A 54447-nucleotide genomic window follows, 5' to 3' on the forward strand; every position below is an offset into this window, starting at 1 on the left:
TGGCTCGCCCTGGTTTGATTTCTTCGGCACGCCGGTCTATCACCCGTGGCGGCTGTTCGAGTGGTGGTTCTTCTTCGACGCCTACGCGCCGCGCGTGTTCGACACCGGCGGCGCCATCGCGGGCGGCAGCGGTCTTGTTGCCGTGCTGGTGGCGATTGGCATGTCGATCTGGCGCTCGCGGCAATCGCGCCTGGTCACGACCTACGGCTCGGCCCGCTGGGCGAACGCGGATGACATTCGCAAGGCCGGCCTCACACAGCCGGCCGGCGTGTTCCTCGGCCAGCACGATCGCCAGTACCTGCGTCACGAAGGCCCGGAACACGTCCTGACCTTCGCGCCCACGCGCTCGGGCAAAGGTGTCGGCCTGGTGGTGCCGACGCTGCTGTCCTGGCCGGCCTCGGCCGTCATCCATGACATCAAGGGCGAGAACTGGCAGATCACCGCCGGCTGGCGCAGCCGATTCAGCCATTGCCTTCTGTTCAACCCGACCGATGCGAAGTCGGCGGCATACAACCCGCTGCTGGAGGTGCGGCGTGGCGCGCATGAAGTGCGCGACGTGCAGAACATCGCGGACATTCTGGTCGATCCCGAAGGCGCGTTGGAGAAGCGAAACCATTGGGAAAAGACCTCGCACGCGCTGCTGGTCGGGGCCATCCTGCATGTGCTCTACGCCGGCGAGGACAAGACGCTGCGCGGCGTCGCCAACTTTCTCTCCGATCCGGCCAGCCCGTTCGAGCTGACCTTGCACCGGATGATGACCACGCCGCACCTCGGCGACGGGCCGCATCCGGTCGTCGCATCGGCGGCGCGTGAAGTCCTCAACAAGAGCGACAACGAACGCTCGGGCGTGCTGTCCACGGCCATGTCGTTCCTCGGCCTTTACCGCGATCCCACGGTGGCCGAAGTCACCTCGCGCTGCGACTGGCGCATCGCCGACCTGATCGCTGCGGAACATCCGGTGTCGCTGTATCTGGTGGTGCCGCCTTCGGACATTTCGCGGACGAAGCCCCTCATTCGCCTGATCCTCAACCAGATCGGGCGGCGGCTCACCGAATCGCTCGACGGTTCCGATGGCATCGCGCGCCGCCACAAGCTGCTGTTGATGCTCGACGAGTTCCCGGCGCTGGGGCGCCTGGACTTCTTCGAGACGGCGCTGGCCTTCATGGCGGGCTACGGCATCCGCAGCTTCCTCATCGCGCAGTCGCTCAACCAGATCGACAAGGCGTATGGGCAAAACCACTCCATCCTCGACAACTGCCATGTGCGCGTGACGTTCGCCACGAACGACGAGCGCACCGCCAAGCGGATTTCCGAGACGCTGGGCACGGCCACCGAGCTGCGCGCGCAGCGCAACTATGCCGGCCACCGGCTCGCGCCGTGGCTAGACCACCTGATGGTGTCGCGCCAGGAAACCGCGCGCCCGCTGCTGACGCCGGGCGAAGTCATGCAGCTTCCACCTGACGAGGCCGTGGTGATGGTGTCCAGCGTGGCACCGATCAAGGCCAAGAAGCTGCGCTACTACGCGGACGCCAATTTCAAGCGTCGCGTGCTGCCACCGCCCGCGCTGGCGGATGGGCAGTACGCCGACGCGCCGCCATTGCGGCCCGACGACTGGAGCGGGTTGGCGATTCCCGCCGTGCCCACCGCACCCGCCGCGGCATCCGCTGATGGCCTGGGTTCCGCCGATGACGGTGGCCCACGCCGTCAGCCCGAACTCTCCGAAACCGTCGCCTACGACCCCGAGCTTGCCGCGCCTGCGGCCGACCTTGGGCTGCTCGATGACGACGACGACCTGCCGCTTCCCCTTCCTCGCCAGTTCGATCCAGCCATGCAGCGCACGGCCCGGCTGGCTTCCCTCGACCCCAACGACGGAATCGAGCTATGAGCCAATATCGCCTGAATCTCTTTATCCAGCCGGAGCACGCCAAGCGCCTGGACGAGCTGGCCGCCAAGAAAGGCGTGTCCAAGTCGTCCATCGTCGCGGCGGCGCTCGCATCGTGGCTGTCGCCCGATGCCGCCGACCAGCGCGAAGCGGCTATCGCCAAGCGGCTGGATCGCCTGTCGCGCCAGGCCGAGCGTATGGAGCGCGACCAGAACATCCAGATCGAAACGCTGGCGCTGTTCATTCGCTACTACCTCACGGTCAGCGCGCCAGTCCCCGAGGCGCACCAAGAGGCCGCCCGCGCCCAGGGCAAAGCTCGCTTCGAGCAGTTCGTTGAACAGTTGGGTCGGCACCTGCTGCGCGGGCGCAGCCTGGTGCGCGACGTGGTGGAGGAACTGCATCCCGACCCAATGCGGATGGAAGACGCGGCGGCAGCCGCGCAAGCGCAGGAGCGTGCGTCATGAGCGCCGTTCCACAGTCCATGAGCGCCACGTCGCTCGACCGCCGCATCCAGATGCTGCGCACGGCGATGGGGCCGCTGATCGCCGCTGCGCTCGAAGACCCGGACGTGGTGGAGGTGATGCTGAATCCCGATCGCACCCTTTGGGTGGATCGGCTTTCCAGTGGGCGCGCGCCGATGGGCGTGGAACTGCCCGAGGCGGACGGCGAGCGAATCATCCGCCTGGTCGCGGCCCACGTCGGCGCAGAAGTCCATCGCGGCCAGCCGCTGCTGTCCGCCGAGTTGCCCGAAACGGGCGAACGCTTCGAGGGCATCTTGCCACCGGCAGCGCCGGGGCCGGCCTTCGCGCTGCGCAAGCGCGCCATCGGCGTGATTCCGCTGGAGCGGTACGTCATCGACGGGATGATGACCAGCGCGCAAGCGGGCTTTCTCGTTCGCGCCGTGCGCGAGCGGCAGAACGTGCTGATCGCCGGCGCCACCAGCAGCGGCAAGACCACGCTCGCCAATGCGTTGCTCGCCGAAATCGCCGCCACCGGCGACCGCGTGCTGGTGCTCGAAGACACGGTGGAACTGCAATGCGCAGCCCGCGACCACGTTCCGCTGCGCACCCGCGCAGGCGTGGTGTCGATGACCGAACTGGTGCGCTCGTCCATGCGCCTGCGGCCTGATCGCGTCGTCGTTGGCGAAGTGCGCGGCGCCGAGGCACTGGATCTGATCAAGGTGTGGGGCACAGGCCATCCGGGCGGTATCGCCACGATCCATGCCGGCTCCGCGCTCGGCGCGCTGCTGCGCCTGGAGCAACTGATTCTCGAAGTGGCGGTGAACCCTCCCCGTGCGCTGATCGCCGAGGCGGTCAACGTAGTGATTCACATCGCCGGACGCGGGCGCAAGCGCCGCATCGAGAACATCGCCCGCGTCGTCGGCTTCGACGGCGTGGGCTACCAATTGGCGGACGCGCTGGAAACGCCGTTTCCCGAGCTGCCGCCACGTCCCGATGCCGCCCCCGCTGCGGCGACTTCCCCATCGCCTGACTCACTTGGAGAACTGCCATGACGCAGATGATCGTTCCTGCTTTCCGTTTTTCTGCAAATCCGGCTTTGCGTCTTGCGCGGCTGCGCTGCCTGGCCCGCCCTGCGGCGCAAGGGCTGCTGCTGGCCGCGCTGCTGTTGTTCCTGGCCGGAACCGCGCAGGCCGCCGGTTCCTCGATGCCGTGGGAAGGCCCGCTGCAATCCATCCTCGAATCCATCCAGGGGCCGGTGGCGCGCATCGTCGCGGTCATCATCATCATCGCCACCGGCCTTGCGCTGGCCTTCGGCGACACCTCCGGCGGATTCCGCAAGCTGATCCAGATCGTCTTCGGCCTGTCCATCGCCTTCGCGGCTTCGAGCTTCTTCCTGTCGTTCTTCAGCTTCTCCGGCGGGGCCGTCGTATGAGTGCCCCGGACACCTTCGCGGACGGCTTCGAGGTGCCGCTGCATCGCTCGCTGACCGAGCCGATTCTGCTTGGCGGTGCGCCGCGCACCGTGGCGATCGCCAACGGCACGCTGGCCGCCGCCGTCGGGCTGGGCCTGCAACTGTGGATTCCCGGCGTGGTGCTCTGGATCGTCGGCCATTCGCTGGCGGTGTGGGGTGCGCGCGTCGATCCGCAGTTCATGCAGGTCTTCGCCCGGCACATCAAGCACCGCTCGCTGCTGGACGTGTGAGGGGAGGACGCCGCGATGCTGAACCTCGCCGAATACCGCCAGCGCCCGGCCTTGCTTGCCGACTGGCTGCCCTGGGCCGGACTGGTCGCGCCGGGCGTCGTCTTGAACAAGGACGGCAGTTTCCAGCGCACGGCCCGGTTTCGCGGGCCTGACCTCGACAGCGCGACGCAAGGCGAGCTGATCGCCACGTCAGCGCGGTTGAACAACGCGCTGCGCCGCATGGGATCGGGCTGGGCGCTATTCATCGAAGCCGAGCGCCGGCCTGCGGCCGATTATCCGCACTCGGAGTTTCCCGAGCCGCTTTCGTGGGTGGTGGAGGAAGAACGCCGGGCCGCCTTCGAGGAATCGGGCAATCACTTCGAGAGCGGCTATCACCTGACGCTGCTTTACCTGCCGCCGGAAGAATCCCGCGCCCGTGCAGCCAAGATGCTCTACGAGAACACGCCGACGAATGGCGTGGACTGGCGCGAGCGGCTGCAAGCCTTCGTCGCGGAGACGGATCGCGTCTTTGACCTGCTCGACGGCGTGATGCCGGAAATTGACTGGCTCGATGACGCGCAGACGCTGACCTACCTGCACGCGACCATCTCGACGCGGCGCTATCGCGTGGGCGTGCCCGAAGTGCCGTTCCACATCGACGCGCTGCTGACCGATTCCGCGCTGGTCGGCGGCCTGGCGCCCATGCTGGGCGACCAGCACCTGCGGCTGGTGTCGGTGCGGGGCTTCCCGACCTCGACCTGGCCGGGGATTCTGGACGACCTCAACCGCCTCGGTTTTGCGTACCGCTGGAGCACGCGCTTTCTCTGCCTCGACAAAGCCGAGGCGGAAAAAGAACTTTCCCGCCTGCGCCGCCAGTGGTTCGCCAAGCGCAAGAACGTCATCGCGCTGCTGCGCGAAACGATCTTCCAGCAGGAAAGCCCGCTGGTCGATACCGACGCCAACAACAAGGCCGCCGATGCCGACGCCGCCTTGCAGGAGTTGGGCAGCGATCAAGTCGCCTTCGGCTATCTGACGGCGACCGTCACCGTCATGGACGAGGACGCCGCCGTCGCAGACGAGAAGCTGCGCATGGTGGAGCGCGTCATCCAGGGTCGGGGCTTCGTCACCATCCCTGAAACGCTCAATGCCGTGGATGCCTGGCTGTCCTCGCTCCCCGGCAATGCTTACGCCAACGTGCGCCAGCCCATCGTCTCGACGCTGAATCTGGCGCACATGATGCCGGTGTCGGCGGTATGGGCCGGGCCGGAGAAGAACGAACACCTCGACGGCCCCCCGCTGATCGTGACACGCACCGACGGCGCCACGCCGTTCCGGCTGGTGACGCACATCGGCGACGTGGGCCATACGCTGGTCGCGGGGCCGACCGGCATGGGCAAGTCGGTCTTGCTCGCCACGCTGGCGATGCAATTTCGCCGCTATCGCGGCTCGCGCATCTTCGCCTTCGACATGGGCCGCTCCATGCGGGCCGCCATCCTCGGCCTGGGCGGCGAACACTACGACCTGGGCACGGATGGCGAAATCGCCTTCCAGCCACTCGCGCGCATCGACCGTGAGGGCTACCGCACCTGGGCCGCCGAATGGATCGAAGGCCGCTTGCTGCACGAAGGCGTGGCGATCGGCCCCGACGAGAAGGCGGCTATCTGGTCGGCGCTGGGAAGTCTCGCCGGTGCGCCGGTGGAGCAGCGCACGATGACGGGACTTTCCGTGCTGCTGCAATCGAACACGCTGCGACAAGCGCTGTCGCCCTATGTGCTGGGTGGCGCCCACGGCAAGCTGCTGGACGCCGACCACGACCGGCTGGGCATGGCCGACGTGCAGTGCTTCGAGATGGAGGAGCTGATGCACAGCAAGGCCGCCGTCATGGCCGTGCTGCATTACCTCTTTGCGCGTTTCGATGAACGCTTCGACGGGGCGCCCACGCTGCTGATCCTTGATGAAGCGTGGCTGTTCCTCGATGACCCGGTGTTTGCCGCGCGTATCCGCCAGTGGCTCAAGACACTGCGCAAGAAGAACGTCAGCGTCATCTTCGCCACGCAGAGCCTCGCCGACATCAAGGATTCGAGCATCGCGCCCGCGATCATCGAGAGCTGCGCGAGTCGGATTTTCTTGCCCAACCCGCAGGCCACCGAGCCGCAGATTCGCACGATCTACGAGGGCTTCGGCCTCAACAGGCGGCAGATCGAGATCGTCGCCACCGCGCAGCCCAAGCGCGACTACTACTACCAATCCCGCCTCGGCAACCGCCTGTTCGAACTCGACCTGGGGCCGGCGGCTCTGGCGTTTGCGGGCGCTTCCACGCCGCAAGACCAGCGCGACATAGACCGCGTGCTGCTGGACGCCGGCGTGCCCGGCTTCGCGGGCGCCTGGCTGCGCCATCGCGGCCTCGATTGGGCGGCCGACCTGCTGCCCTCGTTCCCCGGCCTCGCGCCGGGTTCCCTCGCTGACCAACCTCTGGAGAACCTGCCATGAATAAGCGCCTTATCGCCGCCGCCATCGCGGCCATGCTTTGCACCGCCACCGCCCATGCGCAATGGGTCGTGGTCGATCCCACGAACCTCGTGCAGAACACGCTGACCGCGATCCGCACGTTGCAACAGATCAACAACCAGATCCAGCAGCTTCAGAACGAAGCGCAGATGTTGATGAACCAGGCGCGCAACCTCGCCAGCCTGCCGTCCAGCGTGGTGAACCAGTTGCGCGCCAATTTGGCGACGACCGAGCGGCTAATCGCCCAGGCGCGCGGCCTGGCCTACGACGTGACGAATCTGGATCGGGAGTTCGCGCGCCTGTATCCCGAGCAGTACGCCGCCACCGTCAGCGGCGACCAGATGTACCGCGACGCGCAGGAGCGTTGGAGGAACACGCTCCACGGCTTGCAGACCACCATGCAGATGCAAGCGCAGGTATCGCAGAACCTGGGCGAAGACGAAAGCGTGCTGGCCGACCTCGTGGGCAAGAGCCAGTCGGCCGAAGGCGCGTTGCAGGCGATGCAGGCCATGAACCAGTTGCTGGCTTTGCAGGCCAAGCAGTCGATCCAGTCGCAGCGGCTCCAGATCACGCAAGACCGGGCCGCCTCGCTGGAGCTGGCGCGGCAGGCGGCGGCCACCGAACGCGCCCGCGAGGTGCGGCGGCGCTTCCTGGGTGAAGGCACGCCGTACACGCCGCAGCGCGTGGACTTCTACGGCAACTGACGGAGGCCGCCATGCGATGCGTCCTCGCCCTGTCGGTTTCGCTGCTTGTGGCGCTGCTGGCCGCTTGCAGCGAGCAGCCGACCGACAACCTTGCCGATGCCCTGACCGCCGATCCCGTGCGGCTCAAGGCATTGCGCGCGCAATGCGCGGCCGACCGGCAGGCCACGGGCGAGGACGCTTGCCGCGCCGCCGCCGAAGCCTTCCGGCGGCGCTTCTTCTCCGGCCAGGCCGGGCCGGATGAGTACCAGACGCTGGCCGACCTGCCGCCGATCCCGCCAAGTTTCGATGCACCGGCCGAATCGGACGACGGCAGCGAATCGCCGGCCGCATCCGATCAAGAGGACGCGCCATGAATGACGTGACCATCATCGACCGCTTCCTCAGTATCTTCGCCGCCTACATCGACTCGGGTTTCGGGCTGTTGCAGGGCGAAGTGGCCTTCCTCACCGCAACGCTGATCGTCATCGACATGACGATCGCCGGACTGTATTGGGCGATGAGCCACGCCACCGGCCAGGGCGAGGACGTCATCGCCAAGCTGCTGCGCAAGGTGCTCTACGTCGGTGCCTTCGCCTACATCATCGGCAACTTCAACTGGCTGGCCGGCATCGTGTTCCGCTCCTTCGCCGGGCTGGGCATCACCGCCACCGGCTCGGCCATCACGATGGAGAACTTCTTGCAGCCGGGCCGGCTGGCGAAAACCGGCATCGACGCAGGAGCGCCGATTCTGGAGCAAGTCGGCGAGATGGCCGGCTTCCCCGAGGTGTTCGTCAATCTTGACGCCATCACGGTGATGTTCCTCGCCTGGCTGATTGTGGTCTTGAGCTTCTTCGTGCTGGCGATCCAGCTATTCATCACGTTGATCGAGTTCAAGCTGACCACGCTCGCAGGCTTCGTGCTGGTGCCTTTCGCGCTCTGGAATAAGACGAGCTTCTTGGCGGAAAAGGTGCTTGGCAACGTGGTGTCGTCTGGCGTCAAGGTCTTGGTGCTGGCTGTCATCGTCGGCATCGGTTCGGGCGTGTTCGCGGAGTTCCAAGTCCATCCCGCCGAGCCTTCCATCGACCATGCGCTGGTCATCATGCTGGCCTCGCTCACCTTGCTGGCGCTCGGGATCTTCGGCCCCGGTATCGCCACGGGCCTGGTGTCCGGTGCGCCGCAACTCGGCGCGGGCGCGATGGCCGGGGCCGCTGTCGGCGCCGCCGGCACGGCCGTTGCCGTCGGCGCTGCCGCGACGGGCGTAGGCGGCGCCGTCATGGCCGGGGCGCGCATGGCGCCTGCCGCCGCCAAGCTCGCTGGCAGCGGCGCGCGTGCTGCCGCCTCGACGGCCAGCAGCGCACGCTCGGCGTTTCAGGCCGGTTCCGCCGCCGCAGGCGGTGGCGCGAAGGGCGCGATGGCCGGCTTGGGCAACGTCGCCAAGACCGGCGCGCAGTCCGCCGGGCGCGGCATCGCATCCCGTGCTTCCGCTGCTGGGCAACGCATGGCAGCTCCCTTCCGCTCTGGTTGGAACGGCCAGGCGGCTGACGGCGACTCGGCAGCCGGAGCATCCGGCCAGGCCGCCGCAGGCGAGGCCACGTCCGGCGCAGCCAATACACAGCCCGCTTGGGCCAAGCGGCTGCATCGCCGCCAGCAACTCACCCATGCCGCGACCACCACCGCCCATGCGCTGCGCGGCGGCGACGGCGGCGGCTCCGGCCAGGGGCCGAGCCTGCGCGATTCCGATTCATAAGGAGAACTGACAATGCGATTCAAGAAACCGCAGGTGCGCTATGCCGACACGCCGCAGCCTGCCACGCCGTACCAAGCTGCCGGCCAGGTATGGGACGAGCGTATCGGCTCGCCGCGCGTGCAGGCGAAGAACTGGCGGCTGATGGCCTTCGGTTGCCTGACACTCGCGCTGCTGATGGCTGGCGGCCTGGTGTGGCGCTCGGCGCAGTCCATCGTGACGCCCTACGTGGTGGAGGTGGACAGCGCGGGCCAGGTGCGCGCCGTCGGCGAAGCCGCCACGCCTTACCGGCCCAACGATGCGCAGACCGCGCACCACATTGCGCGCTTCGTGACGCTGGTGCGCTCGCTGTCCATCGACCCCATCGTCGTCCGCCAAAACTGGCTGGACGCCTACGACTATACGACCGACAAGGGCGCAGCCGTGCTCAACGACTACGCGCGGGTCAACGACCCATTCGCACGCATCGGCAGGGAGTCGGTGACAGTGCAGATCGCCAGCGTCGTGCGCGCCAGCGACACGTCTTTCAACGTGCGCTGGACGGAACGCCGCTACGTCAACGGCGCCGCGGCTGGCCTAGAGCGGTGGACGGCCGTGGTGTCCATCGTGCTCCAGCCGCCGCGCACCGAAGAACGCCTGCGCAAGAACCCCCTGGGCATCTACGTCAACGGCTTGTCGTGGAGCCGAGAACTGGATTCTTCCGAAGGAGCCAAGCCATGAACCTGTCTTTCCGTATTTACGTTTCCGTGCTGATGCTTGCGGCCCTGGCGGGCTGCGCCACGCAGGGCAAACCGCCGCCGGTGATTTCGCTCGATGAGCCGGTGCAGGCTCAGCCGCTGCCCGAGCCGCCCGCGCCGGTGGAGGTGGTGGCCGTACCCGAGGTGTTGCCGATGCCGGCGCAGTTGAAGCCAGCGCCCGAAGCAGAAGACGCCAAACCCACGCCGGAACCGGCCGACGAGAAGGTGCGCGTCTCGCGCGCCAATGCCGAGGCCCGCGTCGCACCCACGCGCGAGGGCTACGTCAACGCGATTCAAGTCTGGCCCTTCACCGATGGCGCGCTGTATCAGGTCTATGCCGCCGTGGGTCGCGTGACCGTGATTTCGCTCCAGCCGGGCGAAGAACTGGTGACGGTAGCCGCCGGCGATACCGTGCGCTGGATCGTGGGTGACACGTCCAGCGGCAGCGGCGCCGAGTTGCGCGTGAACGTGCTGGTCAAGCCGATTCGCTCGAGCCTCAAGACCAACCTCGTCATCACTACCAGCCGCCGCACCTATTTGCTTGAGCTGACCTCGACGGAAAAGACGTGGATGGCGTCGGCGTCATGGGAGTACCCGCGCGACCGGATGCTGGCATTGCAGCGCCAGGCGCAGGCGGCCAGTGCCGCCGCCCCGGTCGATACCGGACTGTCGCTGGAGAAGCTGCGGTTCCGCTACGCGATCAGCGGCAGCAATCCGCCGTGGAAGCCGCTGCGCGCCTTCGATGACGGCGAGAAGGTCTATATCCAGTTTCCGCCGGGCATCGCGCAAGGCGAGCTGCCACCGCTGTTCGTCATCGGCGCGCAGGGCGATGGACAACTGGTGAACTACCGCTTCCGCTCGCCGTACTACATCGTGGATCGGCTGTTCGGCGCGGCCGAACTGCGCCTGGGCAGTGACAAGGGCGACGTGGTGCGAATCGAGCGCACGGACGGCGTTGCGCGGAGGAACTGACCATGAGCCAAGACGACGCCCCTGACCTTGCCACGCCGCAGGCGGGCAAGGTAGCGCCCGAGGCGGTGGCGCTGCGCGCCCAGCCGCGCCCGGTCACGCGCCTGAATCGGCGCACGCTGGCCATCCTTGCCGGCGGCCTGTCGGTCGCCGTGTTCGGGGCCACGATCTGGTCATTGCAGCCGCAGCGGCGCGGAGCCAGCGAGCAGGCCGAGCTTTACAACGTCGATCGCGTGTCGAAGTCCGAAGGGCTGGACGCGCTGCCAACCGATTACTCGAAGCTGCCGGCCTTGCCGCCCGCCGCACCCGAACTGGGGCCGCCACTACCGGGCGATCTTGGCCCGGCCATCGTGAACTCGCAGCAGCCGGTGACACCGGCCTATACGCCTCCGGGTCACGATCCCGAGGATGCCTTGCGCAAGGAAGCTGATGCGGCGGCGGCTTCGTCGGTGTTCTTCCGCTCGGGCGGCCAAGGCCAGGCCGCCGCCACGGTGGCGCAGGCGGCGCCGGGGGTGCCTGGCGCTGCCAGCGCGCTCGCGGCCTTCGACCCACTCGCTGCCGGGCCGGCCTCTGTGGCTGCACAGCCAGCCGATCCGACCGCCGTGCAGAACCGGCAAGACCAGAAAGAGGCATTCCTGAAAGGCGGCTCTACGGAAACCCGCAATTCCGGCAACCTGGCGCTGCCGGCATCGCCTTATCAGGTGATGGCGAGCACGGTGATCGCCGGCGCGCTGGTGACAGGTATCAAGTCGGACTTGCCGGGCGACGTGATCGCCACGGTGACAGAGCCGGTCTATGACACGGCCACGGGCAAGTTCCTGCTGATCCCGCAGGGATCGCGCATCCTCGGGCGCTACAACAGCCAGGTCAGCTACGGGCAGAGCCGCGTGCAGGTGGTGTGGAACCGGATCATCCTGCCCGATACGTCCTCGCTGACGCTCGACAACCTCGTGGGCACCGACCCGGCCGGCTACGCCGGCCTGGAAGACGACGTGGACTGGCATTGGGATCGCATCGTCGCCGGTGCTGTGCTGACGACGCTGCTGGGCGTTGGCGCCGAGCTGGCCGCGCCGGAGAACCGCCAGGACGGCAACCGCATCGTCATCGCCGGACGCGACAGCGCACAGGACAGCATCAATCAGGTCGGCCAGGAGATGACCCGGCGCAACATGAACATCCAACCCACGCTGACCAGCCGGCCCGGCCTGCCGGTGCGGATCATCGTCAACCGGGATCTTGTGCTGCGGCCGTACCAGCCGCTGTTCTTCAACCGGGGGGCTTCGCAATGAGCACGACCAAGAAGCTGCGGCTCGGGCCGCTGCCCAAGACCGAAAGCGTCAAGCTGACCTTCGCCTGTCCGGCCAGCCTGAAAGCCGACCTCGATCGCTACGCCGCGCTGCACGCGCAGGCGTATGGCGAGGCGGTAGATGCCATGACGCTGATCCCGCACATGCTGGAAGCCTTCATGGCGGGAGACAGGGGATTCAGGAAGGGCACGGCCACGCGGAGCGCGCCATCGAAGCCGGCATGATGGTGTCGTACATCGCCCGCCGCATCCATCGAACGCGCAGCCCCAAGGCTGCGCGTTCTTCGTTCTGGATGCCGCCAAGCCTCTTGGGCTATGATGATGCGGCAGGCCCGCCGTTCCTCGGCAATCAAGCACGACACAGTGCGATGCGGCTTCCCCTCCCGACGCTCTTATGTGGCTCCTAGCCCACGAAGCCGCAGTGCTGCAAAGCGGCCCCGAAAAGAGCTAACCTACTGCCCCACATACGGTTTCAAGCCCTTCGTGATTTACACGAAAGACTTGACACCGGCACTTTTTTGTTGTTGGTCGTGGTGGGAGAACGTCGATCTGGTCCACCGCATGGGGTTCATCCTCATACAACCAACAGCACGAGTTGTAATGCGATTGTTGCGCCATACACATATTGTTTCAATCTGACAATATATGTGATGTCCATGTTCTTTTTGGGTGAATACAGATGCAGATTCGGCGACTTTTTCAAGGTATCTCATATGCCGCTGTTGCGGCGGTTCTTGCTGGATGCGCGGCCTATCCGACCGTAGAGAAGATTGATGCTGATTTCAGCGGATTCTTGGAGCAAGAGTATTCTGCCGCCTATCCGTCGGCGGCTCTCCGGGCAAAATTGACCGAAGTGGGTTTGAAGCCAAAAGCTGGCGTTCGTGATCTCTCCGTAAAAATCACTTTGCGCCAGTCGGGTGTAGGGGACCAGGCTCCAAAGGTGAATCCCTATGACATAAAGTTCACGAGCCTCGGCGACGGCTTCTATCGAGAAGTTCGCGAACTCCGTAACAATGGATTTTTGACTGCTCGATTTGTGTACCTGAGCTGGGCTGGATTTTTTCAGCTTAAGAGCGATACCCTTATCAAAGGAGATACCTTCCCTGTTGCTTATCCTGAAATAAAGGATGTGGTGCCTTTCAAGTTCGCACCATCTGGCATGAAGGTGGGGGACAACCTTGTGACCGAAGCGAAATTTGGCAACAGGCCGCAAGCATTTAACTTTGGTACAGAAAGTTCTGAATGCGTCGCTGAAAAAATTGCAAGCGCAAGCACGGTGAATCGGAATATCTCTGGCAATGCAGTCTGGTTTACCTGCAGCACAAAAACTGACAAGGGATTTGAGACGAAAAGAAAGTCGGTTTACTTGACTGACTACGCCTTGGCACTTCCTCTTGAAGTTCGCACACCTATAAGAACTCAAGAGTATGAAATTACTGATTTCACTGCTCTATAGCCCTGCCTAATTGGGCTTTTTCTCAGTCACTGCAGCGCCGAGTCTGCAGAGGCTTGCCCGCTGGCTGGGGCCAAAAAAAGCCGCCCTTCCGGGCGGCTTTTTTTTCGAGTCGAACCCGCTCACTTGGGCAACAGCACCTTGTCGATCACGTGAATGACGCCATTCGACTGGTAGACATCGGCGATGGTCACCGTGGCCGTGCCACCGTTTTCATCGCTCACCATCACCTTGCCGCCGGCGGACTTCGCGACCAGCGTGCCGCCAGCCACGGTCTTGATGGACGCCATGCCGTTGCCGTCCTTGATCATCTTCGCGATCGCCGCCGCGTCCCACTTGCCCGCGACCACGTGGTACGTGAGCACGGTCGTGAGCTTGGCCTTGTTTTCGGGCTTGAGCAAGGTATCCACCGTGCCCGCTGGCAGGGCGGCGAAGGCCGCGTTCGTGGGCGCGAAGACCGTGAACGGCCCCGGGCCCTTGAGCGTTTCCACCAGGCCGGCGGCCTTGACGGCCGCGACCAGCGTCGTGTGGTCCTTGGAGTTCACCGCGTTGTCAATGATGTCCTTGGTCGGCAGCATGGGCGCGCCGCCCACCATGACGTCCTTGGCGAAGGTGGCGCCACCGGCAAAGGCGGAGGCGGCGAGCGTGGCGATGACGAGTCGGCGAGTGAGTGATTTCATGAGAGCTCCTTGATGGGATGGGTGCACGGCAACGGGCGCGGGGATCGCGAACAACCGGCTTCGCACAGGGGTAATCTAATCCTCATCGGTATCAAGTTAAACTACTCAGTCATAAATTGAGCGTTCCGGTTATCGGAATGGTGACTCCCCTCCTGGAGGTGTGCTCATGGACCGACTGCTTTCGATGCGGGTGTTCGCGCGGGTCGTGGAAGAGGGCGGCTTCGCCTCCGCCGCGCGGGCGATGGATCTCTCGCCCGCTGCTGTCACCCGTCTGGTCAGTGACCTGGAGGCGCACCTGGGCGCGCGGCTCCTGCAGCGCACCACCCGGCGCCTTGTGCTGACCGACTCAGGGCAAAACTACCTGGCGCGCGTGCGCGGCATCCTGGGCGAGATCGAGGAAGCGGAGACCGAGGCGGGCGCCGACGTGCGGGATGTGCAGGGCACGCTGCGCATCCTGGCGACGCCGGTGCTCGCGTCGTATTACCTGGCGCCGGTCATTGCCAACTGGCGCGAGCGCTTTCCCAAGGCGCCCATCGAGCTGGACATCGATCCGTTTCCGCAAAGCCATGTGGACGAGCACGACGTCACCTTCCTGGTGGTCGAGGAGGGGGTGGACCTGGGCATCGTCGCCCGGCCCATGCTCTCCACGGAGTGGGTCGTCTGCGCCGCGCCGAAGTACCTGCAGCGATTCGGCAAGCCGGAGGTGCCCGACGATCTGAAGGGGCACGACTACCTGCGGTTTCCCTGGCAGCAAGCCAGTGGGCCGGCGTCGCGCGCCCTGCAATTGCGATCGCTGCGCAACGGGGAGAGCGTGGCGATCCACATGCCGATCGGCCTGCAGTCCAGCAGTTTCGATGTGCTTTACCGGGCCGCGCTCGACGGTGCGGGCATTGCCGTGCTCTCACAGGCCCTGATCGCCAGGCATCTTGAGAAGGGCACGCTCGTCCGCCTCTTGCCGGACTGGATCTTTGGGCGGTATGCCATTTCCGCGGCATTGCCGAGCCGCCGGCTGGTGCCGTCCCGGGTGCGGGCGTTTCTCGAATTTCTGCCGGGTGGTGGGCGCGGAGTGCGCGTCTAGGGGGCTGCGTCGCGGTCCCGCCATTCACGCGGCGAGCAGCCCAGTCGCTGGCTGAACAGGCGCGAGAGCGCGGGCGCGCTGGCGTAGCCCAGCGCGTCGGCGATCTCCTTCACCTGGCGCCCCTGGCGCAGCTGGGTCTGGGCCAGGCTCAGTCGCCAGTCGGCCAGATAGTTGGCCGGCGTTTGCCCCACGGCGGCCTTGAAAGCTGCCGCGAACGCGCTGCGCGACATGCCGGCTTCCTGGGCCATGCCCGCCAGGCTCCAGGGCGCACCGGGGCGTTCGTGCAGCGCCACCAGGGCGCGGGCCAACCGAGGGTCCGCCAGCCCGCTCAGCAGCCCGGGCGGGATGCCGGCTTCGGCCGGATGGTCGATCAGCCAGCGCAGCAGCTGAATCAGCACCACCTCGAACAGGCGATCCGCCAGCAGCCGCTGGCCGCAGCGCAGCCGCTCGGTCTCTGCGAAGAGCAGGGCGAGCGCCGGCTCCAGCCCTTCCACCCGCGCCAGGGGCAGCAGGATCAGGGGCGGCAGCGCGCGCACCAGGGGGTTGCGTTCGCCGCCGTCGAACGCCAACTCAGCGCAGACGAAGTCGGCTCCGTCCTGCGGCGGGTTGCGGAACTCGTGCGCCAGTGCCCGCGGGTAGAAGAGCAGGCTGGGCTCCGTGATCGTCAGTCGGCGTGGCAGCGCGGTTTTGGGGCCGTGCCGCAGCTCCAGCTCACCGCGCCGCATCACGTGGAGGAAGCCACGCCCCGGCTCGGCTGGGAAGCGGTTGACGCCGCACAGCGGCCCGTTGTGGAACAGGTGCGCCCGCACCTTGAAACGGTCCAGCAGGCTGGACAGGCGGTCGATCGATGGGGGCGTCATGCGTTGGACGATTGGGTATGCAGGTTGGACGATATGTTGCCAATGGTACGGCCTGCCGGGGCACACTGGCGCACAGCAGCTGCTTCATCCCCTCCACCGAACCCCTTGAAAGGACCACACCATGTCACGCGTTCCCTTGATCGACCCCGCCCAGGCCACCGGCGAGCGCAAGCAAGTGCTCGACCAGATTCAGGCCGCCTTCGGAGCGACCCCGGCGATGTTCCGGGCGGTCGCCAACTCCAGCGCCGCGCTCCAGAGCATGTGGGGCAGCTTCGGTGCGCTGGGTGGCGGCGTGATCTCCCCGAAGCTGGGGGAGCAGATCGCCGTCGCCGTCGCTGACCGCAATGCCTGCGAATACTGCCTGGCCGCCCACACCGCCCTTGGGCGCAAGGCGGGGGCGACGGCCGCCGAGATGGCTGCCGCGCAGCAGGGTGAATCCGACGACGCGCAAACCGCCGCCGCGCTGCGCTTTGCGTTGAAGGTCGTCAACGACCGGGCCCAGCTCAGCGATGCCGATGTTCAGGCACTGCGCGGGGCCGGCTTCAACGACGAGCAGATCGTTGAGATACTCGCCCACGTGGCGCTGAACCTTTTCACCAACTACGTGAACGTGGCCTTCGCGGTGCCGGTCGATTTCCCGGCTGTGAAGCTGAGGCCGCGGTGAGCGAGGCGCCGGTGGTCATCGGCCGCTTGCGCGCCGTGCTGACGGGCCAGGCCCGGCCCTACACCCGGGCCGGCAGCGTCAGCGCGATCGACAAGCGGCCTCGGGACGGTGCCGTCCTGGCGGGCCCGACGGGGCTGGACGGCGACGAGCAGGGCGACCCGCGCGTGCACGGCGGACCCGACAAGGCCGTGCATTGCTACACCTGGGCGCATTACGGCGCCTGGCGGCGCGAGCTGCCGGGCGAGACGGCTGAGGCCTTGTTGCGCCAACCCGGCGCCTTCGGCGAGAACCTCAGCCTGGAGCCGGGGCTGGACGAAACGAACGTCTGCATCGCCGACCAATGGGTGGTCGGCGGTGCGCTGTTCGAGGTCAGCCAGGGCCGTCAGCCTTGCTGGAAACTCAACGATCGCTTTGGCGTGCCCGACATGGCGCGGCGCGTGCAGGAAAGTGGTCGCGCCGGGTGGTACCTGCGGGTCTTGCGGCCGGGGCTGGTGCAGGCAGGCGATGCGGTTCGGCTCGTGGCGCGACCGCACCCGGACTGGGCGCTGGCGCGGCTGCTGAGCGCCATCGCCGAGCGCGATGTCGATCCCCACACACTGGCGCAGATCCTTGCGTTGCCGCTGCCGCCTTCATGGGCCCGGTTGTTCAGTCGGCGGCTCGAGACGGGGCAGATCGAAGCCTGGGCGTCGCGCCTGGACGGGGCGGGAGGCTAAGAGGCCTCTTGTATCCAGTTTGAGATCAATGGCCCACGTTGCTTTGCGGGCACCTTTTTGAGCGCCAGCAGCAAACCCGCCACATCGTTCTCTTCGCAGTAGAGATATGCCAGCGGCACACCGAGCGCCTTCGCGATGTTGCGCGCCGTGTCCAGCGGGGGCTCATGGTTGCCCAACTCATAGCGGCTGATTCGCGCCCGGCTCGATGACTCGTCGATGCCGATCAGCACACCCAACTTCTCTTGAGACCACCCCAACTCCTCCCGTCGTGAGCGTATGCGCTGCCCGACAAGATTTGTGGTGTGACCAGACTCTGAAACCATGTCACGAGTCTCGTGACTTGGTAATATCTTGTCGTCACGAATAACGTAACATTCCGGTGCATTCAAATTTTCACAGAACGCAAGGGACTTCCCGCATGGCCATCAAACTCATCCTCCGCAACGCGCTCACCAGCCTGAGCTACCGAAACGACTTCGCGACCCACGTGTCCGTCCTCGCCTCTCAGGCGTCGCACCGGCTTCTTCAGTTGAGCGCCTCGGTGGAGCGGTACACGGATCAAGAGAAGGGGCTCACACCCAAGGTCGAGCACAAGAAGGTGCTCTACGACGATATGGACCAGCGCTTCGAGGCCCTTTGGAGCAAGCTCAGCGAGCTGCAGGCCACCGCGAACCAACGCAGGAAGCGTTGACTCGGTGAAAGCAAAACGCCACCCGGCGGGGTGGCGTTTCTGCTGGAGAGAACGGTGCTTTAACGGCAGTCGTTGGCCGGTGTCTGGTTCGACAGCGCCGACGAGATGAACCGCAGCGAATCCGCGCTCGACGCCATGATCACCGAGCCGTGGTCCTGGCCCGCGTACTCCTTGTACTGGATGCGCGCGCCTTTGGCGCACAGGGCGCCCATCATCTGCCGCGTGGTGGGCGGGGTGACGGTAGTCTGGTCCTTCTCGGCCTGTGCGATGAACAGGGGCACTTGCATCTGGAGCTGGGTGGGGTCCTGCGCGGCAAAGAACTTCACCATCTTGTCGAACTCCGGGCCTTTCTTCAGGTACTGGCCCGGCGCCAGCACAGGCATGCCGAACAAGCCGCCGATGCAGGTGGTCTTCGCCGCTTCGATCTGGGGCTTCATGGCAGGGTGCGTGAGCTTGTCCAGATCGAGGCTCGGGTCCGCCACCTTCGCGGCCAGGACCGTGATGGCGACGAAGGGCTGAGCGCCGGCCGAGACGGGTTGGCCGTCGGCCACGTCGTTCAGGAACTTCAGCACGCCGGGCCCCGTGGGGGCCAGCGCCACAGCGGCTTTCAGCGGGTAGGCCGGTGTGCGCTCTTTCATCGAGGCCACCCAGACGGAGGCGCCGCCGCCCTGGCTGTGCCCGGCCGCGATCCAGTCTTTGCTGAGTTGAATGGGCAAGGCGTGGGCGGCGGTGACGAGGTCGGCCATCGCGTAGGCGTTGCTGCGGCCTTCGAGGTCGGGCCGGCCTGCGAAGGCGCCCCAGCCTTCGTAGTCGGTGCGCAGCACGGCGTAGCCCTGTTTCAGCAGCAGGTTCTGGTACTCCAGCCGAGACGGCGCTGCCGCGAGGGAGGGGGCGCATTGTGGTGCCACGCCGGTGGTGCCGGTGCCCCAGCTCACGACCGGATAGCCGCCGGCGGGCGGGGGTGTTTTGGGCAGATCGATCAGTCCCTGGACGACGGTGTTCTGGCCCGAGTGCGAGGTGGTGATGTAAGACACCAGCCAGCGCTGTGACGATTCCGTGAGCAGGGAGCGGGTCTGCGGCTGAACGTTGACCAGCTGACCCGGGCCCGGCATGGCGTTGCGCGTGGCGGGGGTGCTGCCGCATGCGGCCAGGACAGACAAGCCGCCAACGAGCAGCGGGAGACGAAGAAGCCTGAAAAGCATGGATGCCCCTTGGAGAAAGGATGAAACGGTTGTTTTATATATAAAACTGTGATTCACGTAAGAATCAAACCAATGCTACTGGCCGTCGGCAAATGACTCCATGGGAATTTCCCGGAAGCGAAATTCCAAGGAAGAAACGCGCTCGAAAACCCCCGTTGGCTTTTGTGGGAAAATGCCTGTTCTTCTTCTGAATCCACAAGAGCGAGAAAGGCAATCTGGTTATGACACCGCGAACTATGGAGACCACCTCCACGGCCCTCTGAGGCCTGCAGTTCGCGCCTGCCCGATTGATTTCCTTTTGACCCCCACCAGCGCGGCCCCTGCCGCGCTTTTTTGTTTTCTGGACCACCCCATGTTGCATATCACGCTCCCCGACGGCTCCCAACGCGAATACTCCGGCCCGGTCACGGTCGCCGACGTGGCGGCCTCGATCGGCACCGGCCTGGCCAAGGCCGCCCTGGCCGGCAAGATCGGCGACAAGGTGGTGGACACCAGCTACCTCATCACGCAGGACAGCCCGCTGTCCATCGTGACGGCCAAGGACGCCGACGGCCTGGAGGTGATCCGCCACTCGACGGCGCACTTGCTGGCCTATGCCGTGAAGGAGCTGTTCCCCGATGCGCAGGTGACCATCGGCCCGGTGATCGAGCACGGCTTCTTCTACGACTTCTCGTACAAGCGCCCCTTCACGCCCGAAGACCTGGTGGCGATCGAGAAGCGCATGGCCGAGCTGGCCGCCAAGGACGAGCCGGTGGTGCGCCGCGTGTTGCCGCGCGACGAGGCCGTGGCGTACTTCAAGGGCCTGGGCGAGTTCTACAAGGCGGAGATCATTGCCAGCATCCCCAGCAACGAGGATGTGTCGCTGTACCGCGAAGGCGCTTTTGAAGACCTGTGCCGCGGCCCGCACGTGCCCAGCACCGGCAAGCTCAAGCATTTCAAGCTCATGAAGGTGGCGGGCGCCTACTGGCGCGGCGACCACCGCAACGAGATGCTGCAACGCATCTACGGCACGGCCTGGGCGACCAAGGACGAGCTGCAGCAGTACCTGACGATGCTGGAGGAGGCCGAGAAGCGCGACCACCGCAAGCTGGGCCGCGAACTTGACCTGTTCCACATCGACGAGCACTCGCCGGGCACGGTGTTCTGGCACCCCAAGGGCTGGACGGTGTGGCAGGAAGTGGAGCAGTACATGCGCCGCGTGTACCGCGACAACGGCTACCAGGAGGTGAAGGGCCCGCAGATTCTGGACCAGAGCCTGTGGGAGAAAACCGGCCACTGGGACAAGTACCGCGAGAACATGTTCGTGACGGAGTCGGAAAAGCGCGACTACGCGCTCAAGCCGATGAACTGCCCCGGCCACATCCTGATCTTCAAGCAGGGCATCAAGAGCTACCGCGACCTGCCGCTGCGGTTCGGTGAGTTCGGCCAGTGCCACCGCAACGAGCCCTCGGGCGGCCTGCACGGCATCATGCGCGTGCGCGCCTTCACGCAGGACGACGGCCACATTTTCTGCACGGAAGACCAGATCCAGGCGGAGGTGGTGGCTTTCACCACGCTGCTGCAGAAGGTCTACAAGGACTTCGGTTTCGACAACATCATCTACAAGCTCTCCACCCGCCCGGAAAAGCGCATCGGCACGGAAGAGAGCTGGGATCGCGCCGAGAACGCGCTGGCCGAAGGCCTGCGGGCGTCGGGCTGCGATTTCGAGTACCTGCCGGGCGAGGGCGCCTTCTACGGCCCGAAGATCGAATACACGCTGAAGGACGCACTGGGCCGCCCCTGGCAGTGCGGGACGATCCAGGTCGACCCCAACCTGCCCGAGCGCCTGGACGCCGAATTCGTGGGGGAAGACGGCTCGCGCCACCGCCCTATCATGCTGCACCGCGCCATCGTGGGCAGCCTGGAGCGCTTCATCGGCATCCTGATCGAGCAGCACGCCGGGGCGCTGCCCACCTGGCTCTCGCCGGTGCAGGTCGCGGTGCTCAACATCACCGATTCCCAGGCCGAATACTGTCTGGAAATCGCGAAAACTCTGCAGAATCAAGGGCTTAGGGTGACGACGGACCTGCGCAACGAGAAAATTACGTATAAAATACGGGAGCACGCGTTGCAAAAGCTGCCTTTTATCCTTGTCGTGGGCGACAAAGAGAAAGAAGCTGGTGCCGTGGCTGTGCGGGCGCGAGGTAACAAAGACCTCGGTGTCATGCCGCTGGAAGCCTTTTCCAAACTGATCGCGGCTGACGTTTCATCCAAGGTTTGATTTCAAACATCTGGCTGGATGCCCCTGCTGCCATGGCGCACTTCGTGTGCGTGAGGCGGCCGGGTGGCCGCCATTTCGCTTGAACCGGCCCACACAAAGGAACTCACCATAGCTACCAACTTTCGCGACCGCCGCCAACGTGAAGAGCGCGCACACAGACTGAACCGGGAAATCATGGCCCCTGAGGTTCGCCTCAACGGCCCCGAGAACGAGCCCTTGGGCATCGTCAGTTTGCAGGAAGCGCTGCGCATGGCCGGTGAGCTGGATGTGGACCTGGTCGAAATTGCGGCCACTGCCGTCCCTCCGGTGTGTCGCCTGATGGACTACGGCAAGTTCAAGTACCAGGAGCAGAAGAAGGCGGCGGAAGCCAAGGCCAAGCAGACGGTCATCGAGATCAAGGAAATCAAGTTCCGGCCCGGTACCGACGATGGCGACTACAACATCAAGATGCGCAACATCCGGCGCTTCCTGGACGATGGTGACAAGTGCAAGATCACGCTGCGGTTCCGCGGCCGTGAGATCACCCACCAGGATCTGGGGCTGGCCCTGCTGAACCGCATTCGCGATGAGTTGGCCGATTCGATCGTGGTGGAGCAGTTTCCCAAGCTCGAAGGGCGCCAGATGATCATGATGATCGCGCCCGGTCGTAAAAAGGCCGGTGGCGCGGCCAAACCCGCCGAGGCCGCTGCAGCAGCGCCTGCGGCAAGCCAGTCGGCCGCCTGAGGGCGGTTGGCGGCCAAGAACAGCATTGGACGGGCAGGGTAGTCTCCTGCCGGTTCGAGGCGCCGGCTGAAAAGCCGGACGCCGAATCGGAGAGCCGAAAGGCTGTCCATAAAAGTGGCTCGGGGCCAACAAGTCCGCGGAAGGTTCGCGGCGCCTCACGAGCACAAATGAAAAGGAGCATGAAGATGCCCAAAATGAAGACCAAGAGCAGCGCGAAAAAGCGTTTTCGCGTTCGTCCCGGTGGCACCGTCAAGCGCGGTCAAGCCTTCAAGCGTCACATCTTGACCAAGAAGACCACCAAGAACAAGCGCCACCTGCGTGGAGCAGTCACCGTGCATGAGACCAACATGGGTCACATGGCACAGATGCTGCCCGGCATGGGCATTTGATCAACGACGAACAAGGAGAACACACATGCCTCGCGTCAAACGTGGTGTAACGGCTCGCGCCCGACACAAAAAGGTTCTGGCTCTGGCCAAAGGTTTCCGCGGCCGCCGCGGCAACGTCTTCCGCATCGCCAAACAGGCGGTGATGAAGGCTGGGCAATATGCCTACCGCGATCGCCGCACGAAGAAGCGCGTCTTCCGTCAACTGTGGATCGCCCGTATCAATGCGGGTGCCCGTGCTTGCGGCCTGACGTACAGCCAATTCGCCAACGGCCTGAAGAAGGCTCAGATCGAAATCGACCGCAAGGTGCTGGCCGATCTGGCGGTGAACGATCCGGCTGCCTTTGGCAGCATCGTGGAGCAAGTCAAAGCCAAGCTGGCCGCTTGATTCACGGCAGGAGCACGCCGCCTCACGGCGGCGTGCCCCGTCGCTCAAAGGGGTTGAGGCTTGAGGGATTCCCTCGCTGGCTTCAACCCCTTTTTTATTTCCCAACGATTCAAGCACACACATGAACGAGTTGGACGCATTGGTCGAGAGCGCCCGTGCCGGGTTTGTTCAAGCCGCCACGCCGGCCGATCTGGAAAACGCCAAGGCGCAGTACCTCGGCAAGTCGGGCCGCATCACCGAGCTGATGAAGGGCCTGGGCACCCTCTCCGTGGAAGAGAAGAAGACCCGCGGCGCGGCCATCAACCAGGCCAAGCAGGCGATCGAAGCCGCGCTGACCGAACGCCGCCAGGCCCTGGCCGATGCCGAGTTGCAAGCGCAACTCAAGGCCGAGGCGCTCGACGTGACCTTGCCCGGTCGCCAGCGCGGCCAGGGTGGCCTGCACCCGGTGAGCCTGACGCTGGAGCGCATCGAAGCGATCTTCGGCTCCATGGGTTTCGAGGTGGCCGACGGCCCCGAGATCGAATCCGACTGGTTCAACTTCACGGCCTTGAACACGCCCGAGGACCATCCGGCGCGTTCCATGCACGACACGTTCTACGTGGAGGGGGGCAGCGAGAAGGCGCCCAACCTCCTGCGCACGCACACCAGCCCGATGCAGATCCGCCACGCGGTGCAGCACGTCAAGCGCCACCGTGCCGATCTGGATGCCGGGCGCTCCATGCCCGAGATCCGCGTGATCGCGCCCGGCCGCACCTACCGGGTGGACAGCGATGCGACGCACTCGCCGATGTTCCACCAGTGCGAAGGCCTGTGGATCGGTGAGAACGTCAGCTTCAAGGACCTGAAACACGTCTTCACGGACTTCTGCCGCACCTTCTTCGAGTCCGACGATCTGGTGCTGCGTTTCCGTCCCAGCTTCTTTCCGTTCACCGAGCCCAGCGCCGAGATCGACATCCAGTTCCAGCACGGCCCCCTGGCGGGGCGCTGGCTGGAGGTGGCGGGCTCGGGCCAGGTGCACCCGAACGTGGTGCGCAACATGGGCCTGGACCCGGAGCGCTACATCGGCTTTGCCTTCGGCATGGGGCCTGACCGCCTGACCATGCTGCGCTACGGCGTCAATGACCTGCGCCTGTTCTTCGACGGTGACGTCCGTTTTCTCGCCCAGTTCCGCTGAGACCACGACATGCAATTTCCCGAATCCTGGCTGCGCGCCTTCTGCAATCCGCCCCTGACCAGCCAGCAGCTGGCCGATACCCTGACCATGGCCGGTCTGGAGGTCGAAGAGCTGGAGCCGGTGGCGCCGCCGTTCACGAAGGTGGTGGTGGGCGAGATCAAGGACGCCGTGCAACACCCCAATGCCGACCGCCTGCGCGTGTGCCAGGTGGATGTGGGGCAGGGCAGTCTGCTCAACATCGTCTGTGGTGCGCCCAATGCCCGTGTGGGCATCAAGGTGCCTTGCGCGCTGGTGGGCGCTGAGTTGCCACCCGGCGACGACGGCAAGCCGTTCCAGATCAAGCTGGGCAAGCTGCGCGGCGTGGAGAGCCAGGGCATGCTGTGCTCGGCGCGCGAGCTCAAGCTGTCCGACGAACACGGCGGCCTGCTGGAGCTGCCGGCCGATGCCCCGGTGGGGCGCGACATTCGCGAACAGCTGGCGCTGGACGACATGCTGTTCACGCTCAAGCTCACGCCCAACCTGGCGCATTGCCTGAGCGTGTACGGCATTGCCCGCGAGGTGTCGGCGCTCACCGGCTCACCGCTGATCGAGCCGGCGTTTCCGTCGGTGGCGGCACCGCTGCAGGACCGCCTGCCGGTGCGCGTGGAGGCGCCGGACCTGTGCGGCCGTTTCACCGGGCGCATCGTGCGCGGCGTGAACACCCGCGCCACGACGCCCGCCTGGATGGTGGATCGCCTGGCCCGCTGCGGCCAGCGCAGCGTTTCCCCGCTGGTGGACATCTCCAACTACGTGATGTTCGAGCTGGGGCGCCCGTCCCACATCTTTGACCTCGACAAGATCCACGGCGGCCTGCAGGTGCGTTGGGGCCGTGAGGGCGAATCGCTCAAGCTGCTCAACGGCAACACGGTGGCGGTGGATGCGCAGGTCGGCGTGATCGCCGACGATGAAAACGTGGAATCGCTGGCCGGCATCATGGGCGGCGACTCCACGGCGGTGTCGGACGACACGCAGAACATCTACATCGAAGCCGCGTTCTGGTGGCCCAAGTCGATTGCGGGCCGTTCGCGCCGCTACAACTTCTCGACCGATGCCGGTCACCGTTTCGAGCGCGGTGTGGACCCCTCCACCACGCGCGAGCACGTGCAGCGCATCACGCAACTGGTGCTGGACATCTGCGGCGGTCAGGCCGCCGTGCTGGACGACCACGTGGTGCAACTGCCCACGCCGCAGCCGGTCACGCTGCGCGTGGCCCGTGCGGCCAAGGTCATCGGCATGCCGGTCGACCAGGCGCTGTGCGCGGGCGCTTTGCGCCGCCTGGGCCTGCCGGTGGAAGAGGGCGATGGCCTGCTCACGGTGACGCCGCCAGCCTACCGCTTCGATCTTCAGATCGAGGAAGACCTGATCGAAGAGGTGGCGCGCATCGTCGGCTACGAAAAGCTGCCCGACACGCCGCCGCTGGCGCCCATCACGGCCAAGATCCGCACCGAAGCGCGCCGGGGCCCGTTTGCGGTTCGCCGTGGCTTGGCCCAGCTGGGTTATCAGGAAACCATCAATTTCAGCTTCGTGGAAGAGCGCTGGGAGCGCGAGCTGGCCGGCAACGCCGACCCGATCCGCCTGCTGAACCCGATCGCCAGCCAGATGAGCGTGATGCGCTCGTCGCTGCTCGGCAATCTGCTGTCGGTCCTCAAGTTCAACCTGGATCGCCGGACCGACCGCGTGCGCCTGTTTGAAGTCGGGCGCGTGTTCTTCAAGGACGCATCCGTCGTCGAGAGCGACACCAGCGTCGCCGGCTTCCGCCAGCCCATGCGGGTGGCCGGTCTGGCTTACGGTTCCACCGAGGCGCTGCAGTGGGGCACGTCCGAACGCGCCGTGGACTTCTTCGACGTGAAGGGCGACGTGCAGGCACTGCTGGCCCCGCGCCGGCCGGAGTACAAGGTGGCGGAGCACCCCGCGATGCACCCGGGGCGCTGTGCCGGTGTCTGGCTGGACGGCCGCTGCATCGGCCACGTGGGTGAGTTGCACCCGCGTTGGCGCCAGGGCTACGACGTGGCTCAGGCGCCGGTGATGTTCGAGCTGGAGCTCGACGCCGTGCTGGAGCGCCCTGTGCCGGCCTACCAGGCCGTGAGCCGATTCCAGGCGGTGGAGCGCGATCTGGCCATCGTGGTCAAGGAGTCGGTGACGCATGCCGCCGTGCTGGACGCGATCCGCTCGCCGGCCAGCCCCTGGCTGCGCGATGTCGTGCTGTTCGACGTCTACCGCCCCAAGAAGCAGGCCGCTTCCGAAGGCACGCCCGCAGGGGCGCTGGCGGCGGATGAAAAAAGCCTGGCGGTGCGCCTGGTGCTGAACCGGGACGACGCTACACTGACCGAAGAGGAGATCGACGCGACCGTGAACGCCGCGGTCGATGCAGTGGCCCAACGGGTGGCCGGTCGATTGCGCGCCTGAGACGAACAAGATGGAGAATGTCCGCATGGAACTCGCTGTTGAAAGCCTGGAAACGCCTGCCTTGACCAAGGCGCAGCTCGCGGAGTTGCTGTTCGATCAGATCGGTCTGAACAAGCGCGAATCCAAGGACATGATCGATGCCTTCTTCGATCTGATCACCGACAGCTTGGTGAATGGCACCGACGTCAAGATCTCGGGGTTCGGCAATTTCCAGATTCGGACCAAGGCGCCCCGGCCCGGGCGCAACCCCCGCACGGGCGAGCCCGTGGCCATCGAGGCGCGCCGCGTGGTGACTTTCCACGCCAGCCCCAAGCTCAAGGAACAGGTGCAAACCGCCATCATCGGCGGCTGAAGCGTCTTTTCGAGACAACGGCCGACCCCTGGGGCGGTGTGTTTCTTGACCACAAAAACGCCCCAGATTGGGGCGTTTTTGCTGGGGAGCGGGGCTGTTGCAACATTTCACACGGAAATGTTCACCAGCCCGTGCACACACGCACCAGTTAGAGTAGATTTCAAGGTTCGGTTCGTACCGCCTTGATTTTCATGGAAAAAACGCTTCCTCCGATTCCCGCCAAGCGCTACTTCACCATCGGTGAAGTGGGCGAGTTGTGTGGCGTCAAGCCGCACGTGCTGCGGTACTGGGAGCAGGAGTTCACGCAGCTCAGGCCCATGAAGCGGCGCGGCAATCGCCGTTATTACCAGCACCACGAGGTGCTGATGATCCGCCGCATCCGTGAGCTGCTCTACGACCAGGGCTTCACCATCAGCGGGGCGCGCAACAAGCTTCAGGAAATCGTTCAGGCCGAACGCGACAAGCGCCGCAACGAGGAAGATGAAGCCATTGACGTGATCGACCTCGATGAAGTCGTTCATGGCGAGGTCGTGATTCCTTTGATCGAGGCTGAGTACCCCGTGCACACGGGTCCCGGCGGGCTTCTGCACGATGTTCGACGGGAATTGCTTGAAATTCGTGAGCTTCTGAGGCTCTCGGCCTGATTTGCTTCATTTGGACGCTATAATTTGAGGCTTGTCGGCGTGTAGCGCAGCCTGGTAGCGCACTTGCATGGGGTGCAAGGGGTCGCGAGTTCGAATCCCGCCACGCCGACCAATTTACGAGAGCCCGAAATCGAAAGATTTCGGGCTTTTCTGTTTTTCCGGTGCCTCTGCCAGATCGAACTTCAGGAAAATCAAGTCGCTTCGGGCGCTTGTTGAGAAAGTGCTGTTGAATCCAGGCGTCGAAACGAGCGGGCCAGCGCCGTTTCGACGGGGCGCCAAAGCGGGCAATATGTCCGCTTTTGACCCGTATTTGCTTACTTTTTGTTGCGCGTGCTCTATACTTGCGCTACCAAAGGCTCAAGCATCCGTTGGCTTCATTTCGCACCCGGGCCTGTCTTGCCAGAGAGGTAAACAAGATGATCGATTCTTCCACTCCGTCCCAGCCTACTTCCGGCGTGTCTCGCCGCCGCCTGGTGCGTGCCGGCCTCTCGGCCGCCCCGGTGATGGCTGCCCTGAAGAGCAACAGCGTGCTGGCAGGGGACCACACCTGCATTCGCCCCTCGTCGTTCTCTTCGCTGGCCGCCGCGCAAATGAAGGTCAGCCAAGGCCGTGCGATCAAGACCGACTACGAGTGCAAGTCGCACGGCTACTGGAAGAACAGCAACGCCGGTCTGGCCACGAAGTTCAAGGAAACGACCAAGTTTCTTTCGACCACCACCGGCTTCACGCGCGACCCCGGCAACGCCTACGGCAGCCTGACGATCCAGCAGGTGCTCGAGCAAGGCGGCAACCGCAACAACGCGGCTCTGGCCCGCCATGTGGCCGCGGCCTTCCTGACGGCGACCGCGTTCAACAACGATTCGACGCGCGTGCTGCTGACCAAGAGCCAGTGCAGCGCCATCTGGAATGGTCAGGGTGTGTGGTCGCCCTTCTCGGGAACGACCTGGACGCTGTCGCAGACGATGGCCTACTTTGACATGATCTACGGTCCAGCCTTCCTGTGACCCTGGCACAGGCTCAGGCCAACTTCGGTTGTTCCCGGGCCGATCATTTCGCGATTCAGCGTTGGCCGGATGGTGTGGTCGTGTACGACGACACCAGCGGCAGCCTTCACGCGCTGACGCCCGTGGCAGGCGAGGCGTTTGACCTGTTCCTCGCCGGGCAGGCCCACGACGCCGCCAGCCTTGCCCAGGCCCTGGGCCTTGTTGAACCTGCCACCGAGGAACTGGACATGTTGCAGTCCTTGCTGATGCAGTTCGAGTCAATGGGTTTGATCGAGTGCACGCCGGGGTAAGTTCAACGCAGGCGCTGGCGGCATTTTCCCCGGCGGAACTGGCGCAACGCCTCCGCACCGACGGCGTCTATTTGCGCATCCCCCCTTTCGTCATGCACATCCGCAGCCCCATATCGGTGGTGGCAGAAGGCCTGCATGCGCTGTACCCCGACCACGAAGTCCTGACGGGAGACGATGTCTTCGCCGATTTCCACGTGGCCGTGAAGCCCAAGCGCCTCCCGTGGAAGACGGTGTGTGTTTTCGAGATGGATGGTTTTCGGCCGTTCACCCCGCTGGCGTACGGCGAGGCGTTCGCGTTCCTGGAATGGGGCATGAACTGGTGCGTGACCAGCTATTGCCACACCTGGATCACGATCCACTCGGCGGTGCTGGAAAAGGGCGGCCGGGTGCTCGTTCTTCCGGCGCCTCCGGGCTCGGGCAAGAGCACGCTGTGCGCGGCCCTCATGCTGAGTGGCTGGCGCCTGTTGTCCGACGAGATGGCGCTGCTCGATCCGGTGTCGGGTCAGGTGACCCCGTCGCCGCGCCCCGTGAGCCTGAAGAACGAGTCGATCGAAGTCATCCGCAGACGTGCGCCCGGTGCGAGCTTCGGGCCGGTCGCCCGGGACACGATGAAGGGCACGGTGGCCCACATGCGCATTTCACCGGACAGCCTCGCACGCGCAGACCGATCGGCTTCGCCGGCGTGGGTGGTGTTTCCCCGGTTCAAGCGAGACGCTGCGCTGACCGTGGTCGAACGCCCCAAGGCCAGCGCGTTGGTGGAGCTGGCGTCCAACAGCTTCAACCACCATGTCCATGGGCGCACCGGTTTTCAGGCCTTGGCGGCCTTGGTGGACGGTTGTGGCTGTCACGACCTGGAGTACAGCCACCTGGACGAAGCCATCGCCTGGTTCGACAACCTGGCCGCCGCTCCCGCATGACACTGCCTCGCATCGACATCCTTGTCGCCGCCTTGAAGCAACCCGCCACGCTGAGCGGCCTGAGCCCGGGTGCCTGGGACCTGCTCATCCGCCAGGCCCGTCAGGCCGATGCGCTTGCCCGCATCGGCAGCGGTGCTCAGGCGAGCGGGGTCTGGGAGGACCTGCCCCCGGCTCCGCGCCGGCACCTGGCTTCGGCCATGGGGTTGGCGGCCCGTCAGCACACCGAGCTGCGCTACGAGGTGGTCGAGATTGCGCGTGCGCTGGAGGCCGTCGGCCTGCCGGTGGTGCTGCTCAAGGGCGCGGCCTACACCATGGCGGGCCTGGATGCCTCGCGCGGGCGCATGGTGTCGGACGTGGACATCCTGGTGCCCAGGCAGCGCCTGGCCGACGTGGAGTCGGCGCTGATGATGGGCGGCTGGGTGTCCATGAACCGCGATGCCTACGACCAGCGTTACTACCGGACCTGGATGCACGAGCTGCCGCCGCTGAAACACATGAAACGGGGCACGGTGCTCGATGTTCACCACGCCATCATGCCGCTGACGGCCCGGCTCAAGCCCGATTCCAACCTGCTGTTGGGCAGCGCGCGAGCGATCGGCGACGATGCCCGCATCCAGGTGCTGTGCCCTGCCGACATGGTGTTGCACAGCGCCGCGCATCTGTTCCATGAGGGCGATCTGGAGCTCGGGCTGCGGGGCCTGGTCGATCTGGACGCGCTGCTGCGCGAGTTCGCGGCGAACGCCACCTTCTGGCCCGAGCTGCTCGCACGGGCCCGCGCCTTGCAACTGGAGTGGCCCCTGCACCAGGCTTTGCGCTACGCCGGAATGCTGCTGGAGACCCCCATCCTCCCGGAGGTGACCGAGGCGCTGCGAGCCAGCCCGGGTGTGCGCATTGCCCCTTGGCGCCAGCGCGCGCTGGACGCGCTTTTCCTGCGGGCTCTGCGCCCGGCCCACGCGTCGGCTTCGGACGCGTGGACGCCCGCTGCGCGTTTCATCCTTTACCTGCGGGGGCACTGGTTGCGCATGCCGCCGGTCATGCTGGTGTGGCATCTTCTGCGCAAGCTGGTCAAATCCGTGCGGGCGGATCCCGTGGAAGCCAAATGAAACGACGCCTTTTCCATGTCGCGAGCCTCGGTGCGATCGGTCTCCTGTGGGCGGCCAGCACCTGGGCAGGCCTGGCCGACACGGTGCTGCGGGTCAAGCCTTCGGTGGTGCTGGTCGGTACGTTCAAGACCACCGACAACCCGCGCTTTCAATTGCGCGGCGCGGGCTTCCTGGTGGCGCGGGGTGATCTGGTGGTGACCAGTGCCCATGTGTTGCCGTCGGACGCCGGATCGGCCGACGAGGCTTCGCTGGTGGTTCAGGTGCGTGTGGGGCAGGGCGACTGGCAGATGCGCACGGCCACCGTGCTGGAAACCGATGCCGCGCGCGACCTGACCCTGCTGCGCGTGGCGGGCGCGCCCGGGCCGGCGCTCAAGATCGGGGACTCCCGGCGCGTGAGGGAGGGTGACGATCTCGCTTTCATGGGGTTTCCCATCGGGGGCTCGCTCGGGTTCTCGCATGTCACGCACCGGGCGACGGTGTCCACCATCACCTCGGCGGCCTTGCCCAGTCCCTCAGCGGAGCGCTTGAGGGAGCAGGCCATCCGCAGTCTGCGCAACGGCACCTACGACATCTTCCAGCTCGATGCGACGGCCTACCCGGGCAACAGCGGCGGGCCGCTGTTCGATCCGGAGACGGGCGAGGTGATGGGGGTGATGAACATGGTGCTGATCAAGAACACGCGCGAGTCGGCGCTGAGCCAGCCTTCGGGCATCTCGTATGCCATTCCCTCCCGCTATGTGCAGGAGCTGGTGGACCGGCACCGCTAAGGATTCGCCATGAGCGCTGTCGAACAGGTGGATGCCCTGGTGGCGGGTGCCGGCGTGGTGGGGCTCGCCGTGGCCCGTGCCCTGGCCCTGGCGGGGCGCGAGGTGATGGTGCTGGAGCGTGAGGCGGACATCGGCACCGGCACGAGCTCGCGCAACAGCGAGGTCATCCATGCCGGCATCTACTACCCGGCGGGTTCGCTCAAGGCGCGGCTGTGCGTTCAGGGCAAGCAGGACCTGTACGCCTATTGCGCGCAGCGAGGCATCGCCCACCGGCGCTGCGGCAAGCTCATCGTGGCCCACACCGCGTCCCAACTGGCGGCCCTGCCGTCGATCATCGAGAAGGCCCGCGCGAACGGCGTGCACGATTTGCAGTTGCTCAGCCGCGAGCAGGCGCGGGAACTGGAGCCGCAGCTGGAGTGCCTGGGGGCGGTGCATTCGCCGTCCACCGGCATCGTGGACAGCCATGGCCTGATGTTGGCGCTGCAGGGCGATCTGGAGCACGCGGGCGGCATGGTGGTGTGCCACGCGGACGTGGCGCAGGTTGCCGCGTCCGGTGCGGGCATCGATGTCCAGACGCTCGACGGCACACGCCTGCAGGCGCGCACGGTGGTCAATGCCGCGGGGCTGGGCGCGTGCGACCTGGCGCGGCGCATTCGCGGGTTGACCGCCGAGCACGTGCCTCGCGCGTGGTTTGCGAAGGGCAGCTATTTCACCCTGTCGGGCCGCGCCCCTTTCGACCACCTCATCTATCCCGCGCCCGAGCCCGACAAGCACCTCGCGGGCCTGGGGGTGCACCTCACGCTGGACCTGGGCGGGCAGGCCAAGTTCGGGCCGGATGTGCAATGGGTCGACCGGGCCGACGATCTGCAGGTGGACCCGGCCCGGGGTGAGGCGTTCTACGCGGAGGTGCGCCGCTACTGGCCGGGTCTGCCGGACGGCGCCTTGCAGCCCGGCTACGCGGGCATGCGGCCCAAGATCAGCGGGCCGCATGAGCCGGCGGCGGACTTCGTCATTCAAGGGCCGGCGGTGCACGGCCTGCCGGGACTGGTCAACCTGTTCGGGATCGAATCCCCGGGCCTCACCAGCTGCCTGGCCATCGCCGACCAGGTCGTTGCGCTGACCTGATCAGCTCTCGGCCTGAGCCTGGGCCTGGATCGCCCGCGCCGATGCCCAGACCAGGGCAGGCCCCTGGTAGATCAGGCCGGTGTAGATCTGCACCAGGTTCGCGCCCGACTGGATCTTGCTCACCGCGTCTTCCGCGCTCATCACGCCGCCCACGCCGATGATGGGGAAGCTCTTGCCCAGGCAGGCGCGCAGCTGGCGGATCACGCGGTTGCTGGCCTGCAGCACGGGCGCCCCCGAGAGGCCGCCGGTTTCCTGCGCGTGCGGCAGGCCTGCCACCGCTTCGCGGCTCAGCGTGGTGTTGGTCGCGATCACGCCGAAGGCGCTGGTGGCCACGCCGTCGCTGTCCGAGCCGTAGCGCATCAGCGTGGTGGCGATGATCTCGACCTGCGTTTCGTCCAGGTCCGGTGCGATCTTCACGAACACCGGGATGCGCCGGCCATGGCGCTGCGCCAGCAGCTCCCGCCGCTCCGCGACCGCACCGAGCAGGGCGTCCAGGGCCTCATCGCTCTGCAGGCTGCGCAGGTTTTGCGTGTTGGGGCTGGAGATGTTCACGGTGACGTAGTCGGCGTGGGGATAGACCCCGTCGAGGCAGGTCAGGTAGTCGTCGGTCGCGCGCTCGATCGGCGTGCTGGCGTTCTTGCCGATGTTCAGGCCCAGCAGCATGGGACTCACGCCGTTCTGCTGGCGAAAGCGCGCCTTCTTCACGTTGGTGATGAAGGCGTCCAGCCCCTCGTTGTTGAAACCCAGGCGGTTGATCAGGGCCTGGGCCTTGGGCAGGCGGAACATGCGGGGCTTGGGGTTGCCGGGCTGGGCCTTGGGGGTCACGGTGCCCACCTCGACGAAACCGAAACCCATCGCCGCCAGGCCGTCGATGCAGCGCGCGTTCTTGTCCAGGCCGGCGGCCAGGCCCACGCGGTTGGGAAACTGCAGCCCGGCCAGCGTGTACGGGTCGTGCACGCGGGGTTCACCATACAGGCAGGTCAGCGGTGAGTTCTGCAGCCGCGCGATGGAGCCCAGGGTGAGTTCGTGGGCGGCCTCGGGGTCCAGGCTGAACAGAAAGGGGCGTGCGACGCCGTAGGGAAGAAGCGACATTGGATAATCCGGCTTGTTGTTCCAACCGATTGTCTCAAATGACCCAAGACGAACTCAAAGCCCTGGTGGGCCAGGCTGCCCTGCAATACGTGACCCCGGGCGACATCGTGGGGGTCGGCACCGGCTCGACCGTCAACAAGTTCATCGACGCACTGGCTGGCATGAAGGATCAGATTCCCGGTGCCGTCTCCAGCTCGGAAGCGTCCACCGCGCGCCTGAAAGCGCTGGGCATCCCGGTCTTCGAGGCCAATGCCGTGGGCGAACTCTCGGTCTACATCGACGGTGCGGACGAGATCGACGGCCAGGGCCACATGGTCAAGGGCGGGGGCGCAGCCCTCACGCGGGAAAAGATCGTGGCAGCGCAATCGCGCCGCTTCGTCTGCATCGCCGACGACTCCAAGCTGGTGAAGGTGCTGGGCCGCTTTCCCTTGCCGGTGGAAGTGATCCCCATGGCGACGGCCCGCCTGGTGCGCCAGTTCGCGGCGATGGGAGCCACCGCGCAGGTGCGGTTGAAAGACGGGGCACCGCTGGTGACCGACAACGGCCAGCACATCCTGGATGTGACAGGCCTGCAGATCAGCGACCCGCTGGCGTTCGAGAGCCAGGTCAACCAGTGGCCGGGCGTGGTGACGGTGGGGGTGTTCGCCCATCAGAAGGCGGGCGTGTGCCTGCTGGGCACGCCGGACGGCGTGAAGACGCTGACGTTCTGAGATGCTGAGCCGGCTGGGAAGGCCGGCCGGTGATCAGAAGCGGATGCCCGCGGGGTTCTGCGGGGGCGGTGTGACCGGCACCTCGGCAGGGGCCGGGGCCTGGGTGGCTTGCGCCCCGCCGGATGCGGCCGCTGCGGCACCCTCGGCAGGCCGCACGGCCACCAGCGGCGTGGCGCCTGGACGGCGGTAGCTGGAGGGCAGGGCGGACTGTTTGGGGTAGCCGGCGGCATCCAGGAATTGCGTCCACTCGGTGTCCGAGTAGCCCTTGATCTGCTGGCCGCCGATGGTCAGGAAGGGCAGGGAGGTTTCTCCGCTGAGGCGCTTGAGCGCTTCGCCATCCTGCACCGTCTCGATCGTTTTTTCGCTGTAAGGAATGCCGCGCGCATTGAGCAGGTTGCGCCCGCTGTTGCACGGGGCGCAGTCCCGGCCGGTGTAAAGCGTGACGGGGTAGCGGCTGCTGACCTGGCGCAGTTCGTAGGGCAGTTGGGCGCCGGCGGATGCGCCGGCGCCGGTGTTGCCCACGGGGCGCACGGGGGCGGTGGCCGGTGGCGGTTGGTCGGAGAAGGTGGTTTTGCCGTCCGGTCCCACGATCCGGTAGACGCCCTGGGCGAGCACCGGGGCGGCAAGCAGGCCGGCCAGCACGGCCAGGGCGAACGGTCGGGAAGTGCGGTGAAGGGCGTTCATGACGGTTCCTATCGGCAGGCCACGGCGCAAATCAAGCCATGCCCTGGTGGCGCAACAGGGCGTCGATGCTCGGCTCGCGGCCCCGGAAGGCCTTGAACGACTCCATGGCCGGGCGGCTGCCCCCGGCTTCCAGGATCGCCTGACGATAGCGGCGCCCCGTGGCGACGTCCAGCGTGCTGTGGCCATTTTGCAGCGCCGCCTCCTCGAAGGCGGCATAGGCATCGGCCGAGAGCACTTCGGCCCATTTGTAGCTGTAGTAGCCCGCCGAGTAGCCGCCGGCAAAGATGTGGCTGAAGGTGTGCGGCGTACGGCTGTAGGCCGGCGGCTGCAGCACGGCCACCTCGTCGCGCACCTGTTGTTGCAGCGCCAGGATGGCCGCGCCGTTTGTGGCCGGCTCGGGCAGGCTGTGCAGCAGCATGTCGAACAGCGAGAACTCCACCTGGCGCAGCGTCTGAAGGCCGCTCTGGTAGTTCTTGGCGGCCAGCATCTTGTCGAACAGCGCGCGCGGCAGGGGCTCGCCGGTGTCCACGTGGGCCGTCATGTGCTTGAGCACGTCCCATTCCCAGCAGAAGTTCTCCATGAACTGGCTGGGCAGCTCGACCGCGTCCCACTCCACGCCGCTGATGCCGGAGACATCGCGCTCGTTCACTTTCGTGAGCATGTGGTGCAGGCCGTGGCCGAACTCGTGGAACAGGGTGATGACGTCGTCGTGCGTGAGCAGCGCGGGCTTGCCGTTCACCCCTTCGGCGAAGTTGCAGACCAGGTGCGCCACCGGCGTTTGCAGCAGACCGGTGTCGGGCCGCAGCCAGCGGGCGCGCACGTCGTCCATCCAGGCGCCGCCGCGCTTGCCGGTGCGTGCGGCGGGGTCCAGGTAGAACTGCCCGACCAGCTCGGTGCCCTGGGGCCCCGAGCGCTCGATGCGGTAGAACGCCACACCCGGGTTCCACACCGGCGCCTGGTCGGGGCGGATGGCGACCTCGAACAGGGTTTCGACGATCTGGAACAACCCGGCCAGCACCTTGGGGGCGGTGAAATAGGGTTTGACTTCCTGCTCGCTGAAAGCGTAGCGCGCTTCCTTGAGCTTCTCGCCGATGTAGGGCCAGTCCCAGGCCTGGGGATCTTTCAGGCCGAGTTCGGTGGCGGCGAATTCGCGCAGGTCGGCCAGGTCTTTCTGTGCGTGGGGCCGGGCCTTGGCGGCCAGGTCGCGCAGGAAGGCGATCACCTGCTCGGGCGACTCGGCCATCTTGGGCACCAGCGACACGTCGGCGTAGTGGCGGTAGCCCAGCAGGCGGGATTCTTCGTGGCGCAGGGCAAGCAACTCGCCCATGATCGCGGTGTTGTCGAATTTGGCGGCCTCGCCGGCCGCCTGGTCGCTGGCGCGCGTGGCGTAGGCGCGGTAGAGCTTTTCGCGCAGCGGGCTGCTGTGGGCGAACTGCATCACCGGCAGGTAGCAGGGCATCTTCAGCGTGAGCTTGTGACCGGCCTTGCCCTCGGCCTGGGCCGCCGCCGCAGTGGCCTGCAGCACGTCGTCGGGCACGCCGGCCATCTCGTCGGTCGTGGCGATCAGCGAAAAGGCGTCGGTGGCGTCCAGGGCGTTTTCACTGAATTTCTGGGCCAATTCGGCCTGCCGCTCCTGCAGCCAGGCAAAACGGGCCTTGGCCTCGCCTTCCAGGGCCGCACCGCCCAGCACGAAGCCGCGCATGGCGTTGTGGTGGGCCTGGGCCTGTTCGGGGTTGAGCGTGGCCGGGTCCATGGCCTTGTACTTGGCGTACAGGCGCTCGTCGGCGCCCAGGCGCGTCCAGAACTCGGTGACCTTGGGCAGCGCCTCGTTGTAGGCCGCGCGCAGCTCGGGGGTATCGGCCACGCTGTTGAGGTGGCTCACCGCGCCCCAGGCGCGCGACAGGCGCTCGGCCGGCACGTCCAGGGTGAGGGAGATCCGGGCCCAATCGTTGGGAAACCCGGGGGCTGTGACTTCTTCGAGTGCGGTGCTCGCGGCCTGCAACAGAAGATCCATGGCCGGACCCACTGCCGCCGGCGTGATGGCGTCGAACCTGGGCAGGTCGCTGAAGTCGAGCAGGGGGTTGAGCGTGGCGGGAGCGGTTCGGTCGTTCATGCGTTCTCAGATGTGGTGGTATGAGGGAAGTTCAAGGCGCCGCCCTGCACGAACGAGTGCCCGAAGGCGGTCGCGGCTACTGGGATTGCGCGCTCTTCTTCACGCTCTTTTTCATGACCTTGGCGCGCTTGACCTGGCCGCCGGGGGTCAGGCGCTGGTTGCCCAGCACGCGCACCACCTTGACCTCGGGGCGCTGGCCGCCGCGCTTGCTGAACTTCAGAACCTTGACGTCGCGCGGGCCCGGCTTGCGGTCCTCGTCGACGACCTTTTCCTTTTCGGGCAGGGGGCGCCAGAGCACCAGCAGCTTGCCGATGTGCTGGATCGGGGCGGCATCGAGCTCGTCGGCCAGGGTCTGGAGCATGGCTTCGCGGGCGACGCGGTCGTCGTTCAGCACCCGGATCTTGATCAGACCGTGGGCCTTGAGCGCGGCGTCGGCCTCTTTCTTCACCGAGGCGCTCAGACCGTCGCCGCCGATGTGGACGACGGGATCGAGGTGGTGGGCCTCGGCTCGGTGGACTTTGCGCTGGGCGGGGGTAAGTGTGATCTGGGGCATGGGACAATTATCGTTTACACAGACCCCGGGCGTCCCTTATGGGCATGAAAGTCAAAACACAGAGCAAGAAGGTCAACAAGGCCTGGCTCAACCAGCACGTCAACGACCCTTACGTGCGCCTGGCCCAGAAGGACGGTTACCGCGCGCGGGCCGCCTACAAGCTCCAGGAGATCGACGAAACGCTGGGGCTGGTCCGACCGGGCCAGGCGGTGGTCGACCTGGGCTCCACGCCCGGCGCCTGGAGCCAGTACCTGCGCCGCCGGCTCAGCCCGAACGGGGCGGCGGTGGGCGAGCTGCACGGCACCATCGTCGCGCTGGACATGCTGCCCATGGAGGCGGTGGAGGGCGTTCACTTCATCCAGGGCGACTTCCGCGAAGCCGAGGTGCTGGCCGAACTGGAGCGCACACTCGTGGACAAGGGCGTGCAGCAGGTCGATCTGGTGGTGTCGGACATGGCGCCCAACCTCTCGGGCATCGGCATGACCGATGCCGCGCGGATCTCCGATCTGGTCGAACTCGCGGTGGATTTTGCCGTTCATCACCTCAAACCGGACGGTGCGCTGGTGGTCAAGCTGTTCCATGGCGGCGCGTACGACCCCATGGTGGCGCTGTTCCGCGAGACCTTTCGCACGGTCAAGGCCGTCAAACCCAAGGCTTCCCGGGACAAATCCTCGGAAACCTTCCTGGTGGGGCTGGGTCTGAAAAAGACCGGCTGAGGCACCACGCCCTTTGGCCATTGATAAAAGTCAACCCTTTGATTGACATTGCCGCGTCATGCCCCAGGGGCATGGGGGCTTGAAAGTCCTAGAATGGGAAACATATGAGCTTGTCAGTCACTATCGTCTCCAGGAGCTGCACTTGAACAACCAGTGGTTCTCGAAAATCGCCGTGTGGATGGTCATCGCCATGGTGCTTTTCACCGTCTTCAAGCAGTTCGACACGCGCTCCGCCGCGGGCTCGGGTTACATGGGGTATTCCGAATTCATCGACGAGGTCAAGGCCCAGCGCATCAAGAGCGCCACCATCCAGGAAGGCCAGGGCGGCACTGAAATCGTCGCGGTCACGCAGGACGACCGTCGCGTGCGCACCACGGCCACCTCGCTGGACCGGGGTCTGGTCGGCGATCTGATCAACAACAACGTGAAGTTCGACGTGCGTCCGCGCGAAGAAGGCTCGCTGCTGATGACCCTGCTCGTGAGCTGGGGTCCGATGCTGCTGCTGATCGGCGTCTGGATCTACTTCATGCGACAGATGCAGGGTGGCGGCAAGGGCGGGGCGTTCAGCTTCGGCAAGAGCAAGGCCCGCATGCTCGATGAGAACAACAACACCGTGACCTTCGCCGACGTGGCGGGCTGCGACGAGGCCAAGGAAGAAGTCAAGGAAGTCGTGGACTTCCTGAAGGACCCGGCCAAGTTCCAGAAACTGGGCGGGCGCATTCCGCGCGGCCTGCTGCTGGTCGGCCCGCCGGGCACCGGCAAGACGCTGCTGGCCAAGGGCATTGCGGGTGAAGCCAAGGTGCCGTTCTTCAGCATCTCGGGTTCCGACTTCGTGGAAATGTTCGTCGGCGTGGGCGCGGCCCGCGTGCGCGACATGTTCGAGAACGCCAAGAAGAACGCGCCCTGCATCATCTTCATCGACGAAATCGACGCCGTGGGCCGCCAGCGTGGCGCGGGCCTGGGCGGCGGCAACGACGAACGCGAACAGACCCTCAACCAGATGCTGGTGGAGATGGACGGTTTCGAGACCAACCTGGGCGTGATCGTGGTCGCCGCGACCAACCGCCCGGACATCCTGGATGCCGCATTGCTGCGCCCGGGCCGTTTCGACCGCCAGGTCTATGTGACGCTGCCCGACATCCGTGGCCGCGAGCAGATCCTCAACGTGCACATGCGCAAGGTGCCGCTGGGCACCGACGTGAACGCCAGCGTGATCGCGCGCGGCACGCCGGGCATGAGCGGCGCCGATCTGGCCAACCTCTGCAACGAAGCCGCCCTGATGGCCGCACGCCGCAACGCGCGCGTGGTGGAGATGCAGGACTTCGAGAAGGCCAAGGACAAGATCTTCATGGGCCCCGAGCGCAAGAGCATGGTCATGCCCGAGGAAGAGCGCCGCAACACGGCCTACCACGAGTCGGGCCACGCGCTGATCGGCAAGCTGTTGCCCAAGTGCGACCCGGTGCACAAGGTCACCATCATCCCGCGCGGCCGCGCGCTGGGCGTGACCATGAGCCTGCCGTCGCAGGACCGCTACAGCTACGACAAGGACTACATGCTGAACCAGATCAGCATGCTGTTCGGGGGCCGCATCGCCGAAGAAGTGTTCATGAACCAGATGACCACCGGTGCGTCGAACGACTTCGAGCGCGCGACCACGATTGCCCGCGACATGGTCATGCGCTACGGCATGACCGACGCGCTGGGCCCGATGGTCTACGCCGAGAACGAGGGCGAGGTGTTCCTCGGTCGTTCGGTGACCAAGACGACCAACATGAGCGAGTCCACCATGCAGAAGGTGGACGCCGAGGTGCGCCGCATCATCGACGCTCAGTACAAGCTGGCGCGCGACCTGATCGAGCAGCACAGCGACAAGATGCACGCCATGGCCACCGCCCTGCTGGAGTGGGAAACCATCGACGCCGACCAGATCGACGACATCATGGCCGGCAAGCCGCCGCGCCCGCCCAAGGACTGGACGCCGCGCAATCCCTCGGTGGGTGGCGGCGGTGGCAGCGGTGGCACCCCGGCGGTGACCACCGATCCGACACCCTCGGCCGCCTGAACGGCGCGGGTTCTTCATGCACACACGGGGCTTCGGCCCCGTTGTCGTTTCTACCGCTCTTTCTCCTTCTCCCATGCGCTGGCAAACCACCCGTTTCGACATCGATCTCACCCGCCCCCGCGTCATGGGCATCGTCAACGTCACGCCCGACTCGTTTTCCGACGGGGGGCTGCACGCGGGCACGGCGGCGGCACTGAAGCATTGCGAGCAGTTGCTGAAGGAGGGCGCCGACATCCTCGACATCGGCGGCGAGTCCACCCGGCCGGGCAGTCCCGCCGTGCCGCTGGACGAGGAGCTGGCGCGCGTGCTGCCGGTGGTTCGGGAGGCGGTGCGTCTGGACGTGCCGATTTCGGTGGACACCTACAAGCCCGAGGTGATGCGGGCCGTGCTCGATGCCGGAGCCGACATCGTCAACGACATCTGGGCGCTGCGGCGCGGCGATGCCTTGCAGGTGGTGGCGTCGCATCCCCGCTGCGGCGTGTGCCTGATGCACATGCACCGCGATCCCCAGACCATGCAGGTGGCGCCGATGGACGGCGATGTGCTGCCCGACGTGATCGCCTTTCTGGCGGAACGTGCCGGCGCCCTGACGGCGCTGGGCGTGGCGCGCGAGCGCATCGTGCTCGACCCCGGGGTCGGCTTCGGCAAGACGGTGGCCCAGAACCTGAGCCTGCTGGCGCGCCAGGCCGAGTTGTTGCCCCTGGGTTTCGACGTGCTGGCGGGCTGGTCGCGCAAGTCCACGCTGGGGGCCGTCACCCGCCATGAGCGCCCGGCAGACCGCGCGGCGGCCAGCGTGGCGGCCGCCCTGCTGGCCGTGGAGCGGGGCGCGCGTGTGGTGCGCGTGCACGATGTGCGTGACACGGTCGACGCCATCAAGGTCTGGCTGGCACTCCAGACGGGCTGAATGGCAGGGCCGCCCGCGATAATGCAGAGATCAAAACGGAACAACAAGAGAGGACAGGAGCAGCATGGCCCGCAAATACTTTGGCACCGACGGCATCCGAGGCACCGTGGGCCAGGCCCCCATCACCCCTGACTTTGTTCTGCGCCTGGCGCACGCCGTGGGCCGCGTGCTGCGGCGCACCGAGGCCCACCCCACGGTGCTGATCGGCAAGGACACCCGCATCTCGGGCTACATGCTGGAGTCGGCGCTGGAGTCGGGCTTCAACTCCGCCGGGGTGGATGTGGTGCTGCTCGGCCCGGTGCCCACGCCCGCCGTGGCCTACCTCACGCGGGCGCAGCGCGCCAGCCTGGGGGTGGTGATCTCGGCCAGCCACAACCCGTTTGGCGACAACGGCATCAAGTTCTTCAGCGCCCAGGGCGCCAAGCAGCCGGACGACTGGGAATTGGCGGTCGAGGCCGCGCTGGAGGAGCCGCCCATGTGGGTGGAGTCGGCCTTGCTGGGCAAGGCACGCCGGCTGGACGACGCGGCCGGGCGCTACATCGAGTTCTGCAAGAGCACCTGTGCCCACCACCTCACGCTCAAGGGCCTGAAGATCGTGGTCGATGGGGCCAACGGCGCGGCCTACCAGATCGCGCCCGCCGTGTTCCACGAACTGGGGGCCGAGGTCATCCGGATCGGTTGCTCCCCCGACGGCCTGAACATCAACCACAACGTGGGCGCCACCCACCCGCAGGCGCTGCTGGAGGCGGTGAAGGCCCATGGGGCCGACTACGGCATCGCGCTTGATGGCGACGCCGATCGCATCCAGATGGCGGACGCCCAAGGGCGGCTGTACAACGGCGACGAGCTGCTGTACCTGATCGTGGCCGATCGCATCGCGCGCGATGAAGACGTGCCGGGCGTGGTGGGCACGCTCATGACCAACATGGCGGTGGAGGTCGCGCTCAAGTCGCGGGGGGTGAAGTTCGTGCGCGCCAAGGTCGGCGATCGCTACGTGCTGGAAGAACTCGAGCGCCACGGCTGGCTGCTGGGTGGCGAGGGCTCGGGCCACCTGCTGGTGCTGGACCGGCACACCACCGGCGACGGCCTGGTGTCGGCGTTGCAGGTGCTGCATGCCTGCGTCGACAGCGGCAAGACCATGGCCCAGCTGCTGGCCGATGTGACGCTGTTCCCGCAGACCCTGATCAATGTGCGCCTCAAGCCCGGTCAGGACTGGAAGACCAACACCTTCCTGGACGAAGAGACGCGCGCGGTGGAGGCCGAGCTGGCCGACACCGGCCGCGTGCTGATCCGCGCCAGCGGCACCGAGCCGCTGCTGCGCGTGATGGTGGAGGCGCGCGATGCGAAGCAGGCCCAGGCCTGCGCCGAGCGCCTGGCCGCTGCGGTGCAGGCGCAGGTGCCGGCGTGATCGCCAGCGCCATCACCACGCTGCGCGCCGACTATGCGAACCCGGCGCACGCGGCGGCGCTGGTCCTGTTGCTCGATGCCTATGCGAGCGACCCTGCGGGCGGCGGGGAGGGGCTGTCGGCTTTCGCCAAGGCGAACCTCGTGCCTGGCCTCGCGGCGCGGCCGCAGGCCTACAGCGTGCTGGCCTTCGACGGCGGGCAGCCGGTGGGCCTGGTCAACTGCATCGAAGGTTTCTCTACGTTCGCCTGCAAGCCGCTGGTGAACGTGCACGACGTGGCGGTGCTGGCCAGCCACCGGGGGCGCGGCGTCGCCGAGCAGATGCTGGCCCTGGCCGAGCAGATCGCGCGCGAGCGCGGCGCGGTGAAGCTGACACTGGAAGTCCTGTCGGGCAACCGGCCCGCCATGCGGCTCTACGAGCGCATCGGTTTTGCCGGTTACCAGCTCGACCCGGCCATGGGCAGCGCCCAGTTCCTGCAGAAGTGGCTCTGAGCGCTCAGTAGAGCAGGTGGGGCCGGCGCGCTTCGGCCCAGGCGGCTTCGTCGGCGGCCGCGGCGGCCTCCAGCACGTCGGGCGCGGCGGACACGTCGTCCACCCACTCGCGCAGCAGCGGCCCACCGTTGATGAGGTCGATCGCCAGGCGGTCGTGTTCGTACTCGTAGGCGAAATCGCGCCACAGGGGATAGTCCGGCGCCTGCAGCCGCAGGGCCCGGAACGCCAGCGCCTGCAGGCGCCAGGGCTTGAAGGCGGCATGGTCGTAGTGCGCCGGGTCTTCCACGTGGATCTGAACGCCCGCGCAGAGCTGCCCCACATGCTTGTGGAAGGTGGGCTCGAAGAAGCACTCGCGCAGCACGCAACCGTGCAGCCACTGCGGGGCCAAATTGCGCATGTCGGCGATCAGGCGGCGGGTGTCGATGCCGGGCGCACCGAAGAGCTCCAGGGGGCGTGTGGTGCCTCGGCCTTCGCTCAGCGTGGTGCCTTCGAGCATCACGGTGCCGGCGTACGCGCGCGCCATCGAGAGGTTGGCCGCGTTCGGGCTCGGGTTGACCCAGGTGCGGCCTTCGGGCCAGCCGTACCCCGGCGACGCGTCGGGCTGCCAGCCGGCCATGGTGATCACGCGGTACTCCAGCTGCAAGCCCAGTGTGGCGATGAACCAGTGGCCCAGCTCGCCCATGGTCATGCCATGGCGCATGGGCATGGGGCCGGCACCCACGAAGCTCTCCCAGCCTTCGCGCAGCGTGAGGCCTTCGATGGGGCGGCCAGCCGGGTTGGGGCGGTCGAGCACCCACACCGCCTTGCCGTGTCGCGCGGCGGCCTCCAGCACGTAGCGCAGCGTGGTGATGAAGGTGTAGATGCGGCAGCCGAGGTCCTGCAGGTCGACCAGCAGCACATCGAAGCTGTCCATCATGGCGTCGGTCGGTCTGCGCACCGTGCCGTAGAGGCTGAGCACCGGGATGCCGAGTCGGGGGTCGTTGTAGTCGGGCGACTCGACCATGTTGTCCTGCTTGTCGCCGCGCAGGCCGTGTTGCGGGCCGAAGGCGGCGCTGAGCCGCACGTCGGGCAGGGCGGCCAGGGCATCCAGCGAATGGGTCAGGTCGCGCGTGACCGAGGCCGGGTGCGCGAGCAGGGCCACGCGCCGGCCTTGGAGGGGCGCGCGCAGGGCGGGGTCTTGCAGAAAGCGTTCAAGGCCGAATTGCATGGGTCTGGGTTCAGGGCAAAGGCGCGGCCAGTCGCAGGGTACGGCCGTCGCGGTGGTGGAAATCGGGACGCTCGTGCGGGTGGTGCAGCGCCCAGTAGCTCAGGCGGCCGTCGAGCTCTTCGATCACGGCGCTCAGGCCCAGGCACAGGGTGGTCGGGCTGCGGGGCAGGGCGCCGGTCGGCAGGCGAGCGGTGAGTGTGAGCGTTCGGGCGGTGGTGCGGGCCTGCGGCGGTGGGAGCCGCACCCGCTCTCGGGCTTCGGCGGGTTCGTCGCGCTGGCGCTCGGACGAAAACCGGTAGGCGGCCCACTCGCTCGACGGCGAGAAATTGAACTCGCGGTAGGCGGTTTCGCCGTCGCCAGCCACAAAGGCCTCCAGGCAGGTGTGTTGCCAGAGGCCGTCGGTGGGCACGGGCGCAGCGGGCGCCGGGATGCGCAGTGCCGCGGTGTTCCCGCGCAGCGTGTAGCGAAGCCGCAAGCCGTCCGCTTGCGGGCGGACCTCCACCGCCACGGACAGCACCACGCCGCACGGGGTGGCGGGATGGCAGCGCAACTGCGCGCGAAGAGGGGCTGGGCTGAGGCTCACAGCTCCGTATTCTGGCAGGCCCCCAAGGGGGCGGCCTCCTGTCATCAAAACTTCATGCGATTGCCATGGGGCCGACACCCGTGGTTCGCACACTGCCTGTTCATGACCACAGCTTCATTCCACTCCGCACCCCCGTCGGGTGCTCTGTCCCGGGAGCCCGCCATGAAAGAACTGCCGACCCCCACGCTCGACCTGTCGCTGGTCTCGTTGCCACGGGGGTCACTTCATCCCCGCTCCCTTCTCCCGACTGCGCCGGAACCGGTCAGCGGCGGCATCGCCGTCTCCTGGGCGCGGCATCTGGACGAGGTTCGTGAAGCGCAAAAGCTGAGGTTCGACGTGTTCGCCACCGAGATGGGCGCGCGCCTGCCGCAGCAGGTGCCCGGCCACGACGTGGACCTGTTCGACGACTTCTGTGAACACCTGCTGGTGCGCGACGCCGCCAGCCAGCGCGTGATCGGCACCTACCGCGTGCTGACCCCGGCGCAGGCCAAGCGCGTGGGCAGCACCTACAGCGACACCGAGTTCGACCTCACCCGCCTGCGTGCGGTGCGCGAGCGGATGGTGGAGCTGGGCCGCAGCTGCGTGCACCCCGACCACCGCCACGGCGGCGTGATCATGGCGCTGTGGGGTGCTCTGGCCGAGTTCATGGTGCGCAACCAGCTCGACACCATGATCGGCTGTGCCAGCATCCCGATGCAGCACGAAGGCCCGCACGGCATGGTGGGTGGCGGCCATGCCGCCGCCAGCATCTGGCGACAGGTGAAGGCGACGCATCTCGCGCCCATCGACTGCCACGTGCGGCCACGCCTGCCACTGCCGATTGAGCAACTCGACGACACACTCGATGTGGAGCCGCCCGCGCTGATCAAAGGCTACCTGCGTCTGGGCGCCAAGGTGCTGGGCCCACCGGCTTGGGACCCGGACTTCAACGCGGCCGATCTGCCCATGCTGATGCGCATTTCGGATCTGCCGGCGCGCTATCGCAAGCATTTCCTGGGGGCCTGATGCGAGCCGCGCTCGACGTTCTCGGCGGCTGGGCGGTCAAGTCCGGCCTGCCGCAGGCCGGTGGCGTCTGGGCCGCCGACGGCGGCGGCGACGACGACACCCACGAGCCCTCCGAACGTGCCCGCTACCGGGCCGTTTTCATTTCCGACCTGCACCTGGGCACCGCGGGTTGCCAGGCGCGGCCTCTGCTGGATTTCCTCAAGCACCATCCCAGCCACACCCTGTACCTGGTGGGCGACATCATCGATGGCTGGCAACTGCGCCGCAAATGGTATTGGCCGCAGGCGCACAACGACGTGGTGCAGAAGCTGCTGAGGCGCTCGCGCAAGGGGTGCCGGGTGGTGTTCGTGCCGGGCAACCACGATGAATTCGCGCGGCAGTTCGACGGTCACAATTTCGGCGGCATCGAGGTCGCGAATGAGGCCGTGCACACCACGGCGGACGGCCAGCGCCTGTGGGTGGTGCACGGCGACCATTTCGACGGCGTGATCCAGTGCGCCAAGTGGCTCGCTTACCTGGGCGACAACGCCTACGAACTCACGCTGCGCCTGAACCGGCACCTCAACTCCCTGCGCGCCCGCCTCGGCCTGCCGTACTGGTCGCTCTCGCAGTACCTCAAGCACAAGGTCAAGAGCGCATTGAACTATGTGACCGACTTCGAGCGCGCGGTGGCCGCCGAGGCCCGTTCTCGCGGTTACCAGGGCGTCGTCTGCGGTCACATCCACCGGGCCGAAATGCGGCACATCGACGGCACGCTGTACTGCAACGACGGTGACTGGGTGGAGAGCCTGACCGCCCTGGTCGAACACCTGGACGGGCGCCTCGAACTCGTGCAGTGGGGCACGGGGGACGCAACGGCGGGTCTGCCCGTGGAGGAGCGGTCACCGCAGCCGCACGCCGAGGGACAGCCGTCCTGAGATATCCGGCACGAGTGGGAGACGCATCGCATGAAGATTCTGATCGTGACCGACGCCTGGCAGCCGCAGATCAACAGCGTGGTGACCACCCTGGTGGAGCTGGCGCGGCAGCTCCAGGCGAGCGGCCATGAGGTGGTCGTGATTCACCCGGGTCAGTTCCGCACATGGCCATGCCCCGGTCATCCGGGCGTCGATCTGGCCCTGTTTCCAGGCCGTCGCCTGCGCCAGTTGATGGACGCGGCCGAGCCCGATGCGATCCACATCGCCACCGAGGGCGCGCTGGGCTGGGCCGCGCGGCGCCACTGCCTGCGCCGCAAGCTCGCCTTCACCACCGCCTTTCACACCAAGTTTCCGGAGATCCTGCACGCGGCACTGCGGGTGCCCGTGTCCTGGGGATATGCGCTGCTGCGCCGCTTTCACCGCCCAAGCAGTGGCGTGATGGTGCCGACCCAGGGCGTGCTCGACATGCTCAAGGCCCGCGGCTTTCGCCACTTGCGCGCCTGGACGCACGGCGTGGACACGCACCTGTTCTCCCTGACGGACCCACCCACCGCCTACGCGCCGCTCGGGCCGCTGGCTCACCCGGTCAGCCTGTACGTGGGGCGCATTTCGCACGAGAAGAACCTGGATGCCTTTCTGCGCCTGGACGTGCCCGGCAGCAAGGTCGTGTGTGGCGTCGGGCCGCTGGCGTCGGCGCTGCGCCACCGCTACCCGAACGTGCACTGGCTCGGCCTGTTGCCCCGCCATGAGCTGGCGCAGGTGTATGCGGCGGCCGACGTGTTCGTCTTTCCTTGCCGCAGCGAGACCTTCGGCCTGGTCATGCTCGAAGCGATGGCCTGCGGCGTGCCGGTGGCCGCCTACCCGGTGGATGGTCCGCTGCAGGTGGTGGGTGAGAGCCGCGCCGGTGCCCTGCGCGAAGACCTTCGCGACGCCTGGAGGGATGCGCTGAAAGTCAAACGCCATGAGGCGCGGGACCGTGCCCTGCTGTTCGGATGGGGCAGGGCGGCGACGCTGTTCGTGTCCCATCTCAGCGTGTTGACCCGGCCGCGCCGGCAGAGGCCTCCGGTTCGCGGGACGAAGGCGGTGGATGGCGCTGTGTTGTCACACAAACGTCATCCAATCGTTGAATAATCGACACATGGTGAGCCACGGACCTCCGGCCGGGAGCGGCGGGCAGCGGGCGAACCCTCGATTCCAGCGGCATCCATGAGCGGCAACACCCTGAACCAGAAGCACCTTCTTCTTGACCGTGATCACAGCATCCTCGCTTTCAACGAGCGGGTCATGGACTGGGCGCGCCGGCCGGACGTGCCGCTGCTGGAGCGCCTGCGCTACCTCAGCATCGTCTCCAGCAACCTGGATGAGTTCTTTGAAGTCCGCGTGGCACCGCACCTGACGGCTGCCCGGGCCAACGAGCAGCGCGGTCTGTACACCTCGCAGTCCTACGAGGAGCTTTCGGACAAGGTGCATTCGCTGGTGGCCCAGCAATACGCGATCTACAACGACGAGTTGTTGCCGCTGCTGGAGAAGAAGGGCATCAAGCTGATCTCGCACGGCGAGCGCAACCAGCGCCAGCGCCGCTGGGTCAAGGAGTTCTTCACCAAGGAAGTGCAGCCGCTGCTGATGCCGGTGGGACTGGACCCGGCCCACCCGTTTCCCCAGGTGGCCAACAAGTCGCTCAACTTCATCGTGCGCCTCACCGGGAAGGATGCCTTCGGCCGCGAAAACGAGATCGCGATCGTGAAGGTGCCGCGCATCCTGCCGCGCTTCTTCCGCATGCCACCGGTCAAGGGTTCCCGGCAGACGCACTTCGTCTCCATCTCCAGCCTGATCCGCTCGCACCTGAACGACCTGTTCCCCGGGCGTCAGGTGACTGAGTTCTCCCAGTTCCGCGTCACCCGCCACTCCGATCTGGCGGTGGACGAAGAGGAGGTGAAGAACCTGCGCACCGCCTTGCGCAAGGGCTTGCAGCAACGCCACTATGGTCAGGCCTTGCGCCTGGAGGTCTCGGCCGGCTGTTCGGTCCACCTCTCCAACTTCCTGCTGGAGCAGTTCGCGCTGCCTGAGCGGGCGCTGTACCGCGTGCCCGGTCCGGTCAACCTGGTGCGGCTGAACCAGTTGATCGACCAGGTCGATGCCCCCGCGCTGCGCTTCGAGACCTACAACGCGGGCTGGCCGGCCCAGCTCACGCCGGGGCAGTCGTACTTCGAGCGCCTGCGGCAGGGCGACGTGCTCATCCATCAGCCCTTCGAGAGTTTCGATGCGGTGCTCGGTTTCCTGCGCGAGGCCGTGGAAGACCCGGATGTGCTGGCCATCAAGCAGACCATCTACCGCACCGGCGCCAAGTCGGAGCTGATGAACCTGCTGCGCGAGGCGGTGCGCCGCGGCAAGGAGGTGACGGCGGTGGTGGAGCTCAAGGCGCGCTTCGACGAGGAGGCCAACATCAACTACGCCGAACGGCTGGAGTCTGTGGGCGCCCAGGTCGTCTATGGCGTGGTGGGGCTCAAGACGCACGCCAAGATGCTGCTGGTCACGCGGCGCGAGGCCAGCGGCCTGCGCCGCTACGCCCACCTGTCCACCGGCAACTACAACCCCGGCACGGCGCGCCTCTACACCGATCTGAGCTACCTCACGGCCGACGACGCGCTCACCGCCGACATGGAGCAGATCTTTCTGCATCTGGCGAGCCAGAACCGCCTGCCCAAGCTCAACAAGGCCCTGATCGCCCCTTTCCACCTGCACAAGGCCATGCTCGACAAGGTGGAGGCCGCCGGTGCCGCCGCCAAGGCCGGGCAGGAGGCGCGCATCGTCCTGAAGATGAACGCGCTGACCGACGAGCCGATGGCACGGGCCCTGGCCGTGGCCTCGCAGCAGGGCGTGAAGATCGACCTGATCATTCGGGGCGCCTGCATCCTGCCCGCCCAGGTGCCGGGCTTCACCGACAACGTGCAGGTGCGCTCGGTGATCGGGCGCCTGCTGGAGCATTCACGGGTGTTCTACTTCCGCACCGGCGAGGTGGAGGAACTCTGGCTGTCCAGCGCCGACTGGATGAACCGCAACATGCTGCGGCGCATCGAGCTCGCCTGGCCCGTGACCGACAGCGCGCTGCGCCGCCGCATCATCGACGAATGCCTGCAGGCCTACCTGCACGACACCAAGGACGCCTGGCTGTTGCGGCCGGATGGCAGCTACACACCGGCAGGGGCCGTTGGCAACGGCCGCAGCCGCACCATGCTGCATTCGGCCCAGGCCAGCCTGATGGCGCTGCATGGCAGCAAGGGGTGACATCATGGAGGGCAGCACCATGGACCTGATTCTCTGGCGGCATGCGGAAGCGCACGAGCACCCTGACCCGCTCACAGGGCGGCCGGGCGATGCACAGGACATGGCGCGGCGCCTGACCCCGCGCGGCGAAAAGCAGGCCACCCGCATGGCGGCCTGGCTGGACCGGCAACTGCCCGACGGCGCACGCGTCTGGAGCAGCCCGGCCATCCGCTGCGAGGAGACGGTGCTGGCATTGGGCCGCAAGTTCAAGCTGCGCGAAGCGCTCTCGCCCGATGGGGATCCGCTGGCCTTGCTGGAGCTGGTCCAGTGGCCTCGCGGCAAGTCGCCCGTCGTGGTGGTGGGGCATCAGCCCACGCTGGGGCGCGTGGTGGCCGGCCTGCTGGGCATGACCGAAGAAGACTGTTCGGTGAAGAAGGGGGCCGTGTGGTGGCTGCGCCACCGCGAGCGCGATGGCGTGGGCCAGACCGTGGTGGTCACGGTGCAGACACCTGAGCTGATCTGATCAGGCGGCCTTCTTCGCGGGTGCCGCACGGCGAACCGTCGGGCGCTTGACGGGGGCCTTGGGCGCGGGCGCGGCCTTTTTCGCCACAGGCTTCTTGGCTGCGGGCTGGACGGGCGCTTTGGCCGCGGGCTTGACGGCTTTGGGGGCGGCCGGCTTTGCCGCGGGCTTAGGGGCCGCCGGGTGGTCGGTCACGGCCGGGCGACCCGTCTTGAGCGTGGGCACGGCCGCCAGCGCCGCCTTGTAGGCCGCATCGTTCAGGCCTTGCAGCACCATCAGACCGGCGCGCAGCAATTCGCTCTTCTTGACGCTGGTGCCCAGTGCGATCGCGCGGGTCTTGAGCTGTTCGATGGCCGCGAATTCGGTCTTGGGGATGGTGAAGCTGTCGCGCACCAGCTTGGGTTTCTTGGGGCTGGTTTTGCTGCTCTGACTGGCCATGAATGCACTCCGACAATGAAAAAAGGGGTCGGAGTATAAACCGTATATACCGTTTTCTGTCTACCTTGAAATGGTGACAGCCTTGTGACGACCGGCGTTACCGGATGTCCGCGGTGAACTTCCAGGCCGACTTCTGCCAGGCCACGACTTCTTCGCCGAGCAGCCAGGCTGATTGCGGGTAGCGCTTGGCCCAGCCCGGGTTGGTGGAGACCTTGAAGGCCCGGGGCTTGTAGCTCAGCTTGACCGACTGGTACTCCGGCATCTGGCGCGCATGGCAGAGCAGCACCGCCAGCCGCAGCGCCATGAGCTGCTTGGCGAACAGCTCGTCCATCAGCGCCTCTTCGAGTTTGCGAAGCTTGCCGCGCTGCCCCATCACCAGCTGGCTCATGCGGTGCAGTTCGGGGAGAGAAAAGCCTGGGGCATCCACGTTGTCCAGGATGTAGGCGCCGTGGTGGTGGGAGCGCTCGTGCGAGATGTGTGTGCCGATCTCATGCAGGCGAGCGGCCCAGGCCAGCTTCTGCGAATAGCGTTCGTTCTGGGCGTCGAGTGCCGCGATCTGGGAGAAGAGGGCGGTGCTGACTTCACTGACCCGCTGGGCCTGGAGCCCGTCGGTCGAGAAACGCTGGGCCAGCCAGCGCACGGTGCGCTCGCGCACGTCGCCGCCGTCGGTATCGCGATCGATCAGGTCATAAAGTGCGCCATGGCGCAGCGCGCCCTGGGCCGGGAGCATCTGCTCGATGCCGAAGAGGTCGAAGATGGCCCGCAACACGCTCACGCCACCGCCGATCACCGGGCGGCGGTCGTCTTTCAGGCCTTCCAGGCGCAGTTGGTCGGCGCTGCCGGCCTTGATCATCCGCTCGGTCAGCCAGTCCAGTCCGGTGCGGGTGACCACGCCGGAGGCCCAGCCGTTGGCCGCCAGCATGTCGGCGACCGCACCCACGGTGCCCGAGGAGCCGTAGGCGACGGTCCATTCCGGTGTCGGAAACTTGTCCAGCGCCTCGTCGATCACCGCCTTGGCCGCCACTTCGGCGGTCTTGAAGGCCGCGGCGGTGAACTGGCCGCGCGGAAAGTAGCGCGTGGACCAGGCCACGCTGCCCAGCCGGTACGACTCCATGGCGTGTGCGGTGTAGCCCTGGCCCAGGATCATTTCGGTGGAGCGCCCGCCGATGTCGACCACCAGCCGCTTTTCGTCCGAGTGGGGCAGCAGGCGGGACACGCCCTGGTAGATCAGGCGCGCCTCCTCGTGGCCGGAAACGACGTCGATCGAGAACCCCAGGATGGCCTGGGCATTGCGCAGGAATTCGTCGCGGTTCTTGGCCTCACGCAGGGTCTGTGTGGCCACGGCCCGCACCTGTTGCTTCTTGAAGCCGTGCAGCCGCTCGGCGAACCGGGCCAGGCACTCCCAGCCGCGCTCCATGGCCGCCTGGCTGAGGTTCTTTTCCTCGTCCAGCCCGGTGCCCTGGCGCACGGTTTCCTTCAGGTATTCGATGCGTTCGATGTGGCCCGAGTGGTAACGGCCGATCTCCAGCCGGAAACTGTTGGAGCCGAGGTCGATGGCGGCGAGGAGGGTTCCGTTTTGCATGCGAGACGACGGCTGTGGGCCGAGGGGTGGCCCCAGGGGCTGGATTGAGCGGGAAAACCCGGATTGTGACGCATGACCGTGACACCCTCCCGCGGGTGGGGCGGCTGGTTCGCCCCTTCGTTGTGTGACAAGCGTCCCCTGTCACATGGATGTCATATTGCCTTTCTAAAGTTCTCCTTGTTACGAATCCCCAACCGCTAGGAGTCACTTCATGATCAACAAACGAATTTTTCTCAAGACCGTGGCCGCAGCCGCCATGGCGACCGCTGGCATGGGTTCCGCACTGGCCGCCGACATCACGGGCGCAGGCGCTTCCTTCCCTTACCCGATCTATGGCAAGTGGGCCGAAGCGTACAAGAAAGAGACCAACGTCGGCCTGAACTACCAGTCCATCGGCTCGTCGGGTGGCATTCGCCAGATCAAGGCCAAAACCGTGGCCTTCGGTGCGACCGACGCCCCCGTGTCCGGTGAAGACCTCGACAAAGACGGCATGGTGCAATTCCCCGCCATCATCGGCGGCACGGTGCCCGTGATCAACCTCGAAGGCTTCAAGCCGGGCGAACTGCGCGTGACCGGCCCCGTGCTGGCCGACATGTTCCTGGGCACCATCACCAAGTGGAACGACCCCAAGCTGGCCGCCCTGAACCCGGGCAAGACGCTGCCTGACCAGGCCATCACCGTCATCCACCGCTCGGACGGCTCGGGCACGACCTTCAACTTCACCGACTACCTGGCCACCGTGAGCAAGGACTGGGCCGACAAGGTGGGCAAGGGCGCCGCCGTGAAATGGCCGGCCGCTTCGTCCGTCGGCGGCAAGGGCAACGAAGGCGTGGCCGCCAACGTGAGCCGTGTGAAGGGCTCGGTGGGTTACGTGGAATACGCGTACACCAAGAAGAACAACATGCCCTTCCTGCAACTGCAGAACAAGGACGGCAAGTATGTGAGCCCGGACGACAAGTCGTTTGCCGCCGCCGCCGCCGGCGTGAACTGGTTCAGCGTGCCGGGCATGGGCGTGTCCATGGTGGATGCCAAGGGCGCCGAGAGCTGGCCCATCAGCACCGCTTCGTTCATCCTGATGTACAAGCAGCCGACCGACAAGGCCCAGTCCGCCGAAGTGCTGAAGTTCTTCGACTGGTCGTTCAAGAGCGGCAAGCAGATGGCCGCCGACCTGGACTACGTGGCCCTGCCCGACAGCCTGACGAACGAGATCCGTTCCAAGGTCTGGTCGCAGATCCAGAAGTAAGCCACTCTCTTATCCGATGACATCCGCCGGTTGGAAAGGGCCGGCCGGCGGATCCAGTTGTTCTCAGGG

The 54447-nt window shown here is 66.3% G+C and carries 56 protein-coding genes and 1 tRNA gene (1 of these 57 running past the window's edge); 45 read left to right on the forward strand and 12 right to left on the reverse strand.

Translation table 11 applies throughout. The features are described from left to right. The 14 genes from AC07ZS_RS05045 to AC07ZS_RS05110 all read left to right on the forward strand — a co-directional run. Positions 1–1885: the 3' portion of a conjugal transfer protein TraG gene (locus tag AC07ZS_RS05045; protein ID WP_043373736.1), read on the forward strand. 116 nt of this gene lie to the left of the window's left edge; the window shows 1885 of its 2001 coding nt (coding positions 117–2001); its start codon lies beyond the left edge, outside the window; it ends in the stop codon at positions 1883–1885. Then, a complete protein-coding gene (locus AC07ZS_RS05050; RefSeq protein WP_005304534.1) occupies positions 1882–2346 on the forward strand; it encodes a ribbon-helix-helix protein, CopG family in 465 nt (154 codons plus the stop codon). Before AC07ZS_RS05045 ends, AC07ZS_RS05050 begins: the two co-directional genes overlap by 4 nt. Then, positions 2343–3395 (forward strand): P-type conjugative transfer ATPase TrbB, encoded by a 1053-nt coding sequence (gene trbB / locus AC07ZS_RS05055; protein WP_005304532.1) that lies wholly within the window; start codon positions 2343–2345, stop codon positions 3393–3395. Before AC07ZS_RS05050 ends, trbB begins: the two co-directional genes overlap by 4 nt. Beyond that, the gene (locus AC07ZS_RS05060) at positions 3392–3775 is read left to right on the forward strand and encodes a TrbC/VirB2 family type IV secretion system protein (RefSeq protein ID WP_005304529.1); all 384 of its coding nucleotides are present in this window, start codon (positions 3392–3394) and stop codon (positions 3773–3775) included. The genes trbB and AC07ZS_RS05060 overlap by 4 nt, the downstream gene beginning before the upstream one ends. Then, positions 3772–4044: a VirB3 family type IV secretion system protein gene (locus AC07ZS_RS05065; protein WP_068681373.1), complete on the forward strand. Its 273-nt coding sequence runs from the start codon at positions 3772–3774 to the stop codon at positions 4042–4044. The genes AC07ZS_RS05060 and AC07ZS_RS05065 overlap by 4 nt, the downstream gene beginning before the upstream one ends. 15 nt (positions 4045–4059) lie before the next feature. Then, complete coding sequence (trbE, locus tag AC07ZS_RS05070; RefSeq protein WP_102905524.1) at positions 4060–6513, forward strand: conjugal transfer protein TrbE; 2454 nt, start codon at positions 4060–4062, stop codon at positions 6511–6513. Next, on the forward strand, positions 6510–7235 hold the full coding sequence (gene trbJ, locus AC07ZS_RS05075) for a P-type conjugative transfer protein TrbJ (protein ID WP_028240148.1): 726 nt from the start codon (positions 6510–6512) through the stop codon (positions 7233–7235). Before trbE ends, trbJ begins: the two co-directional genes overlap by 4 nt. A gap of 11 nt (positions 7236–7246) precedes the next feature. Continuing rightward, positions 7247–7588, forward strand: coding sequence for a hypothetical protein (locus tag AC07ZS_RS05080; protein ID WP_028240147.1), 342 nt, complete (start codon positions 7247–7249; stop codon positions 7586–7588). Then, the gene (gene trbL, locus AC07ZS_RS05085) at positions 7585–8961 is read left to right on the forward strand and encodes a P-type conjugative transfer protein TrbL (RefSeq protein WP_028240146.1); all 1377 of its coding nucleotides are present in this window, start codon (positions 7585–7587) and stop codon (positions 8959–8961) included. Before AC07ZS_RS05080 ends, trbL begins: the two co-directional genes overlap by 4 nt. Positions 8962–8973: 12 nt before the next feature. Next, complete coding sequence (gene trbF / locus AC07ZS_RS05090) at positions 8974–9678, forward strand: conjugal transfer protein TrbF (RefSeq protein ID WP_028240145.1); 705 nt, start codon at positions 8974–8976, stop codon at positions 9676–9678. After that, positions 9675–10667: a P-type conjugative transfer protein TrbG gene (gene trbG / locus AC07ZS_RS05095; RefSeq protein WP_028240144.1), complete on the forward strand. Its 993-nt coding sequence runs from the start codon at positions 9675–9677 to the stop codon at positions 10665–10667. Before trbF ends, trbG begins: the two co-directional genes overlap by 4 nt. Before the next feature lie 2 nt (positions 10668–10669). After that, the gene (locus AC07ZS_RS05100; protein WP_028240143.1) at positions 10670–11953 is read left to right on the forward strand and encodes a TraB/TrbI/VirB10 family type IV secretion system protein; all 1284 of its coding nucleotides are present in this window, start codon (positions 10670–10672) and stop codon (positions 11951–11953) included. Beyond that, on the forward strand, positions 11950–12195 hold the full coding sequence (locus tag AC07ZS_RS05105; RefSeq protein ID WP_028240142.1) for a DUF2274 domain-containing protein: 246 nt from the start codon (positions 11950–11952) through the stop codon (positions 12193–12195). Before AC07ZS_RS05100 ends, AC07ZS_RS05105 begins: the two co-directional genes overlap by 4 nt. Positions 12196–12649: 454 nt before the next feature. Further along, positions 12650–13426 carry a hypothetical protein gene (locus AC07ZS_RS05110; RefSeq protein WP_494797503.1) on the forward strand — a complete coding sequence of 259 codons (777 nt, stop codon included), beginning with the start codon at positions 12650–12652 and terminating at the stop codon, positions 13424–13426. 119 nt (positions 13427–13545) lie between these two features. Here the strand turns inward: AC07ZS_RS05110 and AC07ZS_RS05115 are convergent, their stop codons facing one another. Further along, positions 13546–14103 (reverse strand): fasciclin domain-containing protein, encoded by a 558-nt coding sequence (locus AC07ZS_RS05115; RefSeq protein WP_494797504.1) that lies wholly within the window; start codon positions 14101–14103, stop codon positions 13546–13548. 166 nt (positions 14104–14269) lie between these two features. Between AC07ZS_RS05115 and AC07ZS_RS05120 the strand changes: the two genes are divergently transcribed. After that, entirely contained in the window at positions 14270–15181 is a 912-nt protein-coding gene (locus AC07ZS_RS05120; RefSeq protein ID WP_494797505.1) for a LysR family transcriptional regulator, read from the forward strand. Here AC07ZS_RS05120 and AC07ZS_RS05125 read toward each other — a convergent pair. Continuing rightward, entirely contained in the window at positions 15178–16041 is an 864-nt protein-coding gene (locus AC07ZS_RS05125) for an AraC family transcriptional regulator (protein WP_494797506.1), read from the reverse strand. The two genes, AC07ZS_RS05120 and AC07ZS_RS05125, sit on opposite strands and share 4 nt — an antisense overlap. A gap of 121 nt (positions 16042–16162) precedes the next feature. On the opposite strand from AC07ZS_RS05125, the gene AC07ZS_RS05130 reads away from it, so the two are divergent. Next, a complete protein-coding gene (locus AC07ZS_RS05130; protein WP_494797507.1) occupies positions 16163–16705 on the forward strand; it encodes a carboxymuconolactone decarboxylase family protein in 543 nt (180 codons plus the stop codon). After that, positions 16702–17418, forward strand: coding sequence for an MOSC domain-containing protein (locus AC07ZS_RS05135; protein ID WP_494797508.1), 717 nt, complete (start codon positions 16702–16704; stop codon positions 17416–17418). Before AC07ZS_RS05130 ends, AC07ZS_RS05135 begins: the two co-directional genes overlap by 4 nt. Here the strand turns inward: AC07ZS_RS05135 and AC07ZS_RS05140 are convergent. Beyond that, complete coding sequence (locus AC07ZS_RS05140; protein WP_494797509.1) at positions 17415–17741, reverse strand: helix-turn-helix domain-containing protein; 327 nt, start codon at positions 17739–17741, stop codon at positions 17415–17417. The genes AC07ZS_RS05135 and AC07ZS_RS05140 overlap by 4 nt on opposite strands. A gap of 95 nt (positions 17742–17836) precedes the next feature. Between AC07ZS_RS05140 and AC07ZS_RS05145 the strand changes: the two genes are divergently transcribed. Beyond that, entirely contained in the window at positions 17837–18109 is a 273-nt protein-coding gene (locus AC07ZS_RS05145; RefSeq protein ID WP_494797510.1) for a hypothetical protein, read from the forward strand. Positions 18110–18168: 59 nt separating this feature from the next. Here the strand turns inward: AC07ZS_RS05145 and AC07ZS_RS05150 are convergent, their stop codons facing one another. Further along, complete coding sequence (locus AC07ZS_RS05150; RefSeq protein WP_494797511.1) at positions 18169–19311, reverse strand: alpha/beta hydrolase family protein; 1143 nt, start codon at positions 19309–19311, stop codon at positions 18169–18171. A gap of 352 nt (positions 19312–19663) precedes the next feature. On the opposite strand from AC07ZS_RS05150, the gene thrS reads away from it, so the two are divergent. The 15 genes from thrS (at position 19664) to AC07ZS_RS05225 (ending at position 32889) form a co-directional block, all read left to right on the forward strand. Beyond that, positions 19664–21571 (forward strand): threonine--tRNA ligase, encoded by a 1908-nt coding sequence (thrS, locus tag AC07ZS_RS05155; protein ID WP_494797512.1) that lies wholly within the window; start codon positions 19664–19666, stop codon positions 21569–21571. A 63-nt stretch (positions 21572–21634) separates the two neighbouring features. Next, positions 21635–22294, forward strand: a complete 660-nt coding sequence (gene infC, locus AC07ZS_RS05160) for a translation initiation factor IF-3 (RefSeq protein WP_494797513.1) — start codon at positions 21635–21637, stop codon at positions 22292–22294. A 185-nt stretch (positions 22295–22479) separates the two neighbouring features. Beyond that, a complete protein-coding gene (rpmI, locus tag AC07ZS_RS05165) occupies positions 22480–22683 on the forward strand; it encodes a 50S ribosomal protein L35 (RefSeq protein WP_066151481.1) in 204 nt (67 codons plus the stop codon). A 25-nt stretch (positions 22684–22708) separates the two neighbouring features. Beyond that, on the forward strand, positions 22709–23068 hold the full coding sequence (rplT, locus tag AC07ZS_RS05170) for a 50S ribosomal protein L20 (RefSeq protein WP_086120609.1): 360 nt from the start codon (positions 22709–22711) through the stop codon (positions 23066–23068). A gap of 121 nt (positions 23069–23189) precedes the next feature. Next, complete coding sequence (pheS, locus tag AC07ZS_RS05175) at positions 23190–24242, forward strand: phenylalanine--tRNA ligase subunit alpha (protein ID WP_494797514.1); 1053 nt, start codon at positions 23190–23192, stop codon at positions 24240–24242. A gap of 9 nt (positions 24243–24251) precedes the next feature. Beyond that, positions 24252–26687, forward strand: a complete 2436-nt coding sequence (gene pheT / locus AC07ZS_RS05180; RefSeq protein WP_494797515.1) for a phenylalanine--tRNA ligase subunit beta — start codon at positions 24252–24254, stop codon at positions 26685–26687. Positions 26688–26712: 25 nt separating this feature from the next. Next, the gene (locus AC07ZS_RS05185; RefSeq protein ID WP_297402608.1) at positions 26713–27039 is read left to right on the forward strand and encodes an integration host factor subunit alpha; all 327 of its coding nucleotides are present in this window, start codon (positions 26713–26715) and stop codon (positions 27037–27039) included. A gap of 191 nt (positions 27040–27230) precedes the next feature. Next, positions 27231–27683, forward strand: a complete 453-nt coding sequence (locus AC07ZS_RS05190; protein ID WP_494797516.1) for a MerR family transcriptional regulator — start codon at positions 27231–27233, stop codon at positions 27681–27683. A gap of 35 nt (positions 27684–27718) precedes the next feature. After that, positions 27719–27795 (forward strand) — tRNA-Pro (locus AC07ZS_RS05195). Between the two features lie 304 nt (positions 27796–28099). Further along, positions 28100–28687 (forward strand): hypothetical protein, encoded by a 588-nt coding sequence (locus AC07ZS_RS05200; RefSeq protein ID WP_494797517.1) that lies wholly within the window; start codon positions 28100–28102, stop codon positions 28685–28687. Next, positions 28684–28977 carry a hypothetical protein gene (locus AC07ZS_RS05205; RefSeq protein ID WP_494797518.1) on the forward strand — a complete coding sequence of 98 codons (294 nt, stop codon included), beginning with the start codon at positions 28684–28686 and terminating at the stop codon, positions 28975–28977. Before AC07ZS_RS05200 ends, AC07ZS_RS05205 begins: the two co-directional genes overlap by 4 nt. Then, positions 28962–29894, forward strand: coding sequence for an HprK-related kinase A (locus AC07ZS_RS05210; protein ID WP_494797519.1), 933 nt, complete (start codon positions 28962–28964; stop codon positions 29892–29894). The genes AC07ZS_RS05205 and AC07ZS_RS05210 overlap by 16 nt, the downstream gene beginning before the upstream one ends. Beyond that, entirely contained in the window at positions 29891–30997 is a 1107-nt protein-coding gene (locus AC07ZS_RS05215) for a nucleotidyltransferase domain-containing protein (protein ID WP_494797520.1), read from the forward strand. The genes AC07ZS_RS05210 and AC07ZS_RS05215 overlap by 4 nt, the downstream gene beginning before the upstream one ends. Beyond that, positions 30994–31764, forward strand: a complete 771-nt coding sequence (locus AC07ZS_RS05220) for a S1C family serine protease (protein WP_494797521.1) — start codon at positions 30994–30996, stop codon at positions 31762–31764. Before AC07ZS_RS05215 ends, AC07ZS_RS05220 begins: the two co-directional genes overlap by 4 nt. A gap of 9 nt (positions 31765–31773) precedes the next feature. After that, on the forward strand, positions 31774–32889 hold the full coding sequence (locus AC07ZS_RS05225; RefSeq protein WP_494797522.1) for an NAD(P)/FAD-dependent oxidoreductase: 1116 nt from the start codon (positions 31774–31776) through the stop codon (positions 32887–32889). Here the strand turns inward: AC07ZS_RS05225 and AC07ZS_RS05230 are convergent, their stop codons facing one another. Then, on the reverse strand, positions 32890–33981 hold the full coding sequence (locus tag AC07ZS_RS05230) for a quinone-dependent dihydroorotate dehydrogenase (RefSeq protein WP_494797523.1): 1092 nt from the start codon (positions 33979–33981) through the stop codon (positions 32890–32892). It lies immediately after the preceding gene. 38 nt (positions 33982–34019) lie between these two features. Here AC07ZS_RS05230 and rpiA point away from each other — a divergent pair, with 38 nt between their 5' ends. Further along, positions 34020–34691 (forward strand): ribose-5-phosphate isomerase RpiA, encoded by a 672-nt coding sequence (rpiA, locus tag AC07ZS_RS05235; RefSeq protein WP_494797524.1) that lies wholly within the window; start codon positions 34020–34022, stop codon positions 34689–34691. Positions 34692–34724: 33 nt separating this feature from the next. Here the strand turns inward: rpiA and AC07ZS_RS05240 are convergent, their stop codons facing one another. The 3 genes from AC07ZS_RS05240 to AC07ZS_RS05250 form a co-directional block, all read right to left on the reverse strand. Then, positions 34725–35375 carry a DUF4124 domain-containing protein gene (locus AC07ZS_RS05240; protein ID WP_494797525.1) on the reverse strand — a complete coding sequence of 217 codons (651 nt, stop codon included), beginning with the start codon at positions 35373–35375 and terminating at the stop codon, positions 34725–34727. 31 nt (positions 35376–35406) lie between these two features. Then, the gene (locus AC07ZS_RS05245) at positions 35407–37488 is read right to left on the reverse strand and encodes a M3 family metallopeptidase (RefSeq protein WP_494797526.1); all 2082 of its coding nucleotides are present in this window, start codon (positions 37486–37488) and stop codon (positions 35407–35409) included. A gap of 76 nt (positions 37489–37564) precedes the next feature. Next, positions 37565–38041, reverse strand: a complete 477-nt coding sequence (locus AC07ZS_RS05250) for a YhbY family RNA-binding protein (protein ID WP_494797527.1) — start codon at positions 38039–38041, stop codon at positions 37565–37567. A 44-nt stretch (positions 38042–38085) separates the two neighbouring features. On the opposite strand from AC07ZS_RS05250, the gene AC07ZS_RS05255 reads away from it, so the two are divergent. From AC07ZS_RS05255 to AC07ZS_RS05275, 5 genes are all read left to right on the forward strand, one after another. Further along, complete coding sequence (locus AC07ZS_RS05255) at positions 38086–38757, forward strand: RlmE family RNA methyltransferase (protein WP_494797528.1); 672 nt, start codon at positions 38086–38088, stop codon at positions 38755–38757. Positions 38758–38899: 142 nt separating this feature from the next. After that, positions 38900–40819, forward strand: a complete 1920-nt coding sequence (ftsH, locus tag AC07ZS_RS05260; protein WP_494797529.1) for an ATP-dependent zinc metalloprotease FtsH — start codon at positions 38900–38902, stop codon at positions 40817–40819. Between the two features lie 73 nt (positions 40820–40892). Beyond that, positions 40893–41723: a dihydropteroate synthase gene (folP, locus tag AC07ZS_RS05265; RefSeq protein WP_494797530.1), complete on the forward strand. Its 831-nt coding sequence runs from the start codon at positions 40893–40895 to the stop codon at positions 41721–41723. A gap of 64 nt (positions 41724–41787) precedes the next feature. Beyond that, on the forward strand, positions 41788–43131 hold the full coding sequence (gene glmM / locus AC07ZS_RS05270; protein ID WP_494797531.1) for a phosphoglucosamine mutase: 1344 nt from the start codon (positions 41788–41790) through the stop codon (positions 43129–43131). Beyond that, positions 43128–43619 carry a GNAT family N-acetyltransferase gene (locus AC07ZS_RS05275; protein WP_494797532.1) on the forward strand — a complete coding sequence of 164 codons (492 nt, stop codon included), beginning with the start codon at positions 43128–43130 and terminating at the stop codon, positions 43617–43619. The genes glmM and AC07ZS_RS05275 overlap by 4 nt, the downstream gene beginning before the upstream one ends. A 4-nt stretch (positions 43620–43623) precedes the next feature. On the opposite strand, the gene AC07ZS_RS05280 is transcribed toward AC07ZS_RS05275, so the two are convergent. Both AC07ZS_RS05280 and AC07ZS_RS05285 read right to left on the reverse strand, forming a co-directional pair. Continuing rightward, complete coding sequence (locus tag AC07ZS_RS05280; RefSeq protein WP_494797533.1) at positions 43624–44826, reverse strand: exo-beta-N-acetylmuramidase NamZ family protein; 1203 nt, start codon at positions 44824–44826, stop codon at positions 43624–43626. Between the two features lie 10 nt (positions 44827–44836). Further along, positions 44837–45409, reverse strand: coding sequence for a DOMON-like domain-containing protein (locus tag AC07ZS_RS05285; protein WP_494797534.1), 573 nt, complete (start codon positions 45407–45409; stop codon positions 44837–44839). A 162-nt stretch (positions 45410–45571) separates the two neighbouring features. On the opposite strand from AC07ZS_RS05285, the gene AC07ZS_RS05290 reads away from it, so the two are divergent. From AC07ZS_RS05290 to AC07ZS_RS05310, 5 genes are all read left to right on the forward strand, one after another. Beyond that, complete coding sequence (locus AC07ZS_RS05290; RefSeq protein ID WP_494797535.1) at positions 45572–46414, forward strand: GNAT family N-acetyltransferase; 843 nt, start codon at positions 45572–45574, stop codon at positions 46412–46414. Continuing rightward, complete coding sequence (locus AC07ZS_RS05295) at positions 46414–47331, forward strand: UDP-2,3-diacylglucosamine diphosphatase (RefSeq protein WP_494797536.1); 918 nt, start codon at positions 46414–46416, stop codon at positions 47329–47331. The genes AC07ZS_RS05290 and AC07ZS_RS05295 overlap by 1 nt, the downstream gene beginning before the upstream one ends. Positions 47332–47361: 30 nt before the next feature. Next, positions 47362–48462 (forward strand): glycosyltransferase family 4 protein, encoded by a 1101-nt coding sequence (locus AC07ZS_RS05300; protein ID WP_494797537.1) that lies wholly within the window; start codon positions 47362–47364, stop codon positions 48460–48462. Between the two features lie 75 nt (positions 48463–48537). Next, the gene (ppk1, locus tag AC07ZS_RS05305; RefSeq protein ID WP_494797538.1) at positions 48538–50616 is read left to right on the forward strand and encodes a polyphosphate kinase 1; all 2079 of its coding nucleotides are present in this window, start codon (positions 48538–48540) and stop codon (positions 50614–50616) included. A gap of 19 nt (positions 50617–50635) precedes the next feature. Next, complete coding sequence (locus AC07ZS_RS05310; protein ID WP_494797539.1) at positions 50636–51118, forward strand: SixA phosphatase family protein; 483 nt, start codon at positions 50636–50638, stop codon at positions 51116–51118. Here AC07ZS_RS05310 and AC07ZS_RS05315 read toward each other — a convergent pair whose 3' ends face one another. Then, positions 51119–51553, reverse strand: a complete 435-nt coding sequence (locus AC07ZS_RS05315; protein ID WP_494797540.1) for a hypothetical protein — start codon at positions 51551–51553, stop codon at positions 51119–51121. Between the two features lie 97 nt (positions 51554–51650). After that, on the reverse strand, positions 51651–53135 hold the full coding sequence (ppx, locus tag AC07ZS_RS05320) for an exopolyphosphatase (RefSeq protein WP_494797541.1): 1485 nt from the start codon (positions 53133–53135) through the stop codon (positions 51651–51653). 211 nt (positions 53136–53346) lie between these two features. Between ppx and pstS the strand changes: the two genes are divergently transcribed. Next, positions 53347–54378, forward strand: coding sequence for a phosphate ABC transporter substrate-binding protein PstS (pstS, locus tag AC07ZS_RS05325; RefSeq protein ID WP_494797542.1), 1032 nt, complete (start codon positions 53347–53349; stop codon positions 54376–54378). Positions 54379–54447: the final 69 nt, after the last annotated feature.

The organism is Hydrogenophaga sp. GW456-12-10-14-TSB4, from assembly GCF_059424305.1.

What these genes read in the sequence shown, in the direction of transcription:
- AC07ZS_RS05050 (WP_005304534.1), top strand. Translation starts at nt 1,882, where the DNA reads ATGAGCCAATATCGCCTGAATCTCTTTATCCAGCCGGAGCACGCCAAG.
- trbB (WP_005304532.1), top strand. Translation starts at nt 2,343, where the DNA reads ATGAGCGCCGTTCCACAGTCCATGAGCGCCACGTCGCTCGACCGCCGC.
- AC07ZS_RS05060 (WP_005304529.1), top strand. Translation starts at nt 3,392, where the DNA reads ATGACGCAGATGATCGTTCCTGCTTTCCGTTTTTCTGCAAATCCGGCT.
- AC07ZS_RS05065 (WP_068681373.1), top strand. Translation starts at nt 3,772, where the DNA reads ATGAGTGCCCCGGACACCTTCGCGGACGGCTTCGAGGTGCCGCTGCAT.
- trbE (WP_102905524.1), top strand. Translation starts at nt 4,060, where the DNA reads ATGCTGAACCTCGCCGAATACCGCCAGCGCCCGGCCTTGCTTGCCGAC.
- trbJ (WP_028240148.1), top strand. Translation starts at nt 6,510, where the DNA reads ATGAATAAGCGCCTTATCGCCGCCGCCATCGCGGCCATGCTTTGCACC.
- AC07ZS_RS05080 (WP_028240147.1), top strand. Translation starts at nt 7,247, where the DNA reads ATGCGATGCGTCCTCGCCCTGTCGGTTTCGCTGCTTGTGGCGCTGCTG.
- trbL (WP_028240146.1), top strand. Translation starts at nt 7,585, where the DNA reads ATGAATGACGTGACCATCATCGACCGCTTCCTCAGTATCTTCGCCGCC.
- trbF (WP_028240145.1), top strand. Translation starts at nt 8,974, where the DNA reads ATGCGATTCAAGAAACCGCAGGTGCGCTATGCCGACACGCCGCAGCCT.
- trbG (WP_028240144.1), top strand. Translation starts at nt 9,675, where the DNA reads ATGAACCTGTCTTTCCGTATTTACGTTTCCGTGCTGATGCTTGCGGCC.
- AC07ZS_RS05100 (WP_028240143.1), top strand. Translation starts at nt 10,670, where the DNA reads ATGAGCCAAGACGACGCCCCTGACCTTGCCACGCCGCAGGCGGGCAAG.
- AC07ZS_RS05105 (WP_028240142.1), top strand. Translation starts at nt 11,950, where the DNA reads ATGAGCACGACCAAGAAGCTGCGGCTCGGGCCGCTGCCCAAGACCGAA.
- AC07ZS_RS05110 (WP_494797503.1), top strand. Translation starts at nt 12,650, where the DNA reads ATGCAGATTCGGCGACTTTTTCAAGGTATCTCATATGCCGCTGTTGCG.
- AC07ZS_RS05115 (WP_494797504.1), bottom strand. Translation starts at nt 14,103, where the DNA reads ATGAAATCACTCACTCGCCGACTCGTCATCGCCACGCTCGCCGCCTCC.
- AC07ZS_RS05120 (WP_494797505.1), top strand. Translation starts at nt 14,270, where the DNA reads ATGGACCGACTGCTTTCGATGCGGGTGTTCGCGCGGGTCGTGGAAGAG.
- AC07ZS_RS05125 (WP_494797506.1), bottom strand. Translation starts at nt 16,041, where the DNA reads ATGACGCCCCCATCGATCGACCGCCTGTCCAGCCTGCTGGACCGTTTC.
- AC07ZS_RS05130 (WP_494797507.1), top strand. Translation starts at nt 16,163, where the DNA reads ATGTCACGCGTTCCCTTGATCGACCCCGCCCAGGCCACCGGCGAGCGC.
- AC07ZS_RS05140 (WP_494797509.1), bottom strand. Translation starts at nt 17,741, where the DNA reads ATGGTTTCAGAGTCTGGTCACACCACAAATCTTGTCGGGCAGCGCATA.
- AC07ZS_RS05145 (WP_494797510.1), top strand. Translation starts at nt 17,837, where the DNA reads ATGGCCATCAAACTCATCCTCCGCAACGCGCTCACCAGCCTGAGCTAC.
- AC07ZS_RS05150 (WP_494797511.1), bottom strand. Translation starts at nt 19,311, where the DNA reads ATGCTTTTCAGGCTTCTTCGTCTCCCGCTGCTCGTTGGCGGCTTGTCT.
- thrS (WP_494797512.1), top strand. Translation starts at nt 19,664, where the DNA reads ATGTTGCATATCACGCTCCCCGACGGCTCCCAACGCGAATACTCCGGC.
- rpmI (WP_066151481.1), top strand. Translation starts at nt 22,480, where the DNA reads ATGCCCAAAATGAAGACCAAGAGCAGCGCGAAAAAGCGTTTTCGCGTT.
- rplT (WP_086120609.1), top strand. Translation starts at nt 22,709, where the DNA reads ATGCCTCGCGTCAAACGTGGTGTAACGGCTCGCGCCCGACACAAAAAG.
- pheS (WP_494797514.1), top strand. Translation starts at nt 23,190, where the DNA reads ATGAACGAGTTGGACGCATTGGTCGAGAGCGCCCGTGCCGGGTTTGTT.
- pheT (WP_494797515.1), top strand. Translation starts at nt 24,252, where the DNA reads ATGCAATTTCCCGAATCCTGGCTGCGCGCCTTCTGCAATCCGCCCCTG.
- AC07ZS_RS05185 (WP_297402608.1), top strand. Translation starts at nt 26,713, where the DNA reads ATGGAACTCGCTGTTGAAAGCCTGGAAACGCCTGCCTTGACCAAGGCG.
- AC07ZS_RS05190 (WP_494797516.1), top strand. Translation starts at nt 27,231, where the DNA reads ATGGAAAAAACGCTTCCTCCGATTCCCGCCAAGCGCTACTTCACCATC.
- AC07ZS_RS05200 (WP_494797517.1), top strand. Translation starts at nt 28,100, where the DNA reads ATGATCGATTCTTCCACTCCGTCCCAGCCTACTTCCGGCGTGTCTCGC.
- AC07ZS_RS05215 (WP_494797520.1), top strand. Translation starts at nt 29,891, where the DNA reads ATGACACTGCCTCGCATCGACATCCTTGTCGCCGCCTTGAAGCAACCC.
- AC07ZS_RS05220 (WP_494797521.1), top strand. Translation starts at nt 30,994, where the DNA reads ATGAAACGACGCCTTTTCCATGTCGCGAGCCTCGGTGCGATCGGTCTC.
- AC07ZS_RS05225 (WP_494797522.1), top strand. Translation starts at nt 31,774, where the DNA reads ATGAGCGCTGTCGAACAGGTGGATGCCCTGGTGGCGGGTGCCGGCGTG.
- AC07ZS_RS05230 (WP_494797523.1), bottom strand. Translation starts at nt 33,981, where the DNA reads ATGTCGCTTCTTCCCTACGGCGTCGCACGCCCCTTTCTGTTCAGCCTG.
- rpiA (WP_494797524.1), top strand. Translation starts at nt 34,020, where the DNA reads ATGACCCAAGACGAACTCAAAGCCCTGGTGGGCCAGGCTGCCCTGCAA.
- AC07ZS_RS05240 (WP_494797525.1), bottom strand. Translation starts at nt 35,375, where the DNA reads ATGAACGCCCTTCACCGCACTTCCCGACCGTTCGCCCTGGCCGTGCTG.
- AC07ZS_RS05245 (WP_494797526.1), bottom strand. Translation starts at nt 37,488, where the DNA reads ATGAACGACCGAACCGCTCCCGCCACGCTCAACCCCCTGCTCGACTTC.
- AC07ZS_RS05250 (WP_494797527.1), bottom strand. Translation starts at nt 38,041, where the DNA reads ATGCCCCAGATCACACTTACCCCCGCCCAGCGCAAAGTCCACCGAGCC.
- AC07ZS_RS05255 (WP_494797528.1), top strand. Translation starts at nt 38,086, where the DNA reads ATGAAAGTCAAAACACAGAGCAAGAAGGTCAACAAGGCCTGGCTCAAC.
- folP (WP_494797530.1), top strand. Translation starts at nt 40,893, where the DNA reads ATGCGCTGGCAAACCACCCGTTTCGACATCGATCTCACCCGCCCCCGC.
- glmM (WP_494797531.1), top strand. Translation starts at nt 41,788, where the DNA reads ATGGCCCGCAAATACTTTGGCACCGACGGCATCCGAGGCACCGTGGGC.
- AC07ZS_RS05280 (WP_494797533.1), bottom strand. Translation starts at nt 44,826, where the DNA reads ATGCAATTCGGCCTTGAACGCTTTCTGCAAGACCCCGCCCTGCGCGCG.
- AC07ZS_RS05290 (WP_494797535.1), top strand. Translation starts at nt 45,572, where the DNA reads ATGAAAGAACTGCCGACCCCCACGCTCGACCTGTCGCTGGTCTCGTTG.
- AC07ZS_RS05295 (WP_494797536.1), top strand. Translation starts at nt 46,414, where the DNA reads ATGCGAGCCGCGCTCGACGTTCTCGGCGGCTGGGCGGTCAAGTCCGGC.
- AC07ZS_RS05300 (WP_494797537.1), top strand. Translation starts at nt 47,362, where the DNA reads ATGAAGATTCTGATCGTGACCGACGCCTGGCAGCCGCAGATCAACAGC.
- ppk1 (WP_494797538.1), top strand. Translation starts at nt 48,538, where the DNA reads ATGAGCGGCAACACCCTGAACCAGAAGCACCTTCTTCTTGACCGTGAT.
- AC07ZS_RS05310 (WP_494797539.1), top strand. Translation starts at nt 50,636, where the DNA reads ATGGACCTGATTCTCTGGCGGCATGCGGAAGCGCACGAGCACCCTGAC.
- AC07ZS_RS05315 (WP_494797540.1), bottom strand. Translation starts at nt 51,553, where the DNA reads ATGGCCAGTCAGAGCAGCAAAACCAGCCCCAAGAAACCCAAGCTGGTG.
- ppx (WP_494797541.1), bottom strand. Translation starts at nt 53,135, where the DNA reads ATGCAAAACGGAACCCTCCTCGCCGCCATCGACCTCGGCTCCAACAGT.
- pstS (WP_494797542.1), top strand. Translation starts at nt 53,347, where the DNA reads ATGATCAACAAACGAATTTTTCTCAAGACCGTGGCCGCAGCCGCCATG.